The sequence below is a fragment of the Streptomyces sp. NPDC046876 genome (assembly GCF_040645035.1).
GTDB lineage: Bacteria > Actinomycetota > Actinomycetes > Streptomycetales > Streptomycetaceae > Streptomyces.
The window spans coordinates 1-54729 of the sequence record NZ_JBEYXK010000033.1 but is presented as its reverse complement, the minus strand read 5'-3'; the positions used below and the strand labels follow the sequence as shown (position 1 = coordinate 54729).

At 70.4% G+C, this 54729-nt stretch carries 57 protein-coding genes and 5 pseudogenes (1 of these 62 only partly in view); 32 read left to right on the top strand and 30 right to left on the bottom strand.

From position 1 onward, the window contains the following. The 4 genes and pseudogenes from rph to ABZ924_RS19485 all read right to left on the bottom strand — a co-directional run. Positions 1-937, bottom strand: the 5' end (the start) of a protein-coding gene (gene rph, locus ABZ924_RS19500) for a rifamycin-inactivating phosphotransferase (RefSeq protein ID WP_361910907.1). 1685 nt of this gene lie to the left of the window's left edge; only the first 937 of its 2622 coding nucleotides appear in the window; the start codon lies at positions 935-937; the stop codon falls past the left edge of the window. Between the two features lie 410 nt (positions 938-1347). After that, a pseudogene (locus tag ABZ924_RS19495) lies at positions 1348-1875 on the bottom strand (agmatine deiminase family protein); the annotation flags it as partial. A 10-nt stretch (positions 1876-1885) separates the two neighbouring features. Next, positions 1886-3718, bottom strand: a complete 1833-nt coding sequence (locus ABZ924_RS19490; protein WP_361910904.1) for a glycoside hydrolase family 15 protein — start codon at positions 3716-3718, stop codon at positions 1886-1888. A 659-nt stretch (positions 3719-4377) separates the two neighbouring features. Continuing rightward, the gene (locus ABZ924_RS19485) at positions 4378-4785 is read right to left on the bottom strand and encodes a hypothetical protein (protein WP_361910901.1); all 408 of its coding nucleotides are present in this window, start codon (positions 4783-4785) and stop codon (positions 4378-4380) included. Positions 4786-5056: 271 nt separating this feature from the next. On the opposite strand from ABZ924_RS19485, the gene ABZ924_RS19480 reads away from it, so the two are divergent. Further along, complete coding sequence (locus ABZ924_RS19480; RefSeq protein WP_361910898.1) at positions 5057-5653, top strand: TetR/AcrR family transcriptional regulator; 597 nt, start codon at positions 5057-5059, stop codon at positions 5651-5653. Beyond that, on the top strand, positions 5650-6213 hold the full coding sequence (locus tag ABZ924_RS19475; RefSeq protein WP_361910895.1) for a TIGR03086 family metal-binding protein: 564 nt from the start codon (positions 5650-5652) through the stop codon (positions 6211-6213). Before ABZ924_RS19480 ends, ABZ924_RS19475 begins: the two co-directional genes overlap by 4 nt. A gap of 251 nt (positions 6214-6464) precedes the next feature. Here ABZ924_RS19475 and ABZ924_RS19470 read toward each other — a convergent pair whose 3' ends face one another. Both ABZ924_RS19470 and ABZ924_RS19465 read right to left on the bottom strand, forming a co-directional pair. Next, positions 6465-7598 (bottom strand): NAD(P)/FAD-dependent oxidoreductase, encoded by a 1134-nt coding sequence (locus tag ABZ924_RS19470; RefSeq protein ID WP_361910892.1) that lies wholly within the window; start codon positions 7596-7598, stop codon positions 6465-6467. Between the two features lie 265 nt (positions 7599-7863). Beyond that, a complete protein-coding gene (locus ABZ924_RS19465; RefSeq protein ID WP_361910889.1) occupies positions 7864-8358 on the bottom strand; it encodes a cupin domain-containing protein in 495 nt (164 codons plus the stop codon). Between the two features lie 81 nt (positions 8359-8439). Between ABZ924_RS19465 and ABZ924_RS19460 the strand changes: the two genes are divergently transcribed. Together ABZ924_RS19460 and ABZ924_RS19455 are read left to right on the top strand one after the other, a co-directional pair. Then, positions 8440-9291 (top strand): LysR substrate-binding domain-containing protein, encoded by an 852-nt coding sequence (locus tag ABZ924_RS19460; protein WP_361910887.1) that lies wholly within the window; start codon positions 8440-8442, stop codon positions 9289-9291. 88 nt (positions 9292-9379) lie between these two features. Further along, positions 9380-9961: a hypothetical protein gene (locus ABZ924_RS19455; RefSeq protein ID WP_361910885.1), complete on the top strand. Its 582-nt coding sequence runs from the start codon at positions 9380-9382 to the stop codon at positions 9959-9961. 136 nt (positions 9962-10097) lie between these two features. Here ABZ924_RS19455 and ABZ924_RS19450 read toward each other — a convergent pair whose 3' ends face one another. Continuing rightward, positions 10098-10385 carry a hypothetical protein gene (locus ABZ924_RS19450; RefSeq protein WP_361910882.1) on the bottom strand — a complete coding sequence of 96 codons (288 nt, stop codon included), beginning with the start codon at positions 10383-10385 and terminating at the stop codon, positions 10098-10100. A 336-nt stretch (positions 10386-10721) separates the two neighbouring features. On the opposite strand from ABZ924_RS19450, the gene ABZ924_RS19445 reads away from it, so the two are divergent. The 4 genes from ABZ924_RS19445 (at position 10722) to ABZ924_RS19430 (ending at position 14855) form a co-directional block, all read left to right on the top strand. Beyond that, a complete protein-coding gene (locus ABZ924_RS19445) occupies positions 10722-11735 on the top strand; it encodes an ion transporter (RefSeq protein WP_361910879.1) in 1014 nt (337 codons plus the stop codon). Between the two features lie 212 nt (positions 11736-11947). Continuing rightward, positions 11948-13855 (top strand): NAD(P)-binding protein, encoded by a 1908-nt coding sequence (locus ABZ924_RS19440; protein WP_361910957.1) that lies wholly within the window; start codon positions 11948-11950, stop codon positions 13853-13855. A 93-nt stretch (positions 13856-13948) separates the two neighbouring features. Next, on the top strand, positions 13949-14329 hold the full coding sequence (locus ABZ924_RS19435; protein WP_361910876.1) for a nuclear transport factor 2 family protein: 381 nt from the start codon (positions 13949-13951) through the stop codon (positions 14327-14329). A gap of 112 nt (positions 14330-14441) precedes the next feature. Beyond that, a complete protein-coding gene (locus ABZ924_RS19430; protein ID WP_361910873.1) occupies positions 14442-14855 on the top strand; it encodes a VOC family protein in 414 nt (137 codons plus the stop codon). A gap of 37 nt (positions 14856-14892) precedes the next feature. Here ABZ924_RS19430 and ABZ924_RS19425 read toward each other — a convergent pair whose 3' ends face one another. Both ABZ924_RS19425 and ABZ924_RS19420 read right to left on the bottom strand, forming a co-directional pair. Further along, the gene (locus tag ABZ924_RS19425; RefSeq protein ID WP_361910871.1) at positions 14893-16116 is read right to left on the bottom strand and encodes an alpha/beta hydrolase; all 1224 of its coding nucleotides are present in this window, start codon (positions 16114-16116) and stop codon (positions 14893-14895) included. Between the two features lie 374 nt (positions 16117-16490). Then, positions 16491-17144, bottom strand: a complete 654-nt coding sequence (locus tag ABZ924_RS19420) for a TMEM175 family protein (protein ID WP_361910868.1) — start codon at positions 17142-17144, stop codon at positions 16491-16493. 304 nt (positions 17145-17448) lie between these two features. Between ABZ924_RS19420 and ABZ924_RS19415 the strand changes: the two genes are divergently transcribed. Next, positions 17449-18489: a pentapeptide repeat-containing protein gene (locus ABZ924_RS19415; RefSeq protein WP_361910866.1), complete on the top strand. Its 1041-nt coding sequence runs from the start codon at positions 17449-17451 to the stop codon at positions 18487-18489. A 374-nt stretch (positions 18490-18863) separates the two neighbouring features. Here the strand turns inward: ABZ924_RS19415 and ABZ924_RS19410 are convergent, their stop codons facing one another. Beyond that, on the bottom strand, positions 18864-19133 hold the full coding sequence (locus ABZ924_RS19410; protein WP_361910863.1) for a hypothetical protein: 270 nt from the start codon (positions 19131-19133) through the stop codon (positions 18864-18866). Between the two features lie 527 nt (positions 19134-19660). Between ABZ924_RS19410 and ABZ924_RS19405 the strand changes: the two genes are divergently transcribed. Then, a complete protein-coding gene (locus tag ABZ924_RS19405; protein WP_361910860.1) occupies positions 19661-20239 on the top strand; it encodes an SMI1/KNR4 family protein in 579 nt (192 codons plus the stop codon). Between the two features lie 86 nt (positions 20240-20325). Here the strand turns inward: ABZ924_RS19405 and ABZ924_RS19400 are convergent. The 3 genes and pseudogenes from ABZ924_RS19400 to ABZ924_RS19390 all read right to left on the bottom strand — a co-directional run. Next, a pseudogene (locus tag ABZ924_RS19400) lies at positions 20326-20514 on the bottom strand (MFS transporter); the annotation flags it as partial. Between the two features lie 74 nt (positions 20515-20588). Beyond that, a pseudogene (locus ABZ924_RS19395) lies at positions 20589-20753 on the bottom strand (winged helix-turn-helix transcriptional regulator); the annotation flags it as partial. A gap of 322 nt (positions 20754-21075) precedes the next feature. After that, positions 21076-22032: a chlorophyllase gene (locus ABZ924_RS19390; RefSeq protein WP_361910857.1), complete on the bottom strand. Its 957-nt coding sequence runs from the start codon at positions 22030-22032 to the stop codon at positions 21076-21078. 164 nt (positions 22033-22196) lie between these two features. On the opposite strand from ABZ924_RS19390, the gene ABZ924_RS19385 reads away from it, so the two are divergent. Next, positions 22197-22805, top strand: coding sequence for a TetR/AcrR family transcriptional regulator (locus ABZ924_RS19385; protein ID WP_361910854.1), 609 nt, complete (start codon positions 22197-22199; stop codon positions 22803-22805). A gap of 174 nt (positions 22806-22979) precedes the next feature. Here ABZ924_RS19385 and ABZ924_RS19380 read toward each other — a convergent pair whose 3' ends face one another. Further along, on the bottom strand, positions 22980-23108 hold the full coding sequence (locus ABZ924_RS19380; protein WP_361910851.1) for a hypothetical protein: 129 nt from the start codon (positions 23106-23108) through the stop codon (positions 22980-22982). 317 nt (positions 23109-23425) lie between these two features. On the opposite strand from ABZ924_RS19380, the gene ABZ924_RS19375 reads away from it, so the two are divergent. Beyond that, positions 23426-24025: a hypothetical protein gene (locus ABZ924_RS19375; RefSeq protein WP_361910849.1), complete on the top strand. Its 600-nt coding sequence runs from the start codon at positions 23426-23428 to the stop codon at positions 24023-24025. A gap of 332 nt (positions 24026-24357) precedes the next feature. Next, complete coding sequence (locus tag ABZ924_RS19370) at positions 24358-25608, top strand: hypothetical protein (RefSeq protein WP_361910846.1); 1251 nt, start codon at positions 24358-24360, stop codon at positions 25606-25608. A 565-nt stretch (positions 25609-26173) separates the two neighbouring features. Here ABZ924_RS19370 and ABZ924_RS19365 read toward each other — a convergent pair. Further along, a complete protein-coding gene (locus tag ABZ924_RS19365) occupies positions 26174-26818 on the bottom strand; it encodes a GAP family protein (protein ID WP_361910955.1) in 645 nt (214 codons plus the stop codon). A gap of 369 nt (positions 26819-27187) precedes the next feature. Here ABZ924_RS19365 and ABZ924_RS19360 point away from each other — a divergent pair, with 369 nt between their 5' ends. Both ABZ924_RS19360 and ABZ924_RS19355 read left to right on the top strand, forming a co-directional pair. Continuing rightward, positions 27188-28543 (top strand): chloride channel protein, encoded by a 1356-nt coding sequence (locus ABZ924_RS19360; RefSeq protein WP_361910953.1) that lies wholly within the window; start codon positions 27188-27190, stop codon positions 28541-28543. A gap of 161 nt (positions 28544-28704) precedes the next feature. Next, positions 28705-29406 (top strand): triacylglycerol lipase, encoded by a 702-nt coding sequence (locus ABZ924_RS19355; RefSeq protein WP_361910843.1) that lies wholly within the window; start codon positions 28705-28707, stop codon positions 29404-29406. Positions 29407-29505: 99 nt separating this feature from the next. Here the strand turns inward: ABZ924_RS19355 and ABZ924_RS19350 are convergent, their stop codons facing one another. Continuing rightward, positions 29506-30168, bottom strand: coding sequence for a hypothetical protein (locus ABZ924_RS19350; protein WP_361910841.1), 663 nt, complete (start codon positions 30166-30168; stop codon positions 29506-29508). A 117-nt stretch (positions 30169-30285) separates the two neighbouring features. Here ABZ924_RS19350 and ABZ924_RS19345 point away from each other — a divergent pair, with 117 nt between their 5' ends. Then, entirely contained in the window at positions 30286-30504 is a 219-nt protein-coding gene (locus ABZ924_RS19345) for a hypothetical protein (RefSeq protein ID WP_361910838.1), read from the top strand. A 243-nt stretch (positions 30505-30747) separates the two neighbouring features. Then, the gene (locus ABZ924_RS19340; protein ID WP_361910835.1) at positions 30748-31878 is read left to right on the top strand and encodes a PP2C family protein-serine/threonine phosphatase; all 1131 of its coding nucleotides are present in this window, start codon (positions 30748-30750) and stop codon (positions 31876-31878) included. Between the two features lie 79 nt (positions 31879-31957). Here the strand turns inward: ABZ924_RS19340 and ABZ924_RS19335 are convergent, their stop codons facing one another. The 4 genes from ABZ924_RS19335 to ABZ924_RS19320 all read right to left on the bottom strand — a co-directional run bounded on the left by ABZ924_RS19335 (position 31958) and on the right by ABZ924_RS19320 (position 36238). Next, a complete protein-coding gene (locus tag ABZ924_RS19335) occupies positions 31958-32698 on the bottom strand; it encodes a class I SAM-dependent methyltransferase (protein WP_361910832.1) in 741 nt (246 codons plus the stop codon). Positions 32699-32902: 204 nt separating this feature from the next. Next, complete coding sequence (locus tag ABZ924_RS19330; protein ID WP_361910829.1) at positions 32903-35014, bottom strand: SpoIIE family protein phosphatase; 2112 nt, start codon at positions 35012-35014, stop codon at positions 32903-32905. 288 nt (positions 35015-35302) lie between these two features. Further along, on the bottom strand, positions 35303-35734 hold the full coding sequence (locus ABZ924_RS19325) for a hypothetical protein (RefSeq protein ID WP_361910826.1): 432 nt from the start codon (positions 35732-35734) through the stop codon (positions 35303-35305). A 129-nt stretch (positions 35735-35863) separates the two neighbouring features. Further along, positions 35864-36238 (bottom strand): VOC family protein, encoded by a 375-nt coding sequence (locus ABZ924_RS19320; RefSeq protein WP_361910823.1) that lies wholly within the window; start codon positions 36236-36238, stop codon positions 35864-35866. A 297-nt stretch (positions 36239-36535) separates the two neighbouring features. Here ABZ924_RS19320 and lepB point away from each other — a divergent pair, with 297 nt between their 5' ends. From lepB to ABZ924_RS19305, 3 genes are all read left to right on the top strand, one after another. Beyond that, positions 36536-37180 carry a signal peptidase I gene (gene lepB / locus ABZ924_RS19315; protein WP_361910820.1) on the top strand — a complete coding sequence of 215 codons (645 nt, stop codon included), beginning with the start codon at positions 36536-36538 and terminating at the stop codon, positions 37178-37180. A 368-nt stretch (positions 37181-37548) separates the two neighbouring features. After that, positions 37549-38718, top strand: a complete 1170-nt coding sequence (locus ABZ924_RS19310) for a ricin-type beta-trefoil lectin domain protein (RefSeq protein WP_361910817.1) — start codon at positions 37549-37551, stop codon at positions 38716-38718. Positions 38719-38822: 104 nt separating this feature from the next. After that, the gene (locus tag ABZ924_RS19305) at positions 38823-39719 is read left to right on the top strand and encodes an alpha/beta hydrolase (protein ID WP_361910814.1); all 897 of its coding nucleotides are present in this window, start codon (positions 38823-38825) and stop codon (positions 39717-39719) included. A 60-nt stretch (positions 39720-39779) separates the two neighbouring features. Here the strand turns inward: ABZ924_RS19305 and ABZ924_RS19300 are convergent, their stop codons facing one another. After that, positions 39780-40106, bottom strand: a complete 327-nt coding sequence (locus ABZ924_RS19300) for a hypothetical protein (protein WP_361910811.1) — start codon at positions 40104-40106, stop codon at positions 39780-39782. A gap of 184 nt (positions 40107-40290) precedes the next feature. On the opposite strand from ABZ924_RS19300, the gene ABZ924_RS19295 reads away from it, so the two are divergent. Then, positions 40291-41391, top strand: a complete 1101-nt coding sequence (locus ABZ924_RS19295; RefSeq protein WP_361910809.1) for a hypothetical protein — start codon at positions 40291-40293, stop codon at positions 41389-41391. Here ABZ924_RS19295 and ABZ924_RS19290 read toward each other — a convergent pair. After that, entirely contained in the window at positions 41279-41809 is a 531-nt protein-coding gene (locus ABZ924_RS19290; RefSeq protein ID WP_361910807.1) for a hypothetical protein, read from the bottom strand. The two genes, ABZ924_RS19295 and ABZ924_RS19290, sit on opposite strands and share 113 nt — an antisense overlap. A 136-nt stretch (positions 41810-41945) precedes the next feature. On the opposite strand from ABZ924_RS19290, the gene ABZ924_RS19285 reads away from it, so the two are divergent. The 3 genes from ABZ924_RS19285 (at position 41946) to ABZ924_RS19275 (ending at position 44693) form a co-directional block, all read left to right on the top strand. Beyond that, positions 41946-42599, top strand: coding sequence for a hypothetical protein (locus ABZ924_RS19285; protein WP_361910804.1), 654 nt, complete (start codon positions 41946-41948; stop codon positions 42597-42599). Positions 42600-42804: 205 nt separating this feature from the next. Further along, positions 42805-43665 carry an MBL fold metallo-hydrolase gene (locus ABZ924_RS19280; RefSeq protein WP_361910801.1) on the top strand — a complete coding sequence of 287 codons (861 nt, stop codon included), beginning with the start codon at positions 42805-42807 and terminating at the stop codon, positions 43663-43665. Positions 43666-43688: 23 nt separating this feature from the next. Continuing rightward, on the top strand, positions 43689-44693 hold the full coding sequence (locus tag ABZ924_RS19275; RefSeq protein WP_361910799.1) for a sigma-70 family RNA polymerase sigma factor: 1005 nt from the start codon (positions 43689-43691) through the stop codon (positions 44691-44693). On the opposite strand, the gene ABZ924_RS19270 is transcribed toward ABZ924_RS19275, so the two are convergent. The 3 genes from ABZ924_RS19270 to ABZ924_RS19260 all read right to left on the bottom strand — a co-directional run bounded on the left by ABZ924_RS19270 (position 44694) and on the right by ABZ924_RS19260 (position 46512). Further along, positions 44694-44912 (bottom strand): DUF4287 domain-containing protein, encoded by a 219-nt coding sequence (locus tag ABZ924_RS19270; protein ID WP_361910796.1) that lies wholly within the window; start codon positions 44910-44912, stop codon positions 44694-44696. It lies immediately after the preceding gene. A 108-nt stretch (positions 44913-45020) separates the two neighbouring features. Further along, positions 45021-45701 (bottom strand): DUF998 domain-containing protein, encoded by a 681-nt coding sequence (locus ABZ924_RS19265; protein WP_361910793.1) that lies wholly within the window; start codon positions 45699-45701, stop codon positions 45021-45023. A 403-nt stretch (positions 45702-46104) separates the two neighbouring features. Then, entirely contained in the window at positions 46105-46512 is a 408-nt protein-coding gene (locus ABZ924_RS19260; protein WP_361910790.1) for a hypothetical protein, read from the bottom strand. Positions 46513-47206: 694 nt separating this feature from the next. Here ABZ924_RS19260 and ABZ924_RS19255 point away from each other — a divergent pair. Further along, positions 47207-47596: a DUF4190 domain-containing protein gene (locus tag ABZ924_RS19255; RefSeq protein ID WP_361910787.1), complete on the top strand. Its 390-nt coding sequence runs from the start codon at positions 47207-47209 to the stop codon at positions 47594-47596. A gap of 452 nt (positions 47597-48048) precedes the next feature. Here ABZ924_RS19255 and ABZ924_RS19250 read toward each other — a convergent pair. Both ABZ924_RS19250 and ABZ924_RS19245 read right to left on the bottom strand, forming a co-directional pair. Continuing rightward, positions 48049-48354 (bottom strand): annotated as a pseudogene (locus ABZ924_RS19250) (hypothetical protein); the annotation flags it as partial. 83 nt (positions 48355-48437) lie between these two features. Continuing rightward, positions 48438-48602, bottom strand: coding sequence for a hypothetical protein (locus ABZ924_RS19245; protein ID WP_361910784.1), 165 nt, complete (start codon positions 48600-48602; stop codon positions 48438-48440). Between the two features lie 95 nt (positions 48603-48697). On the opposite strand from ABZ924_RS19245, the gene ABZ924_RS19240 reads away from it, so the two are divergent. The 5 genes and pseudogenes from ABZ924_RS19240 to ABZ924_RS19220 all read left to right on the top strand — a co-directional run bounded on the left by ABZ924_RS19240 (position 48698) and on the right by ABZ924_RS19220 (position 50986). Then, positions 48698-49204, top strand: coding sequence for a hypothetical protein (locus tag ABZ924_RS19240; RefSeq protein WP_361910781.1), 507 nt, complete (start codon positions 48698-48700; stop codon positions 49202-49204). 106 nt (positions 49205-49310) lie between these two features. Beyond that, positions 49311-49976 (top strand): hypothetical protein, encoded by a 666-nt coding sequence (locus tag ABZ924_RS19235; protein WP_361910779.1) that lies wholly within the window; start codon positions 49311-49313, stop codon positions 49974-49976. Next, positions 49964-50383 carry a tyrosine-type recombinase/integrase gene (locus ABZ924_RS19230; RefSeq protein ID WP_361910776.1) on the top strand — a complete coding sequence of 140 codons (420 nt, stop codon included), beginning with the start codon at positions 49964-49966 and terminating at the stop codon, positions 50381-50383. The genes ABZ924_RS19235 and ABZ924_RS19230 overlap by 13 nt, the downstream gene beginning before the upstream one ends. Continuing rightward, positions 50380-50529, top strand: a pseudogene (locus tag ABZ924_RS19225) (XRE family transcriptional regulator); the annotation flags it as partial. The gene ABZ924_RS19230 and the pseudogene ABZ924_RS19225, both read left to right, overlap by 4 nt. Before the next feature lie 22 nt (positions 50530-50551). Continuing rightward, positions 50552-50986, top strand: coding sequence for a hypothetical protein (locus tag ABZ924_RS19220; protein WP_361910773.1), 435 nt, complete (start codon positions 50552-50554; stop codon positions 50984-50986). A gap of 90 nt (positions 50987-51076) precedes the next feature. Here the strand turns inward: ABZ924_RS19220 and ABZ924_RS19215 are convergent, their stop codons facing one another. Then, the gene (locus ABZ924_RS19215) at positions 51077-51466 is read right to left on the bottom strand and encodes a VOC family protein (protein ID WP_361910770.1); all 390 of its coding nucleotides are present in this window, start codon (positions 51464-51466) and stop codon (positions 51077-51079) included. 88 nt (positions 51467-51554) lie between these two features. Here ABZ924_RS19215 and ABZ924_RS19210 point away from each other — a divergent pair, with 88 nt between their 5' ends. After that, positions 51555-52337, top strand: a complete 783-nt coding sequence (locus ABZ924_RS19210) for a TetR/AcrR family transcriptional regulator (RefSeq protein WP_361910767.1) — start codon at positions 51555-51557, stop codon at positions 52335-52337. A gap of 284 nt (positions 52338-52621) precedes the next feature. Here the strand turns inward: ABZ924_RS19210 and ABZ924_RS19205 are convergent, their stop codons facing one another. Then, positions 52622-52759: a hypothetical protein gene (locus ABZ924_RS19205; protein WP_361910764.1), complete on the bottom strand. Its 138-nt coding sequence runs from the start codon at positions 52757-52759 to the stop codon at positions 52622-52624. After that, complete coding sequence (locus ABZ924_RS19200; protein WP_361910761.1) at positions 52756-53301, bottom strand: recombinase family protein; 546 nt, start codon at positions 53299-53301, stop codon at positions 52756-52758. The genes ABZ924_RS19205 and ABZ924_RS19200 overlap by 4 nt, the downstream gene beginning before the upstream one ends. Positions 53302-53681: 380 nt before the next feature. On the opposite strand from ABZ924_RS19200, the gene ABZ924_RS19195 reads away from it, so the two are divergent. Next, positions 53682-54095 carry a hypothetical protein gene (locus ABZ924_RS19195; RefSeq protein WP_361910758.1) on the top strand — a complete coding sequence of 138 codons (414 nt, stop codon included), beginning with the start codon at positions 53682-53684 and terminating at the stop codon, positions 54093-54095. Positions 54096-54729: the final 634 nt, after the last annotated feature.

Genomic DNA, 54729 nt, shown 5'->3' with positions numbered 1-54729 from the left:
TCGGCCGGCTCTGCACGATCCGGAAACCGTCGTCCACCAGGCACCATTCGATGTCCTGGGGGCAGCCGAAGTGCGCTTCGATCCGCCGCCCGAGCTCGACCAGCCGTAGGGCCTGCGCGTCCGTCAGCGCCGGCTGCTCCTGCTGCTGCGGGTGGACCGCCACCTCGTGGGTGCCGCCGGCCGGCAGGGCGGTCAGGGCGCGCTGTTTGGCGGCGATTTTCCGGGCGACGACCTCGCCGTCGCGCACGGTGAAGACGTCCGGGTTCACCAGGCCGGAGACCAGTGCCTCGCCCAGGCCGAATCCGGCGTCGATGGTGGCGACCTTCCGGTTGCCCGTGACGGGGTCGGCCGTGAACAGGATGCCGGACGCGTGCGGGAAGGCCATCTGCTGCACGACCACGGCCATGTGCACCGTGCGGTGGTCGATGCCGTTGCGACGGCGGTAGGCCACGGCGCGCTCGGTGAACAGCGAGGCCCAGCAGCGGCTGATGTGCTGGAGGATCGCCGTCGGCCCCACGATATTGAGGTACGTGTCCTGCTGGCCGGCGAAGGAGGCCGTCGGCAGGTCCTCCGCCGTGGCGCTGGACCGCACGGCGTAGGCGGCCCGTTCGCCGGACCGGGCGAGTGCGCGGGTGATCGCCGCCGCGAGATCCTCCGGGACCGCGGTTTTTTCGATGGTCCGGCGGATCTGCGCGCTGAGCGTGCGGATCGCTTCCCCGTCGTCCGGGTCCACGTGGGACAAGCGATCGAGCAGGTCGCCGACCGGGGGTGCCTGCGCGATGATCCGCCGGAAGGCCTCCGTCGTCACGCAGAAGCCGCCCGGCACGCTGACCCCTTCGATGCGCGACAGCGCGCCCAGGTGTGCGCCCTTGCCGCCGACGGTCGCGACCTGGGTCTCGTCCACTTGGTGAAGGTCCCACACGTACTGCTCGTTCACTGCGATGCCTCCGGGGCGGTGATGGCTCGGGCGACGATTTTGCGCCCTGCCCGGGGCCTTGCGGCAAGCCCCAGGTCGCGCTATAAGTTGAGAGTGGCAAGGAGAGCGCTCTCCTTGCCTTTGCCGTTTCCGGCTGCCCACCCCGTGTCCGGCTGTGCCATGGCCCGGTCATTGCGGCCCGCTGGAGCCCCCGGGTGAACACCGCAGGCGGGGCTACCTGCCCCGGCGGCTCCTGTACCGCAGGCCATCTGCTGCTCGGCATCGTCCGGAGAGCTGTGACGACGCCGTTGACGGTGTAGTAGTTGGTGTAGCTGGACAGGAACTCCGGCTGGGTTCGGACGCGGTGCTCGGCCTCGTCGGGCAGCCGCAGCGTCGCGGGTCCGGCGGGGGCCGTGGCCGTGCGGCAGCCGTTACGGGGCCGGCTGCTGCTGGGTGACGCAGTGGATGCCGCCGCCTCCGGCGCCCAGGTAGTCGGTGTTCAGCTGGACGACGGTCCGGCCCGGGAAGAGCTGGACGAGTGCGGCCTTGGCCGCGGCGTCCGCGGAGGTGTCGCCGAACTGGGAGGAGATCACCGCCCCGTTGCACACGTAGTAGTTGGCGTAGGCCGCGACGAAGTTCGGGTCGGCCGAGCGGATCTTGTAGTAGTCCGGTCCCTGGAGCTTGGTGACCGCCATGGGCGTGCCGGCCGCCGTCTTGGACGTGGACAGGATCTGGTACTGCCGGCGCGCGTCCTTCGCGTAGGCGTCGTCGTCCGTCGCCAGCGGCATCTGGACCACCGCGCGCCCCGGTGCGAGGAACCGGGACGTGGCGTCGACGTGGTCGTCGGTGATGTCCTGGCCGACCACCCCGTCGAACCAGATGACCTTGGACGCGCGGTAGGCGGAGCACATCGCGACCTCGATCTGCGCCTGCGGCATCCCGGGGTTCCGGTTGCGGTTGACGTGGGACTCAGCCGAGGGCGCGGTCGAGGTTGAAGGCGGCGCTGACCAGCGAGAGGTGGGTGAACGCCTGGGGGAAGTTTCCGAGTTGCTCTCCGCTGCGGCCGATCTCCTCGGCGTAGAGGCCGAGGTGGTTGGCGTAGGTGAGCATCTTCTCGAAGGCCAGCCGGGCCTCCTCCAGGCGTCCGGCGCGGGTGAGGGCCTCGACGTACCAGAAGGAGCAGATCGAGAACGTGCCCTCGGAGCCCCGCAGTCCGTCCGGGCTGGCCTCCGGGTCGTAACGGTAGACCAGCGAGTCGGAGACCAGATCCGTGGTGAGTGCGTCCAGGGTCGAGAGCCACTTGGGGTCGGTGGGCGAGATGAACTTGGCCATCGGCATCATCAGCACCGAGGCGTCGAGTACGTCGTTCCCCAGCCCTTGGACGAACGCCCGGCGGGTGGGCGACCAGCCCTCTCGCATGATCTGCCGGTAGATGGCGTCCCGGCTCTGCTGCCAGCGGGGAAGGTCGGCCGGCAGGCCGCGCCGGTTGGCCATACGGATGGCCCGTTCGATCGCCACCCAGCACATCAGCCGCGAGTAGACGAAGTTCCTCCGGCCACCCCGGGTCTCCCAGACGCCCTCGTCGGGCTGGTCCCAGTGGTCGCAGAGCCAGTCCACCACAGCGCCGACCTCGTCCCAGTGGTCGCTGCTGATGGGCTGCCCCCACTTGTCGTACAGGTAGACGGAATCGATCAGCGCTCCGTAGATGTCCAGTTGGAGCTGCTTGGTGGCGGCGTTCCCCACCCGTACCGGCGCGGATCCCAGGTGCCCTTCGAGGTGGTGCAGCTCGGACTCGGGCAGGTCCCTGCGCCCGTCGATGCCGTACATGATCTGCAGCGGACCGGCGGGGCCGGCTCCCGGCTCGATGCACCGTTCGGACAGGAATCCCATGAAGGCCTCGGCTTCCGAGGTGAAGCCCAGGCGGAGCATGGCGTAGACGCAGAAGGCGGCGTCGCGGACCCATACGTACCGGTAGTCCCAGTTGCGCTCGCCTCCGACCCGCTCGGGCAGGCTGGTCGTCGGGGCGGCCACGATCGCACCGGTCGGCGCATAGGTGAGCAGCTTCAGCGCCAGCGCGGAGCGGTGCACCATCTCCCGCCACCGGCCTCGGTAGCGGGAGCGGCCCAGCCAGTGGCCCCAGAACCGTACCGTCGCCTCGAACTGCTCTTCCGCCTCCGCGTGCGGGCAGGCCCGTGGGCGGACGTCGCCGGTGATCCGGTCGAGGGCGAACACCACGGACTCGCCTTCGAGGAGCTTGAAGTGCGACCACACGTCCGAGCCGTGACACTCGAGCGGTGCGGTGGAGGACAGTGCCAGCGACAAGGACGGGGACTCGAACACGGCCTCGTGGGCGTGGGCGCGTACGGTGTGCGCTTCGGCACCGTAGCCGAAGCGGGGAGCTATCCGCGCCCGGAACGGAAGGGTTCCCCGAACGCATATCACCCGCCGGATCAGGCGGTGCCGGGCGGCCTCGCGCGACTCGTCGACGACCGGCATGAAGTCCTGGATCTCCGCCACCCCGTCGGCGGCGTAGAACCGTGTGATCAGCACGTTGGTGTCGGGGAAGTAGAACTGTCGCGTGCGCGTCGGCGCGTCGGCGGCCAGCTCCCACGATCCGCCCCGGTCGGCGTCGAGGATGGACGCGAACACGCTCGGTGCGTCGAAGCGCGGGCAGCAGTACCAGTCGATCGTGCCGTTGGTCCCGACGAGCGCCGCGGTACGGAGGTCACCGATCAGGCCGTGCTCGGAAATCGGCAGGTAGCGCGAGCCGTCCACTCCCCCGGATCCGGTCCGGAACTCCATGCCGGCCTCCCTACTGTCTCGCCGTGGGCAGGTGCAGGGATCAAGAGGACCTTGTCATTCATGGTAGATCGCCCTGCATGCCGGCGCGGTGAGCCGGAGACGAACCGGTCCAACAAGTGTTCGTGTCCGGTCTGGCGCCTCACCCGAATACGGGCGCCGCGCCGCCGGAAGAACACCTGCCACGGCGGCTTCGAGTGGCCCTGATCTCGAGCAGGGCCACGTTCCGTGGCCGACTATTCACCCGTTCGGAGTGGGTGAGCGAGCGCTCACTATGCCGAGCGGCTGCCCGAGGCACGCTGGCCCTGGACCTCGAGGGCCGGATCACGTTCGTGAACGGCGCGGCGGCCGCGCTGCTTCGGCCGGACCTCGGACCGGCTGCTGGTGACCCGGCCCTGGCAGTCACTGCCCTGCGTCGAGTTCACCGCCCCAGGCCCCCTGGAGCGCCCGTGCCGTCCCCACCGGCGAGCGCCCCGAGTCCCGCCCGCCCGGCCCTCCACGCGTCCGCCGTGTCCCGGCCCGCCCACACCGGCCGCCTCCACCTGCTCCTGCCCGTGTTCGGCGCGGACGGCCTGGTCCTCTGCGCAGCCGACGCCGGGCGTCTGCAGATCACCGGCTGGCACGTTACGACCCCAAGGCCGTCGAACGGCGTCAGGGCAGGGTCAGCAGCCGGGGCCGATCGGCGGAGACGATGTCAGGGCGAGTGCGGCGATCCGCAGCTCGGCCGCCCACGTCCGCTCGTCAAGCCCCGAGGTGTACTCGATGCAGCACACGCATTGCGGGATCAGCGATACGAACGATCGCTCCTCAACGGTTTCGGCCTCCGTCTCCCACCAGCCATCCGTCGCCAGGTCGGCGGGAGCGATTTCTCCCTTGATCAGCCTCACCGCCAGCCGGCGCAGCGCGTGGCGCCGCGCCAGGCCCGGATCAGGCAGCTCGAGTCCGGTCTCGGAGAGTGCTTGCTCGAACGCGTCGCGGATATCGCGCGTATCCGCGTTGCGGGGCATACCGGCGAGCTCGCACAACATCGGGGTGTCCAGCCCGGCCGCGAGTGCCTCGGCGGCAATCATCGGCAGGTCCTCCGAGCGGATCTCATCCGCCTGGTAACGGCACGCCACCTCACCCAGAGATGTGAGGCCACTCCGTGTTGAGGATTCCGGTTCCGGTGTGGTTCCTGCTGTTCTCATGACTCGCACGATGCCAGCACCGTGTCCAAGAAGGCCGCCCAGGGGGCGGTCTGCTCGGTACTCACCCGCGTGTTCGCCTGAACCCGAAGGCTGAGCCCACGAAAGCTCGGACTTGCCATGGTGGAGTGTTGCTCTAGAGCACTACTCTGGCGCCATGTTGGTTTCCGATACCTACCAGCGCATCCTGGCCGCGGCCCTCGGCTGCTTCCTCGAAAACGGAGTGCAACGCACGACGGTGGAGCAGGTACGCAAACGGGCGGGGGTCAGTAACGGCAGCTTCTTCCACCACTTCCGCACCAAGCAAGACCTTGCCGAGGCGGTCTACCTTCACGGCCTTCAACAGCACCAAGCCGAGCTCATGACCGTGCTGACGCCTCAGGCTGCTCTGCAAGCCGGCATCGAGGGAGCCGTGCGCCGCCACCTCGCCTGGGTGGAGGCGCACCGGGAGCTGGCTGCCTTTCTCGCCGCGCCACCTGACTGGGTCACGCCCCGTGACGCTCCCCGGATCACGGCCTGTAGCAGGGAGTTCTTCCAAGCCGTCGCCCAATGGCTGAGGGGCCGCGGCTGGGACGGCACACCCGAGCTGAGCGTGGTGGTCGCTGTGTGGATCGGACCGGCTCAGGAATACACCCGCAACTGGCTGATGGGCGGAGGCGGGCTCCCCCACACGGCGGCAACAGCACTGGCCCGGGCCGCATGGAACGCCCTGCATCCGCTCATACCGACGCCCAACTTGGAGGAAGCGCAATGAGCCACGTCTTCGCGCGCTACCAGCGCGTGCTCGCAGGCGTCAGCGACGTCGTCGATCGAGTACCGGCCGACCGCTGGACCAGCGCCTCTCCCTGCCCTGGATGGACCGGCTTACACGTCCTGGGACACATCATCGACGGCCAGCAGCAGATCGCTGCTCTCCTGTCCGGCCAGGGACCGCGTGAGCCACTTCGGGATCCGGCCGAGGCGGTCGTCGGGCAACCGGCCACTGCCTGGGCCGCCACGTGCCGGTCCATGCTGGATCTGCTGACCACCACCGATCCGAACAGTCGAGTTGCCTCACATCACGGCGAAGTGGCGGCCGAGTGGGTGCTGGCCACGGCCGTCATCGAACCGCTCGTGCACGGCTGGGACCTCGCGCAGGCCGCGGGTTTCGAAGCGCACCTTGATGGTGAGGCCGTCGGGGCGTGCCTGGCCGCCGTTGCTCCCATGGCCGAGCAATTCGCCGCTACCGGAATGTACGCACCCGCTCTGACCGCTTCGGCGCAGGCCACGCCTCAGCAGCAGCTTCTGGCTCTCCTGGGGCGGGAGGCCGCGTGACCTTCGGAGCGGCTCCCGTTCGCGTGTCCTGCGCTCGGTGGGCAGGCTTCAGCCGCGCGAAGCTTAAAGGCGCGCCTGATACTGGTGCCGGCCCGGCCGGCCGCCGTCGCCGTCCAGCGGCCGGCCCGTCACGACACCGGGCACAGCTCGGCTCCGCCAGCCGCATGGGCCACCTCGCCCGCTGCGAGCCCCGAGCACTCACCGACCGGCGTTCTCATCGCTCGCGCCCGTAATCGATGCGCCTCAGCGGCTCATTGGTGGCCCTTCTCGGTGATCATGTCGATCAGGCCCTGGGCGGTGTTGTGCTCGGAGTCGATCCCCGGGACCTCTCCCCCCTCAAAGGTGGCGGGCTCGGCGCTGCGGGGGAACATGGCCTGCTCGTACTCGGTGAGCGCGGTCTCGACATCCTCGGGGTGCGCGGCGAGGGCCTTGCCGAGTTCGGCGCCGTCGTACATGGCCAGGTTGGCGCCTTCGCCGTTCGGGGGCGCGAGGTGGGCGGCGTCGCCGAGCAGGGTGACCCCTGGCACCCGGTCCCACCGGTGCCCGGTCGGCAGAGCGTAGTGGGGGCGCAGGACCGGAGCCGTGTCGCCGTCGGTGATCAGCGCGGTGAGTTCCGGTGCCCAGCCGTCGAACTCGGCCGCGATCCGCGCGGTGGCCGCGGCGGCATCGGTGAAGTCGATGGCGGCGAACCAGTCCTGTGGCCTGCTCAGCGCCACGTAGGCGTGCAGGGTGTCGCCGCTCTCCCGGTGAGCGAAGATCTCCCTGCCCGGCGAGGGCGCGATCATCATCCCGCCACCGACCGCTTTCGCGGCGGCCGGGTGGCGGGTGTCGGCGTGGAACAGGTATGTCTCGACGAACGACGTGCCGACGTACTCGGGTGTGGCGGTGGAGAGCAGCGGCCGTACCCGTGACCAGGCGCCGTCCGCGCCGACCAGCAGGCTGGTGACGGCGGCGCCGCCGTCGGCGAACGTCACCTCGTGGCGGCCCTCGCCGAGGGCGCGGGTGCTGCTGACCTTGTGCCCCCACCGGACGGTGCCGGCCGGGAGCGAGTCGAGCAGGATCTGTCGTAACGCGCCGCGGTGCGCCTCGGGGCGTCCGCCGGTGCCGTCGTCGGCCTTGTCGAGCAGGACGGTGCCGTCCGGGTCGAGGACCCGCATCGCCTGGTGGCCTTCCAGGACGATGGCGTGGAACTCGTCCATCAGGCCGGCCGCCTTGAGGGCGAGCTGTCCGTTGTAGTCGTGGATGTCGAGCAGTCCGCCCTGCGTGCGCGCCGTCGGGGAGGACTCCGCCTCGTAGACCGTGGCGGGGATTCCGTGGACGTGCAGGACACGGGCCAGAGTGAGTCCGCCGAGTCCGGCGCCGATGATCGTCACGGGCGTATGCATGATGGCTCCTGGGAATCGGGGCCGCCCGGTGAGTTCTGGCCGGCCGTGACTGGAACATTGCCGGACCCCACCGACAAGCCACCGACATCGAACCGACAGCCGCCGACGGGTGACCGACGCGCAATCAGCCCCGACACCTGCCCGGCATGGTCGCGCGCAGCTCTGCCACGAGCTCGACGACTGTCGTACGTGCCTGATCGACCCCGGTCGCGGACCGGGCTTGTTCACAGCCGGACGGCCAGCGAGGGAGCGATGCCGGTCGGCTTCAGGCGCGGTCGGTGGCGGGCTCGCTCGCGTAGTGGCTCATCGCGTCGATGTTGGCCTGTGGAGTCAGCGGCCGGCCGTCGGCGAGCACCTCCTGGAGGTCTCGGAAGTACTGCACGTACAGGTCGGGGGTGAAGGTGCTGAGCATGACGGCGGGCTGGTCGGTCAGGTTGGCGAAGGTGTGAGGGGTGCCGGGCGGAACCATCACGAGCGTGCCCGTGGTGGCGTCGTGGTCCTGGTCCCCTACGGTGAACCGGACGGTGCCGGAGAGGACGTAGAAGCCCTCGTCGTGCCGGCCGTGGCGGTGCTGCGGCGGTCCCTGGGTGTGCGGGGCGAGGACCGACTCGGCGATCGCGAGGCGGTGCCCGGTGTGGCTGCCGTCCTCGAGGACGCGCATGCGCGTGGTGCCCAGAACGATCGTCTCGCCCTCGCCGGGACCCACCACCGACAGGGCGGGTCCGGTCTGCTGCTCGCTGTTTCGTGCTTCTTCGGTCATGCCCACCAGTGCACCGCCCGAGCTGCTTCGGTGTCCAAGACCCGTTCCACGGCGCCGATTCCCGCTGGGTATCGTTGCAGCGTGGAGCTACGCACCTTGCGCTATTTCGTCGCGGTCGCCGAGGAACTCCACTTCGGCCGGGCCGCCGCCCGACTGCACATGAGCCAGCCGCCGCTGAGCCGGGCGGTCAAGCAGTTGGAAGCCGAGATCGGGGCCCTGCTCTTCGCCCGCTCGCCCACCGGCGTCACGCTCACTCCGGTGGGCACGGTGCTGCTCGACGAGGCGCGCGCCCTGCTCGACCATGCCGACCGCGTCCGGGTACGCGTGAGCGCGGCAGCCGGCGCCGCGACCCTCACCATCGGCATCCTGGGCGACGGCACCGACCCGGGCGTGTCCCGGCTGGCCGCCGCCTACCGCCGAAGCCACCCGGGCATCGACATCCGCATCCGCGACACCGGTCTGACCGACCCGACGTGCGGACTGCGTACCGGACTGGTCGACGTCGCGCTGACTCGGGCGCCGTTCGACGAAACCGCCCTGACGGTGCGGGCGTTGCGGGCCGATCCGGTCGGCGTGGTCCTGCGCGCCGACGATCCCCTGGCCCGCCGCGACGGCCTGCGGCTGGCCGAGCTGAGCGACCGCCGCTGGTTCCAGTTCCCGCAGGGCACCGACCCCGTCTGGCAGTCGTACTGGAACGGCGGCAGGCCCCGTGAGGGCCCAGTGGTGCGCGCCGTCCAGGAATGCCTGCACGCGGTGCTGTGGAACGGTACGGTGGGCCTCGCCCCGCTCGGACACGACCTGCCCGCGGAGCTGGCCATGGTGCCGCTGATCGACATGCCGCCGAGCCGAGTGGTGGCGGCGTGGAACAAGGGCGACACCAACCCGTTGATCCGATCCTTCATCGAGACCGCGACCACCGCCTACCGTCACTGACTGATCGTTTCAGAATGACTTGTGAGGGCTCACGTCAGGTGTGGTCCGGCGCCCCGTAGGATCAGCGGCACTCGCTATCGTCCGCGCCATGACCTCGAGTGATCATCTGCTTGACCTGATCCACAACACCCCAGAGACCGATCTGCTGCTGCGGTCATCGTTCGGCTTCGACGTCCATCGGAGGCACTATGGCGAGGGCTTGGGGCTTGCCTCGGGTGCACCGCTGGAGGTGATCGCCGGGGAGTCCGCCGGTGGGGCGTACTTCCTGTGTGCTGAACGCAACGGTCGCCGGCCGGTGGTGTTCGCGAGTTCCGAAGGGGAAGGCGGTCTGCTCGCCGATGACCTGGCGGACGCGTTGGAGATCATCATCGGGCTGGAGTGGCACGACTGCCTCTTGTTCTCGGGCGGTGGCGATGTGGAGGTCATGCAGGCCTCTGCTCAACGCCTCGAACGGACTCGTGACAAGTACAACCCGGACATCGACGACGAAGCTGCCCGGGTGGCCGCAGCCCTGTCGCTGCGCATCGCGCCTGTGACCGACCTCGTCATCCGGTTGCACGCAGCCGCCTCGAAGACCGAACCGGACTATGTCGTGACTGACGACGACGGGCAGGCGTTCGACCCGCTCTTCGGCGAGCACCTGGAGCCTCGCGGCGGTGGCCGGCGCTGAACCCGGCCGGCCGCTGCCGTCGGTCGAATCGGCACCGCCGCCTCGGGCGATGTCTGACCATGCGGCGGGCAGATTCCCCGCTGTGTCTGCCCGACTTGTCCCCGACGCCCCCGCAGGCTCTTCGCTGCCTGACAGCTCACAACCCGCGGATGGCTTCGGCCAGGTCAGGGCCGTAGGAAGCCCAGCATATGACGGAGCCGTCGAGGTCGAGCTGCCCCATGAACCAGTCGTCGCCGGCTCTTGCGAGGCACAGGTCCCCGTCATGGAAGGAAATGATGACGTCAGGCTGGAGGACGTCGTAGTCGGCGGCGCCGTGCACCTCAACGACAACGAGTCGTTCGAGCGAGAGCAGATCCGCTCTGGCGTCACCCGATGCGGAGCGGACCTGCTCGATCGTCCATCCGTCGGGAAGACCTGCGTTCACTGCCGCATGATCGCAGCGGTCGGTGTCTCACAGCCACTCGTTGATTGCGGCGACCAGTACGGTGGTGTGATCGCGGACCGCGCCTACCTCGGTACCGGGCTGATCGTCCGCCGCCCCGAGCACACCTTCGCCCGCATGAAGAACCGCTTCAAGAGCCGGATGTGCCCGATCGGGTGGTGTGGGTCCCTCGTACGCGACCTCTGCGTACCGGCGGCGGTTAGGGGGCCGGAGGAGCCACCCGGGTGCCTTCGGGCGGCGCCGAGCCCGCCGCCGGAAGGCCGCCCGTGCGGCGTGGAGCCGGGAGCGGGACGAGACCGACGAGCAGGGGGAGCACACATGACGCAGCCGGCGAGGGTCCGACGGGCGCGGGTACGCATCGCGCGACGCTGTCGCACGGTCACGGAAGCGCCGTCCTTCTCTCTCGGCGTCTTCGCGATGATCGTCGGCAATGCGGCGCTCCTCGGGGTGGAGACGTACGGCGGCCTGGTCGAGCGACACGCCGGGGTGCTCGACGCGGCGGAACGCTTCTTCCTCACCGCGTTCACCGTGGAGATGCTGCTGCGGCTGGCCGCCTGCGCCGACCGGCCGCGCTCTTTCCTCCGCGATCCGTGGAACTGCTTCGACCTGCTCGTCGTCGCAGCGGCGTTCGTCCCCCTGCTGCGCGAGAACACCACCCTGCTGCGCCTCCTGCGCCTCGCCCGTGTCCTGCGCACCGCCCGCTTCCTGCCGCAGCTGCGCATCCTGCTCATCGCGATCGGCCGCAGCCTTCCGGGCACCTTCAGCTTCCTCGTCGTCGGCGCGCTGATCCTCTACGTGTACGCCATGCTCGGCTGGATGTGCTTCGCCGACAGCGACCCCGCCCACTACGGGTCCCTGGGCCGCGCCGGGCTCACACTGTTCCTGCTGATGACGCTGGAGGGGCTCGGCGACGCCGTGCACGCGGGTCTGGCCGCCTCGCCGTGGTCGATCCTCTTCTACGCCTCGTACGTGCTGCTGGCCTCCTTCGTCCTGGTCAACGTGCTCATCGGGGTCGTCCTCAACTCCCTGGAGGAGGCACGGGAGATCGAGGAGGCCGCGGCCCGCGCGAAGGCGTCCGCAGCCGCCTCGCCCGGAGTGGTTGCCGTGCCGTCGGCACTTCCCGCGGCCGGGGAGCGGGAACTGCTCGAACGGCTGCACGCGGCCCGCCGGATCCTGGAGGAGGCCGAGGCCCTCCTTGGTCGCGCGCCGTCCCCGGCCGGTCCGGTCGCCGAGCCGTCCGCGGAGGCCGTCCCCGGCCCGGCTGCCGAGCACGTCGCCGCAGAGGCACCCCGTCCGCACGAGCCGGCACTGGAGACCTCCGGGCGTGCCTGACCCGCCGGCAGTGGCAGCCGCACTCAGCGCGCGCCGGCGCCGCCGACGGCGCGCACGGTCTGCGAGCGAGCGCCTCTCCCGCCGTTCCTGCACCTCGGGCCCCTGCCGTACGTCGGCTCCAAGGCTTGCCCACCTGTCCGACGAGGCATGCTCCGGTTGTGCGGCCCTCGCGTAACTCCCCCGTCCCGCCGTCCGCGGAGCCGGTCGGCAGGATGGTCGTCTGCGGAGACGACGGACTCGCCCACCGGCTCGCCGCGGAACTCCTCGACGTGTACGGCGAACACGTCACCCTGGTCGTACCCGTCGCCCGCGACGCCGAACGGGTGCTCGCGCCCCGCCGCGGCCGCGGGCCGGCACTCGGGCTCCTCGCACGCGTACCGCTGGCCCGGCAGTGGGAGTCCGGCCCGGGAACGGAACGGTCGGCAGTGCGCGAGCTGCGGATCCTGGAGGCGTCCGAACCGGACGAAGCGGTCCTGGCCGCCGCAGGAGTCGGGGGCGCGCCCGCCCTCTCGCTCGTGTACGAGGACGACGACCGCAACGTGCAGGCAGCCCTGGTGGCGCGGCGCCTCAACCCCCGCCTGCGCCTGGTGATCCGCCTGTACAACCGCAAGCTCGGGCTGCACCTGGCCCAACTGCTGGACCAGGCGGCCGCGGGAGCGGACCCGTCCATGCACCTGCTGGACGTGGACGCGTCCACCACCGTCCTGTCGGATGCGGACACGGCCGCCCCCGCCTTCGCAGCCACCGCCGTCGCCGGCACCAGCAAGGTGGTCCAGGCCGACGGACTGCTGCTGAGGGCGGTGGAGCGCCCACCCCGGCGGCGCGTGGCCCCTCCCGCCGCCACCCTGTGCACTCTGGCCGTGCTGTCGGCGGACGCGGGGCACCCGGAGGACAGCGACGCCTCCGCCCGTGCGCACGGACGGGACGGGGAGCGGGAGCTGAGGCTTCTTCCGGACGACCGCGAGACCGCCCGTGCCGGCGGGCGCAGCGTCATCATCCTGGAGGCCGTGCCGCCCGCGGGCCGCCGCTACTTCGCCTCCCCGCTGCTGGGCGCGGCGGCCCTGGTGGGCTCGCTCGGCTCGCTGTTCTCCCCCCGCCTGACCTGGTCGTTGGGCGCGGTGGCGGCAGCCGTCGGCGCACTCGGGCTGGCCTCGTGGCTGACGACGGGCGACTCCCCGTACCACGCCGCGTACGTGACGTTCCTCGACGTCTTCGCCTTCAACGACCCGGCCGTGCGCGAGAGCGCCGTACGGCAGCTCCTGCAGGTCCTCGGCGGGTTCGTGGGCATGCTGCTGCTGCCCGTGCTCGTGGCCGCGGCGCTGGAGGCGCTGGGCGCGTTCCGCACGGTCGCGGGGCTGAGGCGGCCGCCGGGCAACCTCTCGGGGCACGTGGTGCTGGTGGGGCTCGGGAAGATCGGCACCCGCGTGCTGGCCCGGCTGCGGGAGCTGGGCGTCCCGGTCGTGTGCGTGGAGGAGGACCCCCTGGCGCGGGGGCTGGCACTCGCCCGGCGCCTGCACGTCCCGGTGGTGATGGGCGACGTCACCCAGGAGGGCGTGCTCGAGTCGGCCCGCGTCCACCGGGCGCGCGCCCTGCTCGCCCTGACCAGCTCCGACAGCACCAACCTGGAGGCCGTACTGCACGCCCGGACCGTCAAGTCGGACCTGCGCGTCGTGCTGCGCCTGGACGACGACGATTTCGCCGCGGCCGTCGACCGCACCCTGGCCACCGCCCATTCCGCGGCGCTCACCCGCAGCCGCAGCGTCACCCACCTGGCGGCTCCCGCCTTCGCCGGGGCGATGATGGGACGGCAGATCCTCGGTGCCATCCCCGTCGAGCGCTGCGTCCTGCTGATCGCCGCCGTGGAGGTGGCGGGCCTGCCGGAGCTGGAGGGCCGCACCATCGGGCAGTCCTTCCGGCCCGGCGCCTGGCGCGTCATCGCCCTGGACACGGCGGTCCCCGGCGTGCGCCCCCCGGACGGCGCCGCTGTCGCCGGCGGCTTCGTGTGGGGGCTGGACCCGGGCCGTGTCCTCACCGCCCAGGACCGGGTCCTGATGGCCGCCACCCGCCAGGGCCTGGCCGAGCTCCTGGGCCGCCGCCGTACCCCGGCTTCCCGGCCCTGACCTGGTGCGGGCGGACCTTACCGGCCCGGACCGGGTCAGGGCCGACGTGGCGCGTCGCGCCGGTGCCCCGGGCGTCCGCCGTACGGTGGCCCCATGAGCGATCCCGAGAGGAACAAGGCCACCGCCCAGGCGTTCTACGACCTCATGTTCAACCAGTGCCGCCCCCGGGAGGCCATCGAGAGATACGCGGGCGACACCTACGTCCAGCACAACCCGCACGTCGGCGACGGCAAGGAGGCGTTCGTCGACTACTTCGAGCGCATGGCCGCCGAGTACCCCGGCAAGCACGTCGCATTCAAGCGGGTGCTTGCGGAGGGCGACCACGTCGTCCTGCACTGCCACCAGATCTGGCCGGAGGAGGAGTACGCGGGCATCGACATCTTCCGCTTCGACGGCGACGGCAGGGTCGTCGAGCACTGGGACGTCCTGCAGGTCATCCCCCCGACGTCCGCGAACGACAACACCATGTTCTGACCGGTCGGCGGGCACGGCCCGGTCCGCCTCGCCCGTACCACCGGAACCGGACAATCCCCTTGCCGTGCGGGGGATTTCGTGTGCGGACGGACACCGCGGGTACACGCGGACCATGAGCGTGCAGAAGACACCCGTACTCGCCCTCGACTGCGCCGAGCCCGAGACGCTGGCGCGGTTCTACGCCGACCTGCTCGACGGAGACGTCCGGCCCGGCCCCACCGCCGACGACGTGGAGGTGGTGGCCGCGGCCGGAATCCGGCTCGCCTTCCGCCGCGACCTCGGCTACGCACCCCCGAGTTGGCCCCGGCCGGAGGACTCCCAGCAGGCGCACCTGCGGATCCACGTGGCCGCCGTCGACCTCGACGAGGCCGAACGGGAAGCGGTGTCCCTGGGCGCCCGCCCCCTCGGCACCGGCACCGAGGACGGCCCCTGCCCGGTGCGCCGTCTCAGCGACCCCGCGGGCCACTCGTTCGCGCTGGCCGCGCCCGACCCCGCGCCCACGGAAGCCGGCCCTGCCCAGGAGTGAGGCACGGCGGCCGCCCGCGGTGCCTGCCGATGTCGGGTCAGCTGCCTGACAGCTTCTCCTGCAACCAGTCGAAGACGACCTCGCAGTGCTGCTGCGGCGCCATCGGGGAGCAGTGCAGCTGCGCGCCGGTGGCTGCGGTGAGCTTGACGTAGTCCTTGGGGGCCTTCAGCTTGTCGAACATCCGGCGCGGCTGGCCGGGATAGAACTGCTCGTCGTCGTAGTCGAGGACCAGAGTGGGCATCTTGATGCGGTCCACCACGTTCGTGATGTCCAGCGACTCGATGATCTTGGCGGGGGTGTAGAAGTCGGTGAACATCTTTCCCTTGCGGGCGTCGAGCATCGCCGGCACGGAGAAGGGCTCGAAGCGCTTCTTCATCGTCGCGGCAGCGGATGCGGGCAGGTGGGGAACCACCTCCTTGTTCCAGATCTGGTTGGTCACCTCCTTGTCCGGGGTGAGGATCTTACGGATCTCCGCAGGAAAGCCCAGCCAGGGCGCGAGCACGGCGGGCATCGCGACCACAGCGGCGATTCTGTTCTCGAAGGCCGCGGCCCGGGGGGCCAGGTCCCCTGCCATGCTCAGCCCGGTCAGGGCGATCTTGCCGGTGTCCACGTCCGCGCGGGCGGTCAGCCAGTCGACGAGCGGCGTAACCACGGTCTCCCAGCGCGGCGTGAAGACCACCTGGTCCACGAAGAGGAGCTGCCCCTGGCCGGGCCCGTCGTACACGAGTGCGTTCCAGCCGCGCTCCAGAGCGGCCGGGACGCCGTAGGTCCACATGTCGACGTTCTGTCCATCGCTGCCGTTGGTGAGGATCACGGTGGGGCGCCGCTCACCGGAGTCGTCCGGCCGGAAGAACCACACGGGCAAGGGGGTCTTCCCGTACGGGACGTTCGCCGTTACCGGTGCCGGGTCGCACAGCTTGCAGAACTTGTCCCAGGCGCTGCGCCCGGCCTTGTACAGCTGCTCCTCGCTGCCGGGGTCGTCGGAGCCCAAGACGAAGAACAGGGCCTGGGCGTAGTACTGAGCGGCCCGCAGCGCACGGAAGCGGGTGGTCTCCGTCCCTGGCTTGCCGCCCTGGGGCGCCTTCATCAGCTGATCGCCGAGCTTCTTGAAGGTCTCGGTGTACGTCTGTGCGGAGAGGCCGGCCTTGTTGATCGCGTTGACGGCGGTGAGCACCTCGCCCACCTCACCGGCGCCGTAACCGGACGCGCCGAGCGCGAGGAGCCCGCTGAAGTTGAAGCCCGGGTCTTTGAAGAGGGTCATCACCCCGGGCGTGGGACCGCCGCCCGCGGGAGTGGAGGCCGACGCCGTGCGATTGGCAGTGGGCCCATTCCCGGGCATCGCGCCCGACGGGGTGCACCCAGCGGCCAGTACGGCCCCGGCCCCACCGACGAGCCCTGCGAGCGCGCTGCGGCGGGTGGAGCCGGATGCACGGTCACTCGATACGTACGTCATGCCAGCCGAACGTACGAGCCGCGCCGGCGGACCCCCCTGCGCGACACCCGCCGTTCCTCCGAACGGGGCTCACCCAGCCCCTGGGTGCCTCAGCCGCGCGGAGACGGGTGTGTTCCCTCGACCCGCGCGGCGCGGCACGCGGCCACCGGCCGCAGAAAGCGTCCTGATGCCCGAACGGAGCCCTACTGGCCGGCGCCGGACTGCCGGGCGGCGCTGCGCAGGCGCTTGGCCCGCGCGCCGGTCACCGCCTTGACCGGGATCAGCACCGCCCACCACAGCTTCGCGCCCGTCGGGGAGAGGAACGCGAGCGGCACGGCGGTCGCGAAGACCAGTACTGTCGCCGCCAGATCGGCCACGTCGTTGCGCGCGACGGGATCGGGCAGCGCCACGCTGCCCAGCCACGGGCGCTTCCACAGAACGACCGTCAGCGCGAGCTGTGCGGCCCCCATGGCCGCGACGGCGCCGGAGTAGACGGCCACCGACTGCGGCCGGTCGCCGTACTGGGCGAGCAGGGTGGTGGGGAAGGGCATCAGGGCGATCAGCCCCAGGGCCAGCAGCCCGAGCCCGATGACCACTCCGTCGACTTCCTGCACGTACCGGAAGATCTGGTGGTGGCCCTGCCAGAACGCCGCGATGACCAGAAAGCTGAGGCCGTACGCCCACACGTTGGGCATGACATCGCTGAGCGCCCGCTCGAAGCGGGCGGGGTCAAGCCCGGCGGGCAACCTGATGTCCAGCGCCAGCAGCGTCATGGCGATGGCGAACACGCCGTCCGACAGGGCGAGGAGTCGAGCCGCGCTCCCCGCGTCGTCCCGCACGCGCTGTTGGCCGTTCACGACGCCACCCTAGCCAACCGCGGTCTGGTCGGGAGCGGTGGCGAAGCCGACTCCGGGCCTACGGTCAGCCGGTCGGAGTCCGGAGCGGAGCCGACGTCGGCGACATGCCTGGCGAAGTCGGGGCGATGGCGCCTCCGGGGCCGGCACCGAGGCCTGAGGCAGGGACTTGCCCACGTCCCCCGCCGGTCACCGACCGGGCCGACGGGAACGGGTGCTGTCAGGATTCGGCCGTTCGCCCGACACCGTCGTACGCCGCACCGCCAGAACACCGGTGCATCCCCGGTTCCGGGGTTCCATGGCAGGCATGGCCAGGCTCAACACCTCGGCGCGGCTGCGCCGCATTTCCCAGCGGGGCACTCGTCACGGAGGGCGTCCCCCGGCAAAGCGCCCTCGGGCGGATGAGCGCACGACGGCACACCGGCTTCAGTGGGCGGCGCTGGCCGCGGCGTCACTGCCGGGAATCGCGGCTCTCGCCGCCCTGCTGTTCACCTGGGCGTCGGTCGAGCAATCCGGTGAACAGCTGAGGATCGCCGAACAGGGCCAGGTCACCGGCCGGTTCAATGCGGCCATCGGAAACCTCGCCTCCTCTGCCGTGGACATCCGCCTCGGCGGCATCTACGGCCTGGAGCGGCTGATGCAGAACGCGCCGGATGAGCAGCCCACCGTCGTGACACTGCTGACGGCATACGTCCGTGAGCACACTCGCGACCCCGCGAACGGCCGCGCCGATGCCCACCCGGCCACGGACGTCCAAGCGGCCATGACGGTACTGGCCAACCGGGATCCCGCACGGGACGGCCGCGGCGCCTTCGACCTGCGGAACGTGCACCTGCGCCACCTGGGCTACATGGGGATGTGGAACCCGAACCGCCAACGCGTGACCGGCATCAACTTCCCGGATGCCGATTTCAGCGGCGCGGACCTGGGCGACGCGGATCTGGAGCATGCCCGTCTGTCAGGAGCAGCCATGGCGGACACGGATCTGCAGGAAGCCGGCTTGGACGGTGCCGATCTGTCGGACGCCGTGCTGACCAACGCGGATCTGGCCCGGTCTCGCCTCGCGCAGGCCGACCTGAGCCGGATCCAGGCGGCCGGGGCGCACTTCGAGGACACGGACCTGAAGAAGGCAGGATTGGAGGGTGCCAGCCTGCGGCGGGCCAGCCTCGTGGGCGCCAGCCTGCCCGGCGCGATCCTGCGGGGAGCGGACCTGAGGGAGGCGGATCTCCGCGACGCGGACTTCACCGGAGCGGACCTGACCGGCGCCGATCTCACCGGCGCGAAAAACGTGTCCACGGCGGAATTCAAGGACACGATCCGCACGAACGCTCGAGGCCTGCCATCATGACGCCCCGTAATGCCCGGGGCGGTGTTGCCGTCCGAGCAGAGATCGGCGTCAGCGCAGTGGCGGACGGCCGCATAGCTGCTGCCGGCCGGGGGAAGCTCAGGTTGTACCAGGTGGTCTGCCACCGGCCATGGTGCACCGCTTGTGCTGCGTGCCCTCGGGCGGTTCGACGGCACCCACAAACCGGATGGCCTCGCCTGGCTCCACCTTCTGCCCGTGCGGCCCCGCGCCGAGGTCCCGGCCGCCGCCGGCGATCAGTCCCTGCCGGCGCCAGCGGCGGAGGAAGGCGTAGACCCGGTCCCAGGCAGGGAAATCGACAGGAATGGCCCGCCCCCGGAGGGCGGGCCATCATCAAAGCAGTCAGCGAAGCGTGACGGTCAGTCGGCGTAGACCTCGCCGCGCCAGAGCTTCCTGTCCATCTGGATACACCTGTATCCATACACGTTGCTAGCGCTCAGGTATTTGCTCGCGTCAGCCATGCAGGTCGTCTTCGTTCGGTAGTACTCCCCCGTCCGCTGCCACGTTGCGGGTACGTGTCCTGCGATGGCGGAAGCGGACGGGGCCGCTTGCGCAGTCGCCGGGACTGTTACCGCGGTTGCTGCTCCCAGCGCGATCGAGGCAACTGCGAGGCCGAGCTTGCGCTTCATACCAGCTCCTACTCTCTCGGTGTCGCCGAGCTGTGACAATCTGCATCGGACCAGCCGCCCCCCAGATCATTCACCAAAATGCGCACTTTAGGACGCTTAGAGCGCTCAGTTTTGGCGCGTTCATGACCTTAAGGAGTACGGCCCCTTCGCCCCCCAGAGCCCTTGAGTTGCGGAATCTGCGGCCGTTCAAGGGCTTGGCCCTGGCCGGCGGCCGTCGTCGGTCCGGCAAGCCATGCGCCATCGGACCTTGGCAAACTCCTCCACAAGCACGGCGGACATCGCGTCGCTCAGCTCCGGCCGCGACGCCGGGCCGCGAGATCGAACCCCGTTCTGGCCGGCCCCCTACAGGCCTGCCGCCACCATTCCGCCTTCAAAGCCGCTCGTTGCATCCTGTGGAGGCCCGGCGCCCCACGCTCCGGGGCCGAGGCGAAGAACGCCGAGCCGGGCTCGGCACCGGCCCAACGGCCTCGCGGGGACGCTTGGGTGCCGGTGAAGGGAGGAGGTCCTTGACCTGACAGTCTGGCCATATGGACGCTCTCATCGGCACTCAGGTACCTCATCGGCGACTGTCCGATCCTGCCTCGGCGGTTGCGGCCCTGGAACGGGCTGCACCTGAGCTTGCGCGTTTCCGGCGTACCGCTCCCTCTGGCATCGACTGGGCCCAGGTGGAGGAATGCCTGGGTGTGGGGCTGCCCTCGGACTACAAGCTGCTCGGTGAGACCTACCCGTCCCTGGCCTTCGGTGACTTCCTGTGCGTCGGTTTCCCGCCCCAGGGGCGGGAGAAGGCATGGGCCGAAGATCCGGAGGATCTCGAGATCCTTGCCGAGTGGTGCGAGGACGCCGAGACGGCCGTCCCCCTCTACCCGTTTCCTGCTCCTGGAGGACTGCTGCCGTGGGCAACGTCGAACCAGGGCGACTACTTTCTCTGGACCACCAGTGAGGCTGGTCCCGATGAGTGGACTGTCACTGTGGCCTCACGCAATGGCGGCTGGTGGCACTACACGGGAGGCGCCGTTCAGTTCCTGGCGGACCTGATCAGCGGGTCCCTGGAGCTGTGGGAGTTGCCGTCGGTGCGACCTTCCGTCGAAGCCTTCGGAACGTACTGAGGCGGTCTACATTTTCGCGGGCCTTCGCCGCCGTGGTCCGCGGCGCGAGCAGATGGGCGGGATTCCCCGCACCAACGGTTCCAGGCAGCGAGCATGCGGGAGGTGGAGGCGACGCGGCCCATGAGGCGGGACGGGATGAGCTCCTGCCGGAGGGAGGGGCCGAGCACCATCGTGGCGCCCATGCCCGCGCCGCAGACGGCGAGCGCGAGGCCTGCGGCGTACGGGTTCGGGGCGGCGGCCAAGCCCAGGAGGGCGAGTCCCTCGACTGCGGCAGTCGGCGAGCAGCGGGACCGGCCGCCCGAGCGCGAGGAGGGCACCGCCCGCAGGCGGCCCCGCAAAGCCGGACAGGGCGGTCTGTGCCCCGCGCCTTCCTCGTTCGGACCACCTTCACCAGGCGCGCCCGTTCGAGCATCCGTACGTGGTATCCGGAACGCCCCTTGGCAAGGCCCACCCGCTCGGCGACCTGCGTGATCGTCGCAAGCGCGCAGCGGAGCAGGGCCGCGATCCGGTCTCGACCTCGCTCGACCCGTACCGCCCAAATCCTTGATCCCTCGATGCGCAAACTCGGTTTCGGCAGGGCCGCCCCTCGTAAGGGGCAGCCCTGCCGTCCGTTCAGGCGAGCGGTCAGTGGAGTAGGCGTCGCGGGGGGGGAAGCCTGCTCACCCACACCCACTGGACCGGCCGGGTCACCGCGCACGAGCAACGCCCACTTCGACCGTCGGGTGCGGCGGTGGCGCCCCGACGGGCCGGACGACGGTGGAGGCGGGGCTGCGCCGACGGTTGAGACCGCCCCTTGCAGGGCTCCGCTGAGCTTCGCCTGGCGCCGCAGGCTCGGCCTACTTGGAGTCGATTCGTCCGAGCGGGTCGGGGCCGCAGGCCAGGGTGTCGCGCGCGGCCTGCCAGGCGGAGTCCTCGGGGTAGAGCTCGCTGCGCAGGTAGGCCCAGGTGAGTCGCGCGACCGCGGCGACCCGCTCGGGGTTCTCGTCCGTGGTCTCGGCGACGTCGTACCCGGAGACCCCGCCGAGCCCGTGCTCCGCATCGAACAGGGTCAGCAGCGACTTGGGGCTGGGGGAAAGGGTGTACGGATCGACGTGCCAGGCCGGGCCGGTGACCGTCAGGAAGGCGGAGCCGTCCTTGTCGCCGGCGACCACCAGCGTGGGCGTGGTCATCGTGGAGAAGTCGGTGGTCAGGAAGAACGAGTAGTTCTCGCTCGCGAACTCGGTGAGGGCGTCACCGCCCCGGCCGGGCGCGGCGAGCAGCACACCTGCCTTGATCCGAGGCTCGGCCAGGTCCACCTCGGATCCGTCGTGCGGATCGGTGAGGCGGGCGCCCAGCAGCAGGCTCGCGGTATGCCCGCCCATCGAGTGCCCGGCCACGGCGACTCGGCTGTGGTCGAGGCGGCCGCGGAGCTGCGGGACGGCGGCCTCGATCGCGTCGAGCCGGTCGAGGATGCGCTTCATGTCCTCGGCCCTGCTGCGCCAGTGCGCTACGGCCCCGGGCATGTCGGGATCCAGGCTCAGCGTCCTCGAGTCCAGATGGGTCGGCTGGATCACGACGAAGCCGTGTGCCGCCCAGTAGTTGGCCAGAGGGGCGTAGCCGTTCAGCGAGGAGAGGTTGTTGGAGAATCCGAGACCGTGCGAGAGGAGGATGACCGGCAGCTCGCTCCCGCTCACCGGAGCAGAGACGCGCACCTGCAGGTCTACGGCACGGCCGGGGGTCGGCAGCACCACCGGGCTGACCGACAGGACGGGTGTGGGCGAGCTGAGGGTGTCGGCGTAAGCAGGATGACTCATGATGCGCATGCCCTTCGATGGCCCGTGCCGCCCGGTCGCATGTGGCCGGTGACCGGCGGCGGGTACGGCGGAGTGCCCGCCTTCAGCTATTCTGAAAGCGGATCGTTGTTCCATTTAAGATATGGAACGCTGATCCGTTTCGTCAACGGTCGGAAGGAGACGTGGTGCCCACTGCAGGCCAGGCCAAAGGGGCGTCCGCCCGCAGCAAGCGGGCGGACGCGGTGCGCAACCAGCAGACGCTGCTCGACGCGGCCGCCGAGGTGTTCGTGGCCTCGGGGGTCGATGCGCCGATCCGGGAGATCGCCGCACGGGCGGGCGTCGGACTGGGGACGCTCTACCGCCATTTCCCGACCCGGGCGGACCTCGTCACCGCCGTCTACCGCCACCAGATCGAGGCGTGCGCCGAGGCCGGTCCGGGCCTCCTGGCCGGCGCGGCCTCCCCGTTCGACGCGCTGCGCCAGTGGATCGACCTCTTCGTCGACTTCCTGGTCACCAAGCACGGCCTCGCAGACGCCCTGCAGTCCGACACCGACCGCTTCGCCTCGCTGCACACCCACTTTCTCGACCGCCTGATGCCCGTCTGCGGTCAACTGCTCGACGCCGCAGTCGACGCCGGCGAAGCCAGAGCCGGCATCCAGCCCTACGAGCTGATGCGCGGCATCGGCAACCTCTGCATCGGACGGGACAGCGACCCCCGCTACGACCCCCGCCGGATGATCGCACTACTCCTCGAGGGGCTTCGGCGGCCGCACTCCCCCGGCGGCGACGGTTGAGGTCCCGGCTCACCACGCCGATCCGCGGGGCCGCGCGGACCTGACCCCGCCCGGTCCGGACCGGACGCACGGCGATTTCTCGCGGGACGCGCGTCCGTCCTGCGGAAGGCCGAGCCGCTGCAACGCCGCTCAGCCGCAGGGTGGTTTCCGTACGGCGCCCGTCGACAGCAGCCTTCACTCGTCGACGAGCTGGGCCGAGGGGATCAGGTAGGCAGTGCCGTCGACCAGCGGTGCCGGGCAGGTGCCCGGCACCGGCCGGTCCAGTCGGAGCAGGGCCACGTCCCCGGTGTCGTCCCGGGCCATCGGGAAATCGAGCGACACCGGCCCTGGGGGGGCGTGGTCGGGGGGCGGGCAGGTCGGCGGCCCGGGGCACGACATGGGCGTAGGTGCGCACGATGTCCGGGCTGACCGGGAAGCCGGCCCCGGACCGGATCCGATCGGCTTCGCCTGACCGAAGTTCACGATCAGAGCCGCACCCCACTGGGAGCGAGGCCCCCAGGGCGTGCTCCACGTGATCTCGGTCTTCCCCGGGCTCGGCAGCCCGATTACGCTCGGACCGTTTCGGAGTGAAGTGATCTGCTGGTCTGCGGCGCAGTGAGGCGGTTTCCATGCCTGGATGGATGGACCTGGCATACACCACGGCCGGCGGTGTCGTCGGCGGCGCGGTGACCAACTACCTCTCCAGGAACCAGGAACGCCGGCAGCTGCGAGCAGCGGTCATGCAACAGCTCCTCCGCGTCGCAGCGGTGCGCGAGGGTGTGTACGACATCGTGCCGAGCCGACGGGAGACGCGTTTCGGCGTCAAGCCGGTCCTGGAGGACGGCCGCGACGCCGAGCACGCCCAGCGGGAAGCGGTCGCGGATCTCGTGGTGGCTGCGCTCTCGGCCGGCATTCCCCGCAGGGTCTTGGACTTCGCCGGAGGCGGCGAGGAACGTGCCTTGCAATGCAAGGTCGTCAGAGTGATCGATCTCCGCCTGGGCGGTGTCCTGGGCGAGTCGCTCGAGGAACTCATGACGCAGTGCGAGGAATACCGGCGGGCGACAGCCCAACACCTGCTCCGGGCGCTGTGGCACCCATGGCGGACGCGGTTGCGGATGCGGATGCGCCTTCGCGTGCTGCGCCGAGACGCCGCCGCACTCCATCGCAGATACGAAGCGGCGATGTCCGTCCTGACTCAGCCGGAGCACGTCGACGCCCTCACCGAGCGACTCGGTTGGTGAACCAGATCGGGTACTTCGGGCCCCCGCAGTCCTCTGGCTGTCGCCGTCCCTCCCCTCCCACGTGAAAGCAGGGTGGGGCGCTCGAAGTCGCCCTCCACCACATTTCACGCCCGGCCGAATGCTTCCGGGCCTTGGATCCGCATCATCGTTTCTTCCCTGATGGCCCTGTGACCTGCGCGGAAAGGGCGTTGAGGCGAAGGGGTGATGTGGTCCGGATTGAGTGGAAGCGGGATCTACTCCTCGGGATCATAGGTCCGCTTTCGCCCTGAAAGTGGCGGCCCCACGGGTGGTGGCACTGCCCGGCCGCGCCCCGAGACAGAGGAGCCGGACTCATGTCCATGTCTGTTGTGAGCATCTGGGACAACGCCATGCCGGGCGCCCAGCCCGCGTACCCGAGGACTTCCCCCTGGGACACCTCGTGGCCCCTCGAAGGGGGAACCGCCTGGGTGTTCTACAGCACGCCGGGCCAGAGCCGGGTCAAGCGACCGGTGATCCTCTCCGACGGCTTCTCCGCCGGCAAGAGCGATCCCGACGCCCTCTGGAACGCCCTGGAGAACGGCGAGTACCCCTTCGTTTCCAAGCTGCGGGAGGCCGGCTTCGACCTGGTTCTCCTCGGCTTCGACGAGCGGTCCGCGTCCATCATCGACAACGCCGACGTGGCGATCCAGTGCATCGGGAAGGCGATCGCCGACCGCGAGGGGACCGCCAAGCTGACGGTCGGCGGTTTCAGCATGGGCGGGCTGGTCACGCGCTACGCCCTTGCGAAGATGCAGCACGCAGGTGACGACCCCCAGACTTCGACCTACCTCTCCTACGACACCCCTCACCGCGGCGCCTGGCTGCCCATCGGAGTGCAGGCGTTCGCGCACTGGGTGAAGGACAACTGGGGCTCGGTCCCGGGGTTCGGCGAACTCCTCGGCAGTTTCTCCGTGCTCGTCAACAGCCCGGCCGCCCGACAGCTGCTGCGCTGGCACATCGATGCCGTCGGCGCCGAGGCCCGCCAGGACCAGGCCCGCATCGACTTCCTTGCCGAACTCGAGCGGGTCGGCGGCTGGCCCGAGGGCGTACGACGGCTCGGGGTCGGAAACGGTACGGGCACCGGTGCCGGAAACGACATCCCGGCCGGCGTGACGGCGATGCGCACCGCCGGTCAGGAGCTGACGGGTACCCGTCTGGACACGCAGAACACGGGAGAACAGGTCGTCGCCGTCCTGAAGAAGGCCGGAGCCACCGAGATCCCGATCACGACGCGCGGCCTGCCGGACATCGACGGCGCTCCCGGTGGCCTGTTCCCCGAAGCGCACAACCTCCCGGGCCGGCCGGGCAATTTCGGGACCGCCGCCTTCCTGGCCGGGCTCCTGGAAGGCGTACCGGCCGAGCTCACGTACAACACGAGCACGTTCGTCCCGAGCGTCAGCGCGGTGGCGGCCGGCGACATCGACGACCACGACACGCTGTACAGCAAGATCGACCCCGCCGACAGTGAGCTCGACGCCTTCATGTGCGCCAGTGCCAACGAGGGACACACGCTGATGACCGAGGAGCTCGGCGAATGGATCCTGGCCAGGCTCCAGGGCGAATAACCCACTGCCGCGACGATGACCGGCCCCCGGCCCCGGCCCGAACGAGGGGCCCGGGAGCCGGTCACCGAGCCGTGCGGGGGCCGGTCGCATCTCGCCGTCAGTGCCCTCGAGTAGGTTCTGTGCGTTCGGCCCGACAGGCGGGCCGCCGAACTCGAGGACTCGTCGCTGTGAGCATCCACATGCACATGCGCGCCGTCGCGGAATCCGAGATCCGGGACGACCACACCTGGCTTGCGGGCTTCATGCGGGAGGCTTGGGAGAACCGGCCCTCCGAGTGCGCAGCGGGGATCGCCGTCTCGATCGACAAGGTCTGGCATGCCGTCAATGACCTCTACGCCGCTGCCGAGGTCCTCGATGCAGACGCCGCCAAGCGATGCGCAGGTCAGGCAGGAATTCCTCGACCCTCACAGGCGCCTTCAAGGGTTCTACGGGCGGGCGGCTGCAGCAGGCCCACGCCGTGGTCAGGGTGGTGTGGGCTTGAGACGGCGTCGCGTGATCGCAGCAACTCGCCACAACGCCATCGGGCCGAGTGCGCGGCCTGCCCGGCCCCGGGTGGAGCTCCCCGTCAGGTGACGAGTGCGTAGATGCTGGTGCTCATCAGCCAGAGTCCGGCCAGCACTGAGAGGGTGACGATCAACGGGTCCTGGTGGTGTTCGAGCCACATCCGCAGGCCGCTCAGCCGAGCCTGGGCGGTGACCGGCGCCCAGACGGTGTACAGCTCCATGGCCAGAAGGCTGAGGGTGGCCAGCAGGCAGTAGGCCGTCAGGGCCAGCCAGTCGGAGAGTGAGGAGAGGTCGGCTGCGACGACCGTGGCGGCACCTGCAGCGACCATGGCCCACGGCTGGAGCAACCAGGCGAGTCCGGCGGCGGTGACGAGCGAGGCGTTGTCGATGCGGGCCGTCCACTTCGGGGGCCGGTACGGGCGGGGCGGCTGCCGGAACCGGTAGCCACCGAACAGCACGAGGCCGACGCCGATCGCGAGCTTGGCGGCGACGGCGGCGGTTGACGGCGTGCTGTGGTGGACGGGAGGAGTCCCGCCGGTCAGCAGCACGACACAGGCAACCACCACGACCAGGTTGACCAGCCAGGACAGCAGGAAGACGAGGCCCTTGCGCACGCCGCGGTGTGACGCGAGCAGCAGGATGAAGGCGGTGTTGTGCAGCGGTCCGAGGGTGATGGCCGTGCCGATCACGACCAGGTCTGCGACCATCGACACCATCGCTCCCGGAGGTCAGACCCGCCCAGGATTCCTGGAGAGGGGCGTCTTGCACGGCGTGCCTGGTGGGCAGCGGTGTGGGCGTCTGCGTGGCGCCGCGTCCCGACTCTGCGGCTCCCGGCCCGACGGGTCAAGCCAGCCACGCCGGTGCCGCGCGCCATCCGCCGTCGCTCTCCGCGCCCGCCCCTCCGACAGCCCTCCCGCCGCGCTCGCCAGTCCCGTGCAACCCGTACGGATGACCGCTGCGGAGTTCTTGGCCCTGCAGGCACGGCAGCCCGTCTGAGCCTCCGTCACGTGATATCACGTGACGGGGTTACGAGACCCGCCGTGTCCCAGGACCGTCTTGCCGAGGAGTGGATGCGTATGCCGGCCGGACCGGCCGCCGAGACTGCCGAAGCCCCACAGGATCCCCTGGCGATCGTCCGCAGCCGGGGCTACGTGACCCTGCTGGTGATGGCGGCGGTGCTGGGCGTCCCGATCTCGGCGGTGGCGTACGGCTTCCTTGCCCTCGTTTCCACACTCCAGTCCCTGGTCTACGACGACCTGCCCAGGAGCCTCGGCTTCAGCGGAACACCGCACTGGTGGGCCATTCCCGTCCTCGCCGTGTCCGGCGTGCTGGTCGCCCTCACCATCCGCCACCTGCCGGGCCGGGGCGGGCACGAGCCCGCCGAAGGGCTCAAGACCGGCGACACCCCCTCCGCATCGGCGGTCCCCGGAGTCGCTCTGGCCTCGATCGCCTCGCTCAGTCTCGGCGTCGTCCTCGGGCCGGAGGCCCCGCTCATCGCTCTCGGCGGCGGCCTGGCCGTCGGCGCGATCCGGTTTCTGCAACGCGACGCCCCTCCCAGCGCCCTCGCCCTCATCGGAGCGGCGGGCAGCTTCGCGGCGATCAGCGAACTCCTCGGCTCACCCGTGCTCGGCGCGTTCTTGCTGATGGAAGCATCCGGCCTGGCCGGGAGGATGCTGGGCGTCGTGCTGGTGCCCGGCCTGCTCGCCGCAGGCATCGGCTCGCTGATCTTCACCGGTCTGGACTCCTGGACCGGCTTGGGCACCTACTCCCTGTCCCTCGCCCACGTACCGCCCGCGGATCGGCCGACCCTTGCCGCGTTCGGCTGGGCGATCGCCGCCGGCCTCACGGCCTCGCTCCTCGGCGAGGCCATCCGCCGCTCCGCGCTGCTCCTGAAGACGCACGTCGAGCGGCGAAGGATGACGCTCACCGTGGTGGCGGGCGTCCTCATCGGAGCGCTCGCCCTGCTCTTCACCACCCTGACCGGAAAGTCGCTCTCGGCAGTGCTGTACTCGGGCGAGAGCACCATCGGCCCCCTCCTGGCCGACCACGCCGGCTACTCCGTCGGCGCGTTGGTGCTCCTCGTCGTGCTCAAGTCGCTCGCCTACTGCCTCTCGCTGAGCGCCTTCCGCGGCGGTCCGGTGTTCCCGGCGCTGTTCGTGGGCGGCGCGGGCGGACTGGCCCTGTCCCACCTGCCCGGCCTCGACACCACCACGGGCTTCGCGATCGGGGTCGGTGCGCTGAGCGTCGCCATGCTCAAGCTCCCGATGACCTGCGTCCTGCTCGCCACCCTGCTGCTCGGGGCCCAGGGGCTGACCGTGATGCCGCTGGTGATCGTCGCGGTCGTGGTCTCCTACGTGGTCACTCTCAGGATCATGCGGCTGCAGACGCTCCCCGTCGACGGGCAAAGGGCCACAGGGCCGACCGCCCCGTGACGAACCCCGCAGCAGGGTTGGCGGTGCGCCACGACCCGGAACATGTGCGGGGTGCTCACGGCGGCGCCGAAACGTTCCTGGAGTGAAAACGGGCAGCCGAGCGGGTGACCGGGGCCGCTCCCGGCCTGCCGTCCGCAAGGCGGTTCACTACACCCTTACCCGTGAGCACCGACATCCTGCGCGTCGTACCCGCAGCCTTCGCCCTCGCCCTCGCAGCGGCGTTCCTCCCCCAAGCCGCCTCGGCCGAGCCGACAGCACCGTCCGGCGGCGCGGCGGACACACGCCCCGATCCCGTCGTCTTCGTCCACGGCTGGAACTCCGACGGCTCGACGTGGGACAGCATGGCCGCACGCTTCCGGTCCGACGGCTGGCCCGCCGACCGGCTCCACCAGTGGACGTACCCGACCAGCCAGTCCAATGCCACGACCGCCGACCGGCTCGCCGCCGAGATCGACCGCGTGCTGGCGGCCACCGGCGCCGCCAAGGTCGATGTCGTGTCCCACTCCATGGGCTCGCTCTCGTCCCGCTACTACATCAAGAACCTCGGGGGTGACTCCAAGGTCGACGCGTGGGTCTCCTTGGCAGGCCCCAACCACGGGACCAACACGGCCTACTGGTGCGGCGGAGCTGCCTGCGCCGAGATGCGGCCCGGCTCTGCCTTCCTCACGGCGCTCAACGCCGGCGACGAAACCCCCGGCTCCCCGCGCTACGCCACCTGGATGTCGTCCTGCGACAGCATCATCAACCCTGACACGACCGTCGCCCTGGCAGGAGCGGTGAACCACCAGACCGCCTGCCTCGGGCACACGGCCTTCCCCCTTGACGCGGAGGTCTACCGCGAGGTCCAAGCGCACATCCGCTGAACGCACTGGAAGCGCCGGGCTTGCGCGGGAGCCCCTGCTCCCTCGCGGCTCAGGCAGTCATACCCGGCTCGAGTGCGTAGCAGATGGCGTGTTCCGCGGTCATGGCAGCACCACGCTTCTGCGCCTCGGCGAGGACGGATGCGTCCAGTTCGCTCTGGACCCGCCGTTCGAGGGCATCCAGAAGCGGCTGTTCCACCGCGGCGGGTTTGCGCCCCGTCGAGGCGCGGAGTGTTTCCACGGCGGCCAGAAGGGTGGCGGCCCGCTGTGGGCGTGCTGCGCCTGTCGGCAGACCGTTGCGAGCAGGTCATCGCCGAGGGCCGTGTCACGCAGGGCGGCGGCGGACAGCGCCGCGGCGCGTTCCCCGTCACCCGCGTGGTACGCGACCTCGGCCTGTGCCCAGCGGGTGGTGGCCAACCCCTCGCGCAGGCCCGCGCGTACGAAGACCTCTTCGGCCTGTGCCAGTTGTTCCGCGGCTCCCTCCAGATCGCCGAGGCCGCACCGTGCGACGGCGACGGCGACCCGCGCCTCGGCCACTGACCATTCGGTTCCGTACGCGAGTGCCGGTGCCAGTACGGCTTCGGCGATATTTGCGGCCTCGGCCGCGCGGCCCAGCAGGCACCGGACGACCGACAGCTGGGCCAGGGCCTCCAACTGCAGCTCGACGTCCCCGCATTCCTCTGCGAGGCGGGCCGCCTCCCGGAAGGTGCCTGCTGCCTCGTCGAGGTCGTGGCTGAAGGAGATCAGTCCGGCGGCGTACAGCAAACGGCGGCGCGCCGCAGGTGGTTCCGGTTCCAGTCGGGCGAGAGCCCGGCGTACCCAGTCCCGGCCCGGGGGAACGTCCGTCCGGATCCGCGCGGCGAGCGACCGGTAGTACACGGCATGCCGCTGCCTCGTGACGTCGGCAGAGCCGCTGAGCGCCGGCTGCTCGGCCGCGAACTCCCTCACCGCACCCAGGAGCCGGTACCGGGCGGGCCGGGCGTCGGGGTCTGCGGCGACGAGCGAACGGTCGACGAGGTCGCGCTGATCGCACCGCAGGCCGGCGCTGCAGGCGCGGAGGGCCTTCCCGATGCGAGCGCCTCCTACGGACCGGCGCGGTGACCATTCGCCCCTCCCCCGTCCGCGCTCGGCGTGAAGCTCGGCACGGTCACGGTCCGCCGAGGCGCCCGGCCGCTGCGGGGCGGGGGGTGGTCGTCCGCATACAACATACCGCGTTCAGCCCAATCGACGCCTGGGCCGTCCTCCTTGCTCACGCTGTCACCGTCGACAGCGCACGTCACCGGAGGCCCATGTGTATGCATCCCGCCAACCGGCGCAGCCCCGAACGGAAGCCGGGGGCGGCCGATGAGCCGCCCGCGCCCCGACGGCCCGCTCGCCGTCACGCCGGAGCAGTCCGGCTTCCGGCCCGCCGTACCGCCCGCGTGGACACGCCTGCTGCCGTTCGTCTACGTCGCCTTCGTCCTCCTCCTGGAGGCAACGCTGCAGAAGGAGTGGGCGGTGAGCTTCTTCCTCATCGCCCTGCCCGCCATCGCCGCCTACGCCTACGGTCCGGCCGTCGTGGCCGCCCTCACCGTCTTCGCGATCGCCCTGGAGGGCGTCCTCGCGGCCATCTCCCACCACCTGTGGGAGACCCACCACGTCACCGCCGACATCGCGACAGCGCTGGTGGGGATCCTGGCGACCGTGCTGGCGGCGCACCGGCGCCGCCAGGAGCGCCACCTCGTCCACGCCAACTCGGTCGCCGAGGCATTGATGCGCGCCCTGCTGCGTCCCGTACCGCACCGGGTCGGACACGTGCTGGCAGCAGGGCTGTACCGGCCCAGCGAGGCCGGGACCATGGTGGGCGGCGACCTGTTCGACATCCGCCCGACCAGCGCGGGAGAGCGGGCCATCATCGGTGACGTGCGCGGCAAGGGACTGCAGGCGGTGCGCACGGTGGCTGCGATCCTCGGCAGCTTCCGCGAGGCGGTCTACGATGCGCCGGACCTGCCGGCGGTCGCCGCGCGGCTGGAGCGGCGCCTGGCCCGGGAGGCGGCGGAGATCCCGGACGAGGAACTGTTCGCGACGGCGGTGCTGATCGAGTACGACAGCCTCACACAGCGCCTGACGGTGGCCAACCACGGTCACGTGGAGCCCGTGCTGATCTCCGGGGGCGAGGTGCGCGTCCTCGACGGCCCGCCGGCGCTGCCGCTGGGACTGGGCGCCCTGGCCGCCGCCGACGATCCGCCGGCCTGGAGCCACCCGTTCACCCGGGGAGACGTGCTGCTGCTGGTCACGGACGGGGTGGTGGAAGCACGGGACACCGCGGGCGACTTCTACCCGCTCGCCGAGCGGCTCCGTCAGCGATACGCCGGCCGCCCGGCGCCGGGCCCCGCGGACGTCGTCAACTTCCTCAACACCGACCTCCCCCGCCACACCCGCAGCCTCCACGACGACATCGCGCTACTCGCGATCGCCCCGCACGGCCTTATCTGACAACGGGGGGCAGGGCCGGGGGCAGGCCCCTGGCCATCGGCTCGGCCAGGGACCTGCGGGGGTGTCGCCAGACCAGGGGTCAGGCGGTGCACCGGATCATCGTCAGCGGCGGGTTCGCGGCGTAGTCCGCCCAGAACTCCTCGCCGTACTTCTGCACGCCCGCTTCGGAAACGGCCAGCGGAACCCACTCGGTACCGGTGAACCCGGCCGCCTCCAGGGTTCGTTCGTACGTCTCCTTCGACGGCGTGACGGCCTCGAAGGAGACCGGCGGATCGAGCAGTGCGGTGAGCCGGATTCCGCGGCCGATCTCGTTGTCCTTGCCGGTCGCCTCGCAGAGGAACCCGTACTTCTCGAGCGACGGGCCGCCGAAGTCGAACGCCGGGTGCATCACGAACAGGTAGAACGCGCCGCCGGCCACGAGGCTGCGCCGGATGTTGCGCATCATCCGCTCGATCTCGGCGACATCGCTCGCGTAGTTGAACGCCTGCACGGCGATGGCGACGTCGAACGGCTCGTCGAAGTCCCGCAGGGTGGCCGTATCGGCCACTTCGTACTCGATGCCCAGGGGCTCGGACTGCTCGAGCGCCTTGGCCGCGTCGACCATCGCGCCGGAGATATCGAATCCGAAGACGCGGGACGCGCCGCGGCGCTTGAGCTCACGGCTGTAGAAACCGGTACCGCAGGCGATGTCGAGCACGGACTTGCCCGTGACGTCGCCGACCAGGGCGAGGAAGCCCGGTACCTCGCCGTAGCGAATGACGGGCAGGGTCTTGAAGCCTTCGAAGGCTTCGCCGATACCGTCGTACAACTGACCACTCATCGTGGTGTCCCCCCTCGATTTGTGGCGTCGGCTCCCGGAACGAGCCGCGGCCCTCGGTGGAGAGTCTCGTGCCTCCTCCGCAGGAGTCCGTACTGGCGGAAAGCACGAAGATCTTTGCCGGTTCGCTGAGATGAGTCCAACACCACGCCCCGGTGCTCTCGGGCCTGGCGCCTGGCGCCGGGGGTCTGCGGGACACGGCTCGCGTCATGCGGGTCGTCCGGTCGACGTGCTCATGGGGGCGCGGGGAGGTACGGGGGTGGCTTCGGCGATGAGGAGGGCGACGTCGTCGTGGTCGTCCGGGTGGCGCAGGGCGCGCAGGAGCCAGTGGCAGGTGTCCTCCAGGGGCCGGCGCGGTTCGTCGAGGGTGCGCAGCAGCGTGTTCAGGCGGTCGTCGATGGGGTGGTGGCGGGTTTCGACGAGGCCGTCGGTGTACAGGACGAGCCGGTCGCCGGGCCATAGCTCGAAGGACGTGGTGTCGAAGGGGACACCGCCGACGCCGAGCGGCGCGCCGGTGGGGAGGTCCAGCAGCCGGCGGTGACCGTCGGCGGTGTCGAGGACGGGCGGGAGGTGTCCGGCGTTGGCGATCCGGCACCGGTGTTCGTGGGGGTCGTAGACGGCGTAGATGCAGGTGGCGATGTAGTGCTCGAGCCCTCGAGTGATCTTGTCGAGGTGGCGGAGGACCTCGTCGGGTGCGAGGTCGAGGTCGGCGAAGGCGCAGGTGGCGGTGCGCAGGCGGCCCATGGTGGCGGCGGCGTCGATGCCGTTGCCCATGACGTCGCCGACCACCAGAGCGGTCTTGTCGCCGACGAGGGGGATGACGTCGTACCAGTCGCCTCCGACCTCCTGGGTGGCCAGGGCGGGCTGGTAGAGGGAGGCCACGTCCAGGCCGTTGAGCGGGGGCGGGTGGCCGGGCAGGAGGCTGCGCTGGAGGGTTTCGGCGGTGTTGCGGACGCTCTGGTGCCAGCGGGCGTTGTCGATGGCGACGGCGGCCCGGGCTGCGATCTCCCCGGCGAGGAGGACGTCGTCCTCGTCGAAGGGCAGCGGGTTCCGGGCCCGTAGCAGGTCGAGGACGCCGAGGACCTCGTTGCGGGCGATCAGCGGCACTGCGAGGTAGGAGTGGACGCCCGCCTGGGCGAAGGTGGCCGCGGCTTCGGCATCGCGGGCGATGTGCTGGAGATCGTTGCGGTCGGCGTGGCTGACGACGATGGCCTGTCCGGTGTGGACGCATCGGGTGATCAGCCGGTCGGCTCCGAACGTCGCGAGGTCGCCGGCCTGCAGCGCGGCGGCCGTGGCGTCGGTGGGGTAGGCGGCGGTCACCGCGAGCGCCCGGAACATCTCCGGGCCCGGATCGTGGGAGGGGGTGGTGGGGCGGAAGGCGAGGACGTCGTCGAGGACGTCGACCGTCGCGATGTCGGCGAGGTCGGGCACGGCGACGTCGACCAGCTCCTTCGCGGTGTGCTCGACCTCCAGGGTGGTGCCGACCCTGGCGGAGGCGTCGGCGATCACGGCCAGGCGGCGCCGGGCCCGGTCCGCTTCGGTGGTGGCCTGGTGGCGTTCGCTGACGTCCACCACCGAATTCGCCACGCCGATCACCCGGCCGCCGGCGCCTTCGATGCGGAAGTACGACACCGACCAGGCGTGATCGTGGTCGGGGTCGGCCGGGGTGCGGCCGACGGTGTACTGGTCGATCACGGGCGTGCCGGTGAGCAGCACGTGGCGCATCGCGGACTCGATGGTGGCGACATCGAGGAAGGACAGGATGTCGTGGGGATGCTTGCCGATGTGGTCGGCGGCCGGGAGGCCGTTGATCCGCTCCAGGGCCGGGTTGATCAGCAGGTAGCGCAGGTCGGGGTCGAGGAGGGCGATGCCGATGGGAGCCTGCGAGACCAGGCGCTGGGAGAGCGCGAGGTCGGTCTCGACCTGCTGCAGCGTGGTCCGGTCGGCGGCGATGCCCAGGGCGTAGGTGTCGCCGAGGTCGTCCAGCAGCCGCATGTTGCGGAATTCCACCAGGCGTGTGCTGCCGTCCTTGTGCCGGATGGGGAATGCGCCGGCCCAGCTCGCCCCGGTGCTCATCACCTCGGCGAACAGCCTGGTCACCAGGTCTCTGTGCTGGTCGCGGACCAGCATGGCTGCGTACTGGCCCAGGGCTTCCTTGGCGGTGTAGCCGAAGACCTCCTCGGCCTGGGGACTCCAGAACACGATGCGTCCGCGGGCGTCCAGCACGATGGCGGCCACGCTGAGCAGATCGAGCAGCCCGCCCGGGGGCGACGGCCCCGCCGGGTCGCGCTCGTGATGCGGCGGCTCGTGTGGGGCCATGGCACAACGCTCCCTGCTCCGCGCGGCCGGCTCGGGCGCGCCGGTCGAGGATTCTCTTCCATGCTGCTCCATGAACGCTGTGGGGGACGACCGGGGAGGCGGATGGAGTGGCGGAACGGGTGGGAGAAACGGGTGGCGGAACGCGGGACGCCCATCGCCCCGCGCGCGGCCTGCCAACGGCAGCGCCGCCCCTGCCCCTTTCCTGCCGCAGAAAACTTGACAAGGGCGCACTCAACTTAATCGCCACAAGGCTGGTCGGAGCCCCGGGGGACCAGGCGTGAGCGGGTCTTAGCGCTGGACGGTGATGCAGGGCTGGCCCGGCTGCAGGGATCCGCTCTCGTAGAAGTAGCCGCAGATCCGGACTCCGTTGGCGAACGTCCACTGGACGGTTACGTCCACGTAGGCCCGGCCGTAGACGCAGCCGTTGTGGTAGCTCCCCCAGTAGTAGGTGTCGGCCTTGCCGGGGTACTTGGCGACCAGGGCGGCCCGGTAATTGCAGATGCCGTCGGGCTTCGTGCGCACGACGTTGCCCTTGTTGACGCGCAGGCCGGAGCCGTCCACGTTCACGCAGACGTAGCCGGGCCCGGTGGAGACGGTGCAGCCGCCCGCCGAGGCGGCCGCCTCGGGCGCCGTGGCGAGCGAGAAGGCGACCGCTGCGGCGACGCCGGCCACAGCCGCGAGGAGTCGGCGGGCGGTGCGGCCGGTGACGGGCTTTTCCATGACTGGCTCCCCTGCTGGTCGGAAGGGGCACAGTCGAGCAGAAGCCCGGGGGGCGCGGGAAGGCGCGCGACACGGGCGCGCGGAGGCGACGCGCGCTGTTCTGCACTTCCTCGCCGCGGCGCGGCGCGTTCAGTGGAGGCAGAGGCAGAAGGGGTGGCCCGCGGGGTCGGCGTAGACCCGCCAGTTGGCTTCCGGGCGAAGCTGGTCCGTGCGCTCCAGCACGGTCGCGCCGAGGGCGAGCGCCCGGTTCTCCTCCCCGTCGAGGTCGTCGACGTCGAAGTCGAGGTGGAGCTGCTGCGGGCGTTGTTGGCCGGGCCATTCCGGCGGCCGGTAGCCGTCCACGCGCTGGCAGGCCAGCGGCGTTCCCTCGAACCCGTGCACCTCGACCCAGTCAGGATCATCCGGATCCGGGACCACCCGGCCGCCGAGGAGAGCGGCGTAGAACTCCGCGAGCCGTACCGGATCGGCGCAGTCCAGCGCGACCGCCTGCAGTTTTCGAATCACTTCCGACACCCTGTTCTTCAGTCGCTCCTACGATGCGCCGTACCGGAGGGTCGTACCCCGCTGCCGCGGCCGGCATGCTCCACGGCAAACCGGCCCGCATGCAGCCGTTCGAGCGAAAATCCCGGGGGAAGGGTGTGGAACGTCGTCCTGCACCTACCCGCTCCGGCAGCCGCGACGACAGACCGCTCCCGTCCCCCTCCCGGTGGGAGCGCCGACCCGTATCGGTAGGGTGCGGGCCTGACTGCCGGGAGGGGCTGAGGGATGAGACCGGGGCGAGGGCTGTGGATCACGGGGCTGGTGCTGACGCCCGTGGGGTTGCTGTTGGCGGTGGCTACGTGGCTGCTGGGGGACTCCGCCTTCGGTGGCCACAGCATCGGCTCCGATGCAATGCAGCCGACGTACCGGCAAGGCGACATCGTCTTCACGACGAAGATCGACGGCAGCGAGGTACATCGCGGCGATGCCGTCTTCTACAACCTGCCGGGGCGCTACGCGGATACGGACATCGTCTTCCAGCGCGTCATCGGTATCGGCGGCGACCGGGTGGCCTGTGACGGGAAGCAGGTACTGGTGAACGGCAGACCGCTGCGCGAAACGTACGTCGCCGGAGGCGATCCCGTCGGTGACGGCAGGACGTATGACCTGCGGGTACCCGAAGGCCGGCTCTTCGTGATGGGCGACAACCGGGTGACCTCGCGTGACTCCCGGTTTTTCCTCACGGACGGACAGAACGGCACGATCCCGGTGGATGCGGTCCAGGAGCGGGCGCTCGACGGCCCGGGCGTCGCGATCACGATGGTCCTCCTGCTGGCCGGGGGGTGCCTCCTCACGCTCATCGGGCTCGGCTGCGGCCTGGCCGGATACCTGATCACCCTGCAGTCCCGACGGAGGCAGCCGATGCCCTCGCCCATACCCGGGTCGACAGAGCCAGCCGGTCGGTAGTAGGTCCACCGATCGGCCCGCCCGCGTCGCTGCCACACCACGCTCACCCATAGCATCGGACCCAGCACACCGAGCTCGCGTGATACCGGCTGTCTGCGCATGGAAGGACGAGTCCGCCGAAGGGGTCCGAGGTGAGGTCCGAGCCCAAGTCCGAATCCGAGTCGGTCGACAGCAGGAGGGGCCCGCCACCGGACGGGGAGCACCGTATCCCGCGCGGCAGGCGGTTCCGTTGGCGGGCGCTCGCTCTGACCCTGGGCATCGCGCTCAGCGGGGTCCCTTCCCTCCTGCTGGTCGACGTCACGCTTGCCTACGGGGGTACCCGGAGAGGTGTGGAGCCGGACACGGGGTGCCGGCCCACGCTCACAGGCGTGGCACATCAGGATGATGATCTGCTCTTCATCAATCCCGAGGTCCAGCGCCTGATCCGCCGAAAGTGCTCCGTCGGCACCGTGTATCTGACCGCCGGGGACGCCGGGCGCTCGTTCGCCGAGGACTCCTACGTGCAACAACGCGAAGAAGGCCTACGGGCGTCCTACGCGAAGATGGCGGGTGTTCCGAACCGCTGGCACCGCAGCGATCTCAGGGTGCGGGGCCACCGCCTCGTGTCCTTCGTTCTCGGTGGCCGCCCCGACGTTCGGCTGGTCTTCCTGCGGCTGCCCGACGGGCTTTCGAAGGGCGTCGGGAGCGCGCGGTACTCCAGGCAGAGCCTGCTGAAGCTGTTTCGCGGGCAGATCGCCACGATCAAGCCGGTGGACGGAGCGAGGTCCTACACCAGGGAAGAGTTGACCTCGGTGATCTCCGAAGTCCTTGCCCTCCGGAAGGCCGAACGCATCCTGACGCTCGACTACGACAGCGCCACCTTCGGGGTCGGCCCACCGAATCCGGCCGATCACAGCGATCACGAGATGACGGGGCGGTTCTTCAGGAAGGCCGCCTTCGTCGCTCCCACCCGCCCGGCGGTCGCGTCGTACGTCGGTTACGGTCTCTCGCTCCTCCCGGCAAATCTCACTCCACAACAGCGGCGCGACAAGGAAACCGTCTACGACACGTATCTCCGCTACGCGGGATGCTTCACCGGCCCCTGCCCGACACGACCCGCCCTCAGCGAGAATTTCCGTCGGTGGATCGCGCGAGAACACACGAGGACCCATCGACAGCCCCGTCCCGGCGAGATCATGTCAGCGGTGGGCCGCACCAACACGAAGGCCGCGGTCGAACGTTGCCTGGCGAGGGACCCCCGCCGGTTCGCCCCTGGCGCCGTTACCACGGCCGACTGCGACGGCAGTCCCACCCAGCGATGGACTTTTGCGGGCGGCACCATCAAAGACGCCGGAGCCGGGGCCTGTCTCACCGCTTCGACGGAGGTCGTGATGGCCCCCTGCAGCGGTTCAGGCTCCCAGACGTGGTGGCGCGACAAAGACGGAAGGATCGGAACGGGCGGCAGCTGCCTCCACCAGGACGACCTCGCGATGCTGAAGCCTCGACTCAGTCTGAAGCCCTGCAGTCCTTACCAGCCCGAGCTGCGCTGGCAGTGGTAGGGCGGCCGGCCGACGCGTGGGCGAACGTCCCTCGTGTGGAGGCGTGGCAGCGCTCCGAGAATGCTCCGGCGTACGCTCCTCGCGATCCTCGTACGATCAACGCCATGATCCTTTCTCATGACCAGACCGGGGACGGCGCCGCCGTACTGCTCCTCCACTCCGGCGTCTGCGACCGCCGCATGTGGGACCCGCAGTGGAAGGCTCTCGCGGACGCCGGATACCGGGTCGTGCGCGCCGACTTCCGCGGGCACGGCGAAACCCCCGCCGACTTCACGCGTCCGCACGAGGCGTCCGACGACGTACGCGCGCTCCTCGACTCCCTCGGCATCGAGCGTGCCGCTTTGGTCGGTTCCTCGTTCGGCGGCCGCGTGGCCCTGGAAACGGCCGCCCGGTACCCGGAGCGCGTCACCGCCCTCGCCCTGCTCTGCCCCGGCCTGCCGGGCCATGAACCCAGCGCCGCGCTCCGGGCCTTCGGGGCCGAGGAGGACGCGCTGCTCGAGGCCGGCGACGTCGAGGCCGCGGTCGCCCTCAACGTCGAGTACTGGCTCGGCCCACAGGCCACGCCCGAGACCCGGGCCGCGGTGGCCGACATGCAGCGCCACGCCTTCGAGGTCCAACTCGCCGCCTGGTACGCGGCCCAGGCCGCCAAGGCAGCGGACCGGCCGGCGGACGCCGGGCACGAGGCGGGCGAGGCCCAACCTGCCGCCGCGGCCGAGGCCGCGGACCAGGCATCAGACGAAACGGAAGCCGAAGCGGCTCCCGACCTCTCCCGGATCACGGTCCCCTGCCTCGCCGTCGGCGGCTCGCAGGACGTCGCCGACTTCCGTGAGATCGCCGCCCGGCTGCCCCGTATCCTGCCCCACGCCCGCCACGTCGAGCTCGACGGGGCCGGCCACCTCCCCTCCCTGGAGCTCCCCACCCAGACCACCGGTCTCCTGCTGGACTTCCTCGGCTCGGAAGACTGCCGCCGCCGGGCAACGACCGGCGCACCGCGCAACTGACGGTGGTCGAGGTCCTCGGCCGGCCCGAGAGCCCGCGGAGGCTGAGTGGCCGGCCGGCTCTCAGGGAGCGGCGGAGCCCAGGGCGCGCCGGGCGTCCAACCACACGCGCTCGAACTCCTCCGCCGAAATCCGGCCGGCGCGCGGAGCTCCGTCCCAGGCCGTGAGCCTGCCCTCGGCGATCACTCCGTACCGCTGCTGATAGCGGCTCATCGCGGCGAAGTCCGACTGCTCCTGAAACCGCAGCACCTCCTCCAAGGAGGCAGCGGTCACCGCAGCGCCGTCACCACCCCGCAGGTCCACCTGCCGCGTCACCCACCCTTCCTCGTCGCCTTCGAAGTACTGCCACAGATCTTGGTATTCGTCGTACACACGGATCCACGCCGGCATGCAGCCATGCTTGCGCAAGGTCGAGGCCCGGGCGAGCGCACACGCCGCGCCGGAAGCGTCGGCGCCCCGCCCATACCGGCCGTTGCCGCAGTCCTTGGCTGCCCGACGGCAGATCCGCAGCTCAGCGTGACGCATTGATCGCGCCGTCGGCATGGCACTGGTCCGATCGGGGCAGGGAGGGGCCGTGAGCAGCGGGCTTGCGGCCGGGGCCGCGGCGCGGTCCGGGGTGCCGCAGGGGCATCATGTGCACGGCCTGCTGGCCCTGGGGGCCGAAGTACTGGAGGGCTACTTCCCCGGGCTGCGGGCGGAGCCGGAGCAGGCCGGCGCACCGGTGTGGGACTGGGGCGAGGGGCTGTGTGCGGTGCTGCCCGAGGGCACACCGGCGCCGATGCCGATGGGCATGCCGATCCAGACGTTCTCCCGGCCCCTGCTGGAGCATGTCCTGCGCGGGCGGGTCACCGGGCTTGAGGCCGTCACCTTGCGGGACGGGCCGGCGGTGACGGGCCTGCTTACCGCCGGGCCGGGCCGGGTCACGGGGGTCCGTGTCAAGGGCAGCGACGGCGAGGACGAGATCGTCGCGGATCTCGTGGTGGACGCTTGGGGCCGCTCCTCCCACCTGCCGCAATGGCTGGGCTCCCTCGGCTTGCCCAGCCGCAAGACCGCCTACCACCGCCTCCCCCGCTGGCCCCACGGACTGATCGCGCTGGGCGACTCGGTGTGCACGTTCAGCCCCGCCTACGGTCAGGGCATGACCATCGCCGCCCCCGAGGGCCGCCTCCTGGAGCAGATGCTCCGCAGCCGCCGCAATGGCACTCCCCTCGACGGACAGGGCTTCCAGAAGGGACTGGCTCGCCTCACCGCCTTCTCGTGGCTGATGGCCACCATCCCCGACCGCGCCTGGAAGCGGCCGGGGCCGGCCTGGCCGGTCAAGGCCGGCAACTGGTTCATGGACCGGCTGATCGACACGGTCCCCCACGACCCGCGGACCTACACCGCCTTCTCCCAGCTCTTCCACATGACCGCGGGCCCCCTGGCACTGGCCGACACGCCTGCTCTCCCGCGTCCTCATCGGCCCCCGCCCGGGCGCGAGCACTCAGTCGACCAGGGCCTGACATCGCCTTGGGTACCGGCTCGCCACCGACCTCGCCCACCTGCCGCCCGAAGGCAGCAGTTCAGACGGTCGGGGAGCCGGTGTAGTCGTGGCGCCGGTAGCCGCGGCCGTCGCCGTGCCAGTCCAGGAACAGCACCGAGTCCGCCAAGGCCCCGGGGCCGGCCGGGTGGCTGAGGGTCTCCGTCCGGTAGGTACCCGACCGCGCCCTGGTGGGCGTGCTGTCCTCCAACCGGTCCTCGAGCCCTGGGAAATCGCGCTCGGTCACCACGGGGTCGGTGCCCTGGCGGGACTGCTTGATCTGCAACCGCAGCTTGGCTCCGTCGAAGATGCTCGGGTCGTCCACGGGGTGGAAGCTGGCCCCTTCCCAGCGCACTTCGGCGTACGCGTACACGGTCCCCCCGGACCGGGCCGCGCACGTCGTCACGCTGATCTGCCAGTTGTCCGGCCACGGCCCGTCATAGCTGGTGTCGTCGATGTCCTTCGTGCTGGACGCGCACTTGTAGACCGGCACGGCAGTGACGGAGGACGCGGCCGGTGCCGCCACCGCCACCACTGCCAGCCCGGCCACTGCCGCCCGCTGGATGGTGTTCATGCCTGGTCAATGCCGATACCGCAGGCGGCGACACGGCCGTGGCCCGAATCCGCCCCCGACGGGGTACTTTCCCCCTCCGCTTGCCGGGAGGAGTCCCTCACACCGGGGTGTCAGTGCCCTTTGGCAGCATGACCCCATGAGCAAGGTAGTGAATTTCAGCATGGCGAACCGCGGCCAGGTCCTGCGCTTCGTGCCCGCCCTGGACCTCAGCGCCGACGAATCACGACGCCTGGGGAACATGCGCGCGACGGCACAGGCACGTCAGGCCGATCTCGACGCCCAAGGCGTGGACTGGGGGTTGCCGGTGCCGGAGGCGCTGGAGCAGCTGATCGCCGGTCGGGCCGACTCCGACGCCGACTATGCCGGGTGCGCCTACTACGCGGCCCTGCAGATCGTCATCGACCACAACGCGAGCGACCCCGACACCCTGGCGAGTTACCGGAGTCCCGTCACCTTCTTCTCGGCTCTGGACGCCGCGCTGAGCGCAGAAGGCGTCCCACCGGATCTGCTGCCCTACCAGTACGTCTTCAGCGGCCCGCCCTCGGAGATCGGGTTCCACATTCCCCACCCTCTGGACGGCTCGCCGGAGATCGGATGCTGGCCGCTGGCAACGGCCGGGCCCGCGGTGGATGCCTACCGAGCGGTGCTGGACCGCATCGACGCCGATCTCCGCTATGACCTGGAGGAGCTCATCAAGGCCCTTGATGGCTGGTCCTCGGAATGGAAGAAGGGACGGGGCGCCTGGTGGTGGGCCGAGGACGGCTCGATCTTCTTCTCGATCACCGGCTGACCAACTGGGCCAGAGCCTCAGGGCGGCCCGCACCGGTGCGGGCCGCCCTCGGACGCCTCGCGGTTCCGCTGACGGGCAAGCCGTCGCGCGGCGCACGGCCTTGCGACAGCGCTGGAGCCTGCGTGAGCCAGCCGCGGGGCCTGTGCGGGCTGTGCTCGTCCGACGGCTCGCTCCCCGGCGTGGCGACGAGGGGTAGGTTGGACTCGTGATCGACTTTCTCCGGGGCGCCCCGGTCGCAGGCAGTCTCGACGTCGTCTGGCACGCGGGCTGGCCCTCTCCGAAGCACGACCCGGCACCGGAGATCCAGATCCACGCCTATTCCGAGCACACGGTGCTCCTGCGCCAGAACAAATCCGTGCACTACGAAGCCCCGTTCCTCTTCCTCCTCTTCGGCAATGAACGGGCGCTGCTCCTCGACACAGGCGCCTCCGCCGACCCGGCCCACTTCCCGCTGCGGGAAACGGTCGACCGGCTCATGGCGGACTGGCTGGAGCGCCATCCGAGGCCCGCGTACTCACTGCTGGTCGCCCACACCCACGGACACGGCGACCACATCGCTGCGGACCCGCAGTTCGCGGACCGGCCCCTCACCACGGTCGTGGGACCCGGACTGGAGGAGGTCACGGCCGCTTTCGACCTCGCCGACTGGCCGCACCGCATCGGCGCATTGGACCTGGGCGGCCGGATCCTCGATGTGATCCCCGGCCCCGGCCACCAGCAGGCCGCAGTGGTCTTCCACGACCGCCACACCGGCCTCCTGCTGACCGGCGACTCCCTCTATCCGGGGCGGCTCTACATCGAGGACCGGACTGCCTACTCGGCCACCGTCGACCGGCTTCTGGACTTCTGCGCCAACCATCCGGTCCGCCACGTCCTCGGCTGCCACATCGAGATGACCACCACGCCGGGCGAGGACTACCCCCGCGGCACCACGTACCAGCCGGACGAGCCGCCGCTCCAGCTCACCACAGGCCATCTGCGTACCCTGCGAAGGGCCCTCGACGAGACGGCGGACCTCCACGGCACGCATCCCTACGGGGAGTTCGTCCTCGTGTACCGCGACTGACCAGCTTTACTCGGAGGTGCGACATGGCGGATACCGGGGCGCCCGGCGCAGTGGCGGAGGAGCTCGAGGAGTACCGCGGGGAGCTGACCGGTTACTGCTACCGGATGTTGGGTTCGTACGCCGAGGCCGAGGACGCCGTGCAGGAGGCGCTGGTCCGGGCGTGGCGGAGCATCGACCGCTTCGAGGGCCGGTCAACGCTGCGGTCGTGGGTGTACCGCATCGCCACCAACGTGTGTCTGGACGCCCTCGCCACGGGAAAGCGGCGGGCGCTGCCGATAGACCTGTCCGGCCCCAGCGAGGGCGGCACCCCTCCGGCACCCCCGCAGGACTCCGTCTTGTGGGTGGAACCCTGCCCCGGCGGCGATCCTGAGGTGGCGGCGACGACGGGCGAGTCGGTGCGGCTGGCGTTCGTCGCCGCACTGCAGCACCTGCCGCCCAGGCAGCGGGCCACGCTGATCCTGCGGGACGTCCTGGGCTTCTCGGCGCGTGAGGTCGCCGACCTGCACGGCTCCACCGTCGCCTCGGCCAACAGCGCCCTGCAGCGGGCCCGCGCCACGCTGGCCGACCGCCGCCACCACGCGACGGACGGGCCGGCCGCCCGGCCGTCCGACGACAGCGTCCGCGGGGTGCTGGCCGAGCGGTACGCCACGGCCTTCTCCCGTTACGACATGGAGGAGCTGAACATGCTCCTCCACGTCGACGCCACGCTGTGCCTGCCGCCGTACGCGAAGTGGATGCGCGGTGTCCCCGCCATCCATGCGTGGCTCACCGGTCCCGCGGTCGATTGCCGCGGCTCGCGTCTGGTCCCGACGGTGGCGAACGGCTCCCCCGCCTTCGGCCAGTACCGCCCCTGCCCGGACGGCGTCGGCTACGCGCCTTGGGCCCTGCAGGTCCTCGAGTTCCGCGGCGACCGGATCAGCGGCATCACGGCCTACCGTGACACCGACCGCCTCTTCCCGCTCTTCGGCCTGCCGGACCGCCTGGGCGAGGACGCCCGGCTCGGAGCTCACGGCGAAGCCCCCGCCTGACTACGTGTCGGCGCCCTCGGCGAGGGTGTGGGCGACCAAGGCGTTGGCGTGGCCGTGGCCCAGGCCGTGCTGAGACTTGAGCCAGTCGACGAGCTGCATGTGCCGGGTAAGCGGGGAAGCGCGGATGAGCTCCTTCCACTCGGCGACCGGGCGGCCGTACTTCTTCTCGATGGAGGGGAAATAGCTGGCGGGGCCCTTCACTGCGGCTGCGGCGGCCATGGATTCCTCGTTTCCTGTCGGGGTGATGGTGATGCGATCGGCGGCGGGCCGGTCCCGCCGAGGTGGGCCGCACCGCCGGACGGGCGGTCGGCGGTCAGCGGTCATCGGTCATCTGTCAGCGACGGCCGGTGTGGTGGCGAGGCGGGTCATCACGGCCGTCAGCCACAGCAGACCGAGGCCAGCGCCGACTGTGAAGGCCAAGACGGAGGCGGCGGAGGCTGCGAAGCCGGCGAGGACGACACCCGGGGCGAGACGCGAGGCCGCGGCCCACCTGCGGTGCCCCTTGGCGGCGAGCGAGCGGGCAAGGACGACGAAGGCGGCACACAGAGCCAGGTAGCCGACCATTCCGGCGGCCATGTGGAGTGCACCGTGGCCGCTCATCACCGCCGCGTCGGGAGCTCCGGCGGGGAAGCCCGCTCCGGCATCGGCCGGGAATGCCGCCGCGGCCCAGAACGAACCGCCGAAGACACCGACCAGGACCGGACCCCAGGTACCGCCCGGCCCTCCGCCCAGCGCCCGGCGCAGACCCACCGCACCCAGCACCAGCAAGGTGCCGGCGAGCAGGAAGCCGGCCGTCTGGACCCAGCCCGCCTCGCCGAGCGCAAGCTGGCTGAGTGCGTTCCGCCGGAAGTCGAAGCCGTCCCGGGCGATGCCTTGCACGACACCGACCGCGAGGAACACCGGACCGGCTGCGATACCACCGGCCAGCCACCGGCGTACCGCCGTGCGGTGCCGGAGGGCGGCCGCTACGGGAACAACATGATGGGACGCTCTGAGCGTGGAGGTCATGAACGTGCCTTCCTCAAGTTGGGTTGTCACTCGTCTGACTGACCGACACCAACAAAGTCATCGCTCGGAGCAATGTCTGATGGATCACAACGCTCATGCGGCTCGGCCCAGAGCGAGGGCGTCTGGCCGACGTCCAGCCCGAGCCGTGCCGCTGATTCATGGCCAGTAGCCGGTGCGCTGCACGAAAACCTCCAGGCGGCGGGCGCCTTTCACCCGCGGCCGTGGACCAGGCGCAACGTCGTCGATGCACAAGCCGAGGGCAAGTCCGTCTTGTTCTTCCTCGGCCATCGCCAGAGCGCTGAGCACCCGGCACCGCCAACGGGTGACGGCCACGACGGCGACCACGCCGCCCAGCGGACTGACCAGCGGAGCTCCGACGGTGGGGATGTCGGGCTGCGAGGGATCAGGCTCTGAGCCGGGCCCCTCGGGCCTTTTCCGAGAACGTGATCACGAGCGCGAGGACGCCGGTCACGACCAGGCTCCCGATCATGACAAGGCACACTCCGATCATGAAGAGCCCGCTCGAGTCGTCCGACCAGTCGTAATAGGCGGCCACGGTCAGCCCGGCGGTGGTACCGAGCACGGCCGCCGCGGCGTACTCCCGGAAAGCCGCCCAGGACACCACCGCCACCAGCGTCAGCCCGAGCCCGATCACCTGCCACGCCTCGTAGGGGCCGGTCTGCGAACCGTCAGGGTGCACGTCACGATGCTGGTCCCAGCCCAGCCAGGCAGCCCACGCCACCATCGCCACCACGGCCAGCAACGGGGTCGACAACTGGCGGAGAAGAGGCCTCTGCAGTCCTTTGGTCATGGCCCCCACTGTTCCGGCCCGCCCGAACACACATCAGAGCGCAGGTACTCAGTCCGAAGCGCCGAAGTACCTAGAGCGGGTTCGACGCGGATCCTCTGTGAGCCCGTCGACGGGCTTGGATTCGCACAGGGTCCAAGAACCTGGCCGTCCTTGGTCACCAGCTCGGAGAGACGGTGACCAAAGCCACCGACCCCGGAGGCCGCCGTCGACTCAAGGGAGGCCGGGACCACGCCGCGGCCGGCGCCCGGGGCCGCACTCAGGGCGTGTCCGGCCGGGTCCTTCTCGAATCGGGGTCGGTGCGCCATCCGGGACGTCAGCCAGGGGCCGGGCTGCGCCTGAGCGCACGCATCGCGGGGGCAGCCGTCCACCGCTTCGGTCCGCCCCGCTCAGCATGTCTTGGGACGGAGCCCCGCGGCGCAACGCCGCCGGTACTCCGGAATCTCCGCCCGCATCTCGGCGACCTTCTGCTTCTGCTCGTCGCTCCAGCCGGTGCTGTCGGGGGCATCACCGCGATGGGAGCAGCGCTCGCCCCGTGTCCAGCCAGTCATGGGCTCCACGCTCCAGGGAAGCCGTGCCAGGTAGGCACGGTGCTCGGCGTGCGCGCGGTGAAGGGGCCCCTGGAGTTACGGGGCCTTGGGGAATCTGAGTACGAGCGCGGATACAGCCGGCGGGCTGGGCAGAGTTGGCTGGGGGCATGAGCACTTCTGTCCCGCCCTCTGGCGCATACGGCCCGTACCCCGAGATGGATTCCGCCCCCTCCGGCCACGACGACGAAGACCTGTCCGTCCCCCGGGCCCGGACGGGGAAGTTCTCACTGTCCGCGGGCGCCCTGGCGTTGGCGATGGGTGGATGCCCGTGGCTGCCGGCCGCGGTCTTCCCCGTCTGGCTGCGGTACTTCCCGCTCTACCTGATCGTGCCGATGGGAATCATCGCGCTGGTCTCCGGCATAGGTGCCCTGCGCGACACCCGAGGCCGGCCGGATCCCGCTCGCGGGTGGGCGCGGGCCGGAATCGCCCTCGGCGCGGTCGCCGTGATCGTGCCGGTCGGGTTCGTCGTGTGGGGCTTCTGGGCGCTCAGCAGCTGAGCCCTCGCAGAGCTCGGGGCCGCCAGCACCCCGGCGGCGGGGGCAGCTCTCGCATCCGGACCGGCGACATCTTGCCTTCCTCACCTCCGCCCCGCAGGTCCAGGACGGTCTCGAACCACCATGACCGCCACCCGTACAGAGCAGACGCGAACACCTCGACCGGGCCTGGGCCGGGCTTCTCCTATGTCACTGTCATGGTGTAGCCCTTGTCCGTCGTCAGGTCGCCGCCAGCGCGGACCCAGAGGACTGCGGAGCGCTGGTCGGTTACGACGGCGACGACACGGGGGCTGGGGCGACGCCAGCACAGGCGGTCCAGCATCAGTGTGGATGGTGTGGGCCACGGCGAGGAACGCTGCGTCGAAGGGGTAGTCCTTGCGGGGCAGGCCGTGCAGGCTGCACGGCAGGGCCTCGATCCAAGTGAGGCTGACGAGGGCCTGACCGTAGACGGCGTCCGCCCACAGCGCGGCCACGTCCAGGTCCGCCTCCTGCTCCTCGAACATCACCTTCGCCGCCTGCGCGAGCACGCGTGACGCCTTCTCCCACTGGGGCACCGTAGACAGCCGCGCCTTCTCCGTCTTCCGCTTCGCCGTGTTCAGCAGCCGGGTGGCCATATCGAGCCAGCGCCGACATCACGCTCGGCGAATCCTGCACAGCCTCAGCCGACCGAGCTGGAACACGCCGATCTCGTCCACCGGCTCCAGCGCGCGGGCGAACGCCGTTCCGGTGGTTCGCGTCGGCGGCCGGCGCAGCCGCTCCATTCACCGGCGGAAGCGGATTCAGGCAGCCATGCGGGTCCTGCGGCACACGTTCGGCGCCGGGGGACCCGCACCGGCCGCACCGGTCAGACGGCCGGGGCGAAGCCCGTCACCGAGGGGTACGGGCTGGTGGTGTCCACCCCCGGGAAGACCGTGAACTTGCCGGGTGTGTCAGCGGACCACAGGTTGGGCAGGCCGTCACCGGTGAGGTCGCCGTCGGAGCCGATCCGCGGATGCATGGCAGCGGACACGAGGACCAGGACGGGGCCCGCCGTCAGCTCGAGGAGTCCCGAGCCCGGCTGGGCTGCGTCGAGCTGTCGTGAGGCAGCTCTGGCAAGATGACACAATGTTCGATTTTGGCATCGCGGGCTACCAGCCGCTTTGGTTGAACTGCCGCACTGACGTGGTGCGGGAGCATGCTCATCGACTGCGTGGTCTCGCCGGCCGAACTCTCACGAGCGTCTGGGTGGTCTGGGACCGTCAGGACGAAGAGTGGTTCGGTGACTGCCCGGTCTTGTTCGACTTCGAGGGCGAGCAGGTCGAGATCAATCATCATAAGTTCTGCGATCTGTCCCTCACGTGGAACTCGATCGACCCCAGTGACCCTGTTCAGTGGCCCGGCTTCGACCTGCAGTGGCGTTCTGATCCTCTTCCGGGACTTCAGGCTCTGCGGGGCCTGTCCCTCAAGGGGGTCGAGCTGCTCGAGTGGACGGGCGGGGATCCGGCCGAGGGAAACGTCGACGTCAGCTTCGTCTTCGAGACGAGTCGGGTGACCGTCTTCAATGCTCTCGACGAGAACGGGCTGAGCTTCGCCCCGCCTGATCAGCACCAGCGGTCCCACCCGCTCCACTGATGCTTCTGGAGTCAGGTATGTCGCCAGTTCGAGGCGGGTTCTCGGGTGAGCCTGCGGCTTATGAGGTCGATCACCGCGATCCGACTCATGGTCGTGGCCGTCCCCCATGGGAAGTGAGCACTGGGCGCCCGCGTCGGCGGAGGAACTGGAGCGGTTCGAGGCCGACGTGCTCTCCGGGTTCGTCCTCGCGCGGGCCTCGGCGGGCCTGGCGGAGGCACCATCCGCGGCGACGTCGGGGACCTGGAGCGACGTCGGGCACCTGGAGCAGGTCAGGACCTGGTTCGGCTGGCCACTGTGGGACGTGGAGCCCGCCGACGCCGACGCGTACTTCGGAAAGGTGCTGCGGAACTCGCCCAGCGGCACCCGGCTGGCTCGGTCGCAGGCGCTGACCACGTACTTCATGTTCCTGGAGTTGCGGCACAAGGTCGAGCCCCACCGGATGACCGGCCGGGTGGTGGAGTGCCCGATCGACGCGATGAACCGGCCGCGCGGCGCCGAGGACGCCCAGCTGCGGATCCCGCCGACCGGGCCGGAGATCGGGACTCTGTTCACCGGCTGGGGCGGCGAGCCGGCCACCTGCCGCAAGTTCGCCCCGACCGCCCGGAACTACGCTGCGGCGAAGCTGATCTCCCAGGTCGGCCTGCGGGGCAGCGAGGCATGCAAGATCGACCTGGACGACATCAAGTGGAACCTGGGCCGCTTCGGCAAACTCCACGTCCGCCACGGCAAGGGCGCCCCGGCTCTGGGCCGCGCGAGCGGATGGTGCCGCTGATCAACGGTGCCGACCGCACGCTGCGGTGGTTCATCGAGGACGTCTGGGGCCAGTTCGACGACGACCACACCCGCCCCGGCGCCCCGCTGTTCCCCTCCGAACGCAAGAACGCCGACGGCTCGTCTCGCCCGGTGGGCGATGACGCCCTGCGCGGCGGACTCAAGGACGCCCCCAAGGCGCACCTGCCGGGATGGGGCAAGCAGCTGACGCCGCATGTCCTGCGGCATTTCTGCGCGTCCCAACTCTATGAGAACGGCCTTGACTGGCTCGCAATCCAGGAGGTTTTGGGGCGTTCCTGGATCGCCACGACGATGCGATACGTCCACGTCCAGCAGACCCGGGTCGAGGATGCCTGGGCCGCCGGGACCGAGCGGGCCGCCAAGCGGCTGGAAGGGCTGATCCGATGAGGTGGATTCTGCGGCTGACGGCCGCGAACAAGGGTGTCTGGAAGGCGTCCGAGCTCCAGCGGGGCCTGGCCGAGCACGGGCTGGTGATCTCGGCGGGGAAGAGGTCCGGGCTGTGGTCCGGCCAGCCGGTCTCCCTCAAGCTGGAGTCCCGCTCTCCAGCTGAACGACGTGGACCTGGGCAACCGCCGGCTCACCATCGCCGGACGCACCCGCCCCATGAACGACCTCACCCACCAGATGCTGCCGGCCTGGCTGGACTACCGGCGTCGGCGCTGGCCGAACACCGCCAACCCCCACCTGTTCATCAACCAGATGACCGCGTTGGAAACCGGGCCGGTCAGCGGCTGGTGGATCAAGCACGAACTCCACGGCCAGGACGCCACCCCGGAACGGCTCCGCATCGACCGCCGGCTCGAAGAAGCCCTCGTCCACGAGCCCGACCCGCTCCACCTCGCCGGGGCCTTCGGCCTGGACGAGAAGACGGCGATCCGCTACGCGGATTCCGCACGGGCCCTGCTGGAGCAGGCCGCCGAGGGTGGCCCTGTTGGGGATCCTCGAAAATTCGAGAACCTCCGGAGCCGCTCGCGTTCTCTACCTGGTTGAGGGGCTCAACAACAGGTCGGAGCCTCTCCTCACGACGCCCCTGTGACCCTGACTGGGTGTCATCGCTTTGGGGCCGCGGCGCCTGTTGTCTCAGCGGCTGGTGGGTGCGTTCCAGTCGACCAGTTGGACGATGACGCCATTGGGGTCGCGGACCTGAAAGGCGCGCTCACCCCACTCCTCGTCCGTCAGCGGCATGGTGATCGCGACGCCTTCGGAGCGCAGGCGCGCCAGCTCGCCTTCGAGGTCCTCGACGACGAAGGCGAGGATCAGACCTGCGGCGTGCTCGTCGCGCTGATCCGCCGGCAGGGAGTCCAGCCCCCGCCGCAAAAAGATGACGTTCATGCCGGCGTCGTCGCGCGTCAGGGACGCGAAGCCGTCGGCGGCCATCTCCTCGCGGAACCCGAAGTGCTCGATGAGGAAGGCGCTGGATGCGGGGACATCGTCGACGTTGAGCGAAACGGCACTAGAGGTGATCTTCATGAAAGCTCCTCCGAGATCGCACTGAGCACATTCTCTGTACGCAGTACAATGTACACCGTACAGAGTTAGATTGCGAGAGGATGACCCCGTGCCAACGGAACGAACCAGCTCGGGCGACCCGGCCCACACCCTGCAACTGCTGTGGCGCGGCTCCTCCCCTGACCGTCGCCGAGGACCGCGACGGGGGCTGAGCATCGACGCGGTGGTCGAGGCCGCCACCGCCATCGCCGACGCTGAAGGCCTGGACGCGGTGACCATGCGCCGGGTGGCCAAGGAACTCGGCGTGGTGCCGATGACGCTGTACACCTATGTCCCCGGCAAGGCCGAGCTCCTCGACCTCATGCTCGACACCGCCTACGCCCGCATGCCCCGCACCGACACCACCGGACAGCCCTGGCGCCAACGCGTCACCGCTATCGCCGAAGAGAACAAGGCCCTCTTCGAACGCCACCCATGGGCCACGACCGTCTCCACGGTCAGGCCTCCGCTGGGGCCGGGGCAGATGTCAAAGTACGAGCACGAACTGTCCGGGCTCGACGGCCTCGGCCTCAGCGACGTCGAGATGGATGACTGCCTGACCCACCTGCTCACCTTCGTGCAAGCATGCGCCCGCGCCGTCGCCGACGTCCGCGCCGCACAGCACGACAGCGCCCTGAACGACCAACAATGGTGGGAGCTGAACGCCCCGCTCCTCGCCCGGGTACTCGACGAGAACGCCTACCCCACCGCCGTCCGCGTCGGCGCAGCCGCAGGCGCCGCACACAGCAGCGCCTACGACCCCGCCCACGCCTACTCGTTCGGCCTGCAACGCGTCCTCGACGCCTTCGCCGCCCTGATCGACCGAAGCAGAGACGCGAAGACATCGACTTGACCGCACCGGCACGACGCCATTACCCCGTGAGTCGGAGCACCTGTCGCCGATGCTCCGGCCGGGGAACTCGGTGAGGAGGTCTGGCTCTTCTGCGAGCGCAGGGCGGTGCAAAGGGCCCCATCAGCCAAGCGAGTCGAGTACGAACCCGCGGGCTCATCGCCCAGAATCAGGGGGTCGCACCCGCGGGTTCGCATTGAAATGCCTTCAGTTTCCATGAGCCCGCGGGGATCTCGGGGTCCCAGGAGTACTCGCCGAAAAAGGAACGCCAACGGCTGAGGCGCAGGTCAGCGCGCGGGTTCCATCGCGGTTGTGCGCTCGTCGGGTTCGCGCAGCATGCGCATGAGCGGGGCGGGCGACGGGTGCCGGTTCTTCTTCTTGCCCGTGGTGATGACGAGCCGGGCAGCGATGTCATGCAGGCTCATCTCCTGGCCGCGCAGGTGGAGGGCCATGGACAGCATGGACTCGTCGGTGACGCCCGCGCCGCCGATGGTCTTGCCGCGTTTGCGGGCGGAGTCGTGGCCTTCGAGGGTGCGGTCGCGGATGTACTCGCGCCTCCATGCCGGACATGGCCGCCAACACGGTGAACACGGGCCTTCAGCTCTTCGGCGAGCATGGCGAGTTCGATACCGCGGCCGAGCCGTTTGTGTTCGTGGACGACGAGGGTCACGGCGACGCCGGAGGAGCAGATCCCCCCGGCGAGCTTGACGGCGGCCTCCAGCTCGGGGCGCCAAGTGGCGCGGGTGGAGATCTTCTCCGAGAAGACTCGCGTCGCTCCGGGTTCGGCCAGGCAGTCGAGCTGGGCGTCGAGGGACTGCCGGGCGGTCGAGGGCTGTGCGTAGCCGAGGCGGACGTGCCCGACCGGTTCGGCGCCGGCGCTGATGGGCCGGGGCAGCTCGGTCCGCACCGACCCCGGCTTCCGGATGGCGGGGATCGGCACGCTGAGCGTCTTGGCGAGCTGGGTCACGAGGCGGAAGCGGGTGGTGTGGTGCTCATCGCCACCATGCCTTCGCCGATCCTGCACGGGGAGCCCGCGGGGCGGCGCAGGTGGACATCGGGCAGCCGTGCGCTTCCACGCTCACTTCCACCAGCGGCGAGGCGATCGGCGTTCGGCAGCATCCGCTCCAGCTCGGCGTGCAGCTCCTCAGCCTCGGACGGGATGTCCTGCCGTCAGCGGCGAGATGACCAGCTCCCCGCCGTCGTTCAACCTGACCGGTCCGTCGCCACGCCCAAGGACCTCCTCCAGGTCGGTCAGGGCTCGTCGATTGATCACGCTGCGAGGCCCGTCTGCTCTGGCTCGACACACCTCACTCGCCCGGACGGATTCGGCATGAGAACCTCACATCCGTGGCTACGGAAACCGAGGTCGGAGAACTGTTGCACCAGCGCGGCTGGCGGACGGCGTTCACGCTCGCTGAAAGGGTGAACGCGTGGGCCGCCCTGGTGAGCGCCATCGAGCGCGGCTACGGCGACGACATCCACGAATACACCAACGACCTCTACTGCCGAAACTGGCTGCACGAGGCGTGGCTCCTGCTGGACGACCACATCGTCCAGCTCTGGACCAAGCAGATCAAAGCCCTGGACGACCGGTACATGGCCGCAACAATCGACGACGACGGCATGGCACTCGACCAGTTCCACAGGCTTCCCGGCCCCGACCTGTGGTGGTGGCGGCGACACCCGCGCATCCTCACCGGAGACCTCGGGTATTCGCTTCACTCGGCCGGCGCCATCGGCGCCGGCCCGGACACACCGTGACCTCAGCTTAAACGGGATTACGGGACGACTCTTGGGCGCCGGATATCGGACGATGCAATGACAAGGCCGCCATGAGCGGCATGGGCAGTGCGTACAAGGTCCGTGATCCAGGCTCCGATCGGGTGCTCTTGGTTCCTTCAGCTGCGGTGCCATGCCAAGGGTAAGAGCAGGGGGATGACCGCTTCGCGAATCGGCCGGCCTTGATCAGGATGCCCAAGCACACGATGTTGCGTACGGCCGTCATGCCGCCTTTCCGCCCTCCCGGTGTCCTCCGCGAGCGGGTACGCCGCGCAGCGCGTGAGGGCCCGCCGGGCGTAGCGGCACGTCGAAGGCCCTGCGAATTGGCGGACGGCGGCGGAGAGGACCGTACCCGTGCCTGACCACCCCGGCTCGGGCCCCCGTACCGACGGGACGATTGCAGCAGCCCTTCGACGGTCTGGAAATCCCCGACTCGGATTCCGCCGGGCGGGTCCGGACGAGAGCTGGCCCCGGCCTGTTTGCCTTGGGCCGCGCCGAGCGCCCCTGCTCTTCGAGCAACGGCCGAAGGCCCCGGGGCCGGCCTGGGGAGGCCGGCCACCGGGGCCTTCGGTATCGCTGTTCGGCTCAGCGGGTGCTGCTCACTGGTGGCTTAGTA

Coding starts and splice junctions, on each gene's coding strand:
- ABZ924_RS19490 (WP_361910904.1), bottom strand. CDS start 3,718: ATGGAGTTCCGGACCGGATCCGGGGGAGTGGACGGCTCGCGCTACCTG.
- ABZ924_RS19485 (WP_361910901.1), bottom strand. CDS start 4,785: ATGATTGCCGCCGAGGCACTCGCGGCCGGGCTGGACACCCCGATGTTG.
- ABZ924_RS19480 (WP_361910898.1), top strand. CDS start 5,057: ATGTTGGTTTCCGATACCTACCAGCGCATCCTGGCCGCGGCCCTCGGC.
- ABZ924_RS19475 (WP_361910895.1), top strand. CDS start 5,650: ATGAGCCACGTCTTCGCGCGCTACCAGCGCGTGCTCGCAGGCGTCAGC.
- ABZ924_RS19470 (WP_361910892.1), bottom strand. CDS start 7,598: ATGCATACGCCCGTGACGATCATCGGCGCCGGACTCGGCGGACTCACT.
- ABZ924_RS19465 (WP_361910889.1), bottom strand. CDS start 8,358: ATGACCGAAGAAGCACGAAACAGCGAGCAGCAGACCGGACCCGCCCTG.
- ABZ924_RS19455 (WP_361910885.1), top strand. CDS start 9,380: ATGACCTCGAGTGATCATCTGCTTGACCTGATCCACAACACCCCAGAG.
- ABZ924_RS19445 (WP_361910879.1), top strand. CDS start 10,722: ATGACGCAGCCGGCGAGGGTCCGACGGGCGCGGGTACGCATCGCGCGA.
- ABZ924_RS19440 (WP_361910957.1), top strand. CDS start 11,948: ATGGTCGTCTGCGGAGACGACGGACTCGCCCACCGGCTCGCCGCGGAA.
- ABZ924_RS19435 (WP_361910876.1), top strand. CDS start 13,949: ATGAGCGATCCCGAGAGGAACAAGGCCACCGCCCAGGCGTTCTACGAC.
- ABZ924_RS19430 (WP_361910873.1), top strand. CDS start 14,442: ATGAGCGTGCAGAAGACACCCGTACTCGCCCTCGACTGCGCCGAGCCC.
- ABZ924_RS19425 (WP_361910871.1), bottom strand. CDS start 16,116: ATGACCCTCTTCAAAGACCCGGGCTTCAACTTCAGCGGGCTCCTCGCG.
- ABZ924_RS19415 (WP_361910866.1), top strand. CDS start 17,449: ATGGCCAGGCTCAACACCTCGGCGCGGCTGCGCCGCATTTCCCAGCGG.
- ABZ924_RS19410 (WP_361910863.1), bottom strand. CDS start 19,133: ATGAAGCGCAAGCTCGGCCTCGCAGTTGCCTCGATCGCGCTGGGAGCA.
- ABZ924_RS19405 (WP_361910860.1), top strand. CDS start 19,661: ATGGACGCTCTCATCGGCACTCAGGTACCTCATCGGCGACTGTCCGAT.
- ABZ924_RS19390 (WP_361910857.1), bottom strand. CDS start 22,032: ATGAGTCATCCTGCTTACGCCGACACCCTCAGCTCGCCCACACCCGTC.
- ABZ924_RS19380 (WP_361910851.1), bottom strand. CDS start 23,108: ATGGCCCGGGACGACACCGGGGACGTGGCCCTGCTCCGACTGGACCGG.
- ABZ924_RS19375 (WP_361910849.1), top strand. CDS start 23,426: ATGGACCTGGCATACACCACGGCCGGCGGTGTCGTCGGCGGCGCGGTG.
- ABZ924_RS19370 (WP_361910846.1), top strand. CDS start 24,358: ATGTCCATGTCTGTTGTGAGCATCTGGGACAACGCCATGCCGGGCGCC.
- ABZ924_RS19365 (WP_361910955.1), bottom strand. CDS start 26,818: ATGGTCGCAGACCTGGTCGTGATCGGCACGGCCATCACCCTCGGACCG.
- ABZ924_RS19360 (WP_361910953.1), top strand. CDS start 27,188: ATGCCGGCCGGACCGGCCGCCGAGACTGCCGAAGCCCCACAGGATCCC.
- ABZ924_RS19345 (WP_361910838.1), top strand. CDS start 30,286: ATGCCGCTGCCTCGTGACGTCGGCAGAGCCGCTGAGCGCCGGCTGCTC.
- ABZ924_RS19340 (WP_361910835.1), top strand. CDS start 30,748: ATGAGCCGCCCGCGCCCCGACGGCCCGCTCGCCGTCACGCCGGAGCAG.
- ABZ924_RS19335 (WP_361910832.1), bottom strand. CDS start 32,698: ATGAGTGGTCAGTTGTACGACGGTATCGGCGAAGCCTTCGAAGGCTTC.
- ABZ924_RS19330 (WP_361910829.1), bottom strand. CDS start 35,014: ATGGCCCCACACGAGCCGCCGCATCACGAGCGCGACCCGGCGGGGCCG.
- ABZ924_RS19325 (WP_361910826.1), bottom strand. CDS start 35,734: ATGGAAAAGCCCGTCACCGGCCGCACCGCCCGCCGACTCCTCGCGGCT.
- ABZ924_RS19305 (WP_361910814.1), top strand. CDS start 38,823: ATGATCCTTTCTCATGACCAGACCGGGGACGGCGCCGCCGTACTGCTC.
- ABZ924_RS19300 (WP_361910811.1), bottom strand. CDS start 40,106: ATGCCGGCGTGGATCCGTGTGTACGACGAATACCAAGATCTGTGGCAG.
- ABZ924_RS19290 (WP_361910807.1), bottom strand. CDS start 41,809: ATGAACACCATCCAGCGGGCGGCAGTGGCCGGGCTGGCAGTGGTGGCG.
- ABZ924_RS19285 (WP_361910804.1), top strand. CDS start 41,946: ATGAGCAAGGTAGTGAATTTCAGCATGGCGAACCGCGGCCAGGTCCTG.
- ABZ924_RS19275 (WP_361910799.1), top strand. CDS start 43,689: ATGGCGGATACCGGGGCGCCCGGCGCAGTGGCGGAGGAGCTCGAGGAG.
- ABZ924_RS19270 (WP_361910796.1), bottom strand. CDS start 44,912: ATGGCCGCCGCAGCCGCAGTGAAGGGCCCCGCCAGCTATTTCCCCTCC.
- ABZ924_RS19265 (WP_361910793.1), bottom strand. CDS start 45,701: ATGACCTCCACGCTCAGAGCGTCCCATCATGTTGTTCCCGTAGCGGCC.
- ABZ924_RS19260 (WP_361910790.1), bottom strand. CDS start 46,512: ATGACCAAAGGACTGCAGAGGCCTCTTCTCCGCCAGTTGTCGACCCCG.
- ABZ924_RS19255 (WP_361910787.1), top strand. CDS start 47,207: ATGAGCACTTCTGTCCCGCCCTCTGGCGCATACGGCCCGTACCCCGAG.
- ABZ924_RS19240 (WP_361910781.1), top strand. CDS start 48,698: ATGTTCGATTTTGGCATCGCGGGCTACCAGCCGCTTTGGTTGAACTGC.
- ABZ924_RS19235 (WP_361910779.1), top strand. CDS start 49,311: ATGGGAAGTGAGCACTGGGCGCCCGCGTCGGCGGAGGAACTGGAGCGG.
- ABZ924_RS19230 (WP_361910776.1), top strand. CDS start 49,964: ATGGTGCCGCTGATCAACGGTGCCGACCGCACGCTGCGGTGGTTCATC.
- ABZ924_RS19215 (WP_361910770.1), bottom strand. CDS start 51,466: ATGAAGATCACCTCTAGTGCCGTTTCGCTCAACGTCGACGATGTCCCC.
- ABZ924_RS19205 (WP_361910764.1), bottom strand. CDS start 52,759: ATGAGCCTGCATGACATCGCTGCCCGGCTCGTCATCACCACGGGCAAG.